General features: G+C 54.5%; 66 protein-coding genes (1 of these 66 cut by a window edge). 48 read left to right on the top strand and 18 right to left on the bottom strand.

From position 1 onward, the window contains the following. Window positions 1-211: 211 nt before the first annotated feature. The 3 genes from P1X16_RS19840 to P1X16_RS19830 all read left to right on the top strand — a co-directional run bounded on the left by P1X16_RS19840 (window position 212) and on the right by P1X16_RS19830 (window position 4,684). Complete coding sequence (locus P1X16_RS19840) at window positions 212-1,855, top strand: CTP synthase (protein WP_277232695.1); 1,644 nt, start codon at window positions 212-214, stop codon at window positions 1,853-1,855. Between the two features lie 299 nt (window positions 1,856-2,154). Beyond that, complete coding sequence (gene yidC, locus P1X16_RS19835; protein ID WP_277232693.1) at window positions 2,155-4,032, top strand: membrane protein insertase YidC; 1,878 nt, start codon at window positions 2,155-2,157, stop codon at window positions 4,030-4,032. 124 nt (window positions 4,033-4,156) lie between these two features. Beyond that, window positions 4,157-4,684, top strand: a complete 528-nt coding sequence (locus P1X16_RS19830; protein ID WP_277232690.1) for a DUF6438 domain-containing protein — start codon at window positions 4,157-4,159, stop codon at window positions 4,682-4,684. Here P1X16_RS19830 and P1X16_RS19825 read toward each other — a convergent pair whose 3' ends face one another. Both P1X16_RS19825 and P1X16_RS19820 read right to left on the bottom strand, forming a co-directional pair. After that, window positions 4,685-6,115, bottom strand: coding sequence for a glycosyl hydrolase family 28 protein (locus P1X16_RS19825; RefSeq protein ID WP_277232688.1), 1,431 nt, complete (start codon window positions 6,113-6,115; stop codon window positions 4,685-4,687). Window positions 6,116-6,252: 137 nt separating this feature from the next. Next, window positions 6,253-7,926, bottom strand: coding sequence for an ABC transporter substrate-binding protein (locus P1X16_RS19820; protein ID WP_277232685.1), 1,674 nt, complete (start codon window positions 7,924-7,926; stop codon window positions 6,253-6,255). An 87-nt stretch (window positions 7,927-8,013) separates the two neighbouring features. Between P1X16_RS19820 and P1X16_RS19815 the strand changes: the two genes are divergently transcribed. The 7 genes from P1X16_RS19815 to lepB all read left to right on the top strand — a co-directional run bounded on the left by P1X16_RS19815 (window position 8,014) and on the right by lepB (window position 14,117). Then, window positions 8,014-8,694: a metal-dependent hydrolase gene (locus P1X16_RS19815; RefSeq protein WP_277232682.1), complete on the top strand. Its 681-nt coding sequence runs from the start codon at window positions 8,014-8,016 to the stop codon at window positions 8,692-8,694. A 112-nt stretch (window positions 8,695-8,806) separates the two neighbouring features. Continuing rightward, window positions 8,807-9,616 carry an AAA family ATPase gene (locus P1X16_RS19810; protein WP_277232679.1) on the top strand — a complete coding sequence of 270 codons (810 nt, stop codon included), beginning with the start codon at window positions 8,807-8,809 and terminating at the stop codon, window positions 9,614-9,616. Window positions 9,617-9,696: 80 nt separating this feature from the next. After that, entirely contained in the window at window positions 9,697-10,074 is a 378-nt protein-coding gene (locus P1X16_RS19805) for a hypothetical protein (RefSeq protein WP_277232677.1), read from the top strand. Between the two features lie 142 nt (window positions 10,075-10,216). Next, the gene (locus tag P1X16_RS19800; RefSeq protein ID WP_277232675.1) at window positions 10,217-11,182 is read left to right on the top strand and encodes a ParB/RepB/Spo0J family partition protein; all 966 of its coding nucleotides are present in this window, start codon (window positions 10,217-10,219) and stop codon (window positions 11,180-11,182) included. Between the two features lie 114 nt (window positions 11,183-11,296). Beyond that, window positions 11,297-11,950, top strand: coding sequence for a DUF5683 domain-containing protein (locus P1X16_RS19795; protein WP_277232673.1), 654 nt, complete (start codon window positions 11,297-11,299; stop codon window positions 11,948-11,950). A 96-nt stretch (window positions 11,951-12,046) separates the two neighbouring features. Further along, a complete protein-coding gene (gene dapB / locus P1X16_RS19790) occupies window positions 12,047-12,766 on the top strand; it encodes a 4-hydroxy-tetrahydrodipicolinate reductase (RefSeq protein WP_277232671.1) in 720 nt (239 codons plus the stop codon). A 172-nt stretch (window positions 12,767-12,938) separates the two neighbouring features. Next, window positions 12,939-14,117, top strand: a complete 1,179-nt coding sequence (gene lepB / locus P1X16_RS19785; protein WP_277232668.1) for a signal peptidase I — start codon at window positions 12,939-12,941, stop codon at window positions 14,115-14,117. Between the two features lie 125 nt (window positions 14,118-14,242). Here lepB and P1X16_RS19780 read toward each other — a convergent pair whose 3' ends face one another. Further along, window positions 14,243-14,908: a uracil-DNA glycosylase gene (locus P1X16_RS19780; protein ID WP_277232665.1), complete on the bottom strand. Its 666-nt coding sequence runs from the start codon at window positions 14,906-14,908 to the stop codon at window positions 14,243-14,245. A gap of 109 nt (window positions 14,909-15,017) precedes the next feature. Between P1X16_RS19780 and apaG the strand changes: the two genes are divergently transcribed. Together apaG and P1X16_RS19770 are read left to right on the top strand one after the other, a co-directional pair. Beyond that, complete coding sequence (gene apaG, locus P1X16_RS19775; protein WP_277232663.1) at window positions 15,018-15,404, top strand: Co2+/Mg2+ efflux protein ApaG; 387 nt, start codon at window positions 15,018-15,020, stop codon at window positions 15,402-15,404. 119 nt (window positions 15,405-15,523) lie between these two features. Then, window positions 15,524-16,354, top strand: a complete 831-nt coding sequence (locus P1X16_RS19770) for a class I SAM-dependent methyltransferase (protein WP_277232660.1) — start codon at window positions 15,524-15,526, stop codon at window positions 16,352-16,354. 26 nt (window positions 16,355-16,380) lie between these two features. On the opposite strand, the gene kdsA is transcribed toward P1X16_RS19770, so the two are convergent. Continuing rightward, the gene (kdsA, locus tag P1X16_RS19765; protein ID WP_277232657.1) at window positions 16,381-17,205 is read right to left on the bottom strand and encodes a 3-deoxy-8-phosphooctulonate synthase; all 825 of its coding nucleotides are present in this window, start codon (window positions 17,203-17,205) and stop codon (window positions 16,381-16,383) included. 199 nt (window positions 17,206-17,404) lie between these two features. Beyond that, window positions 17,405-18,022 carry a methyltransferase domain-containing protein gene (locus tag P1X16_RS19760; protein ID WP_277232655.1) on the bottom strand — a complete coding sequence of 206 codons (618 nt, stop codon included), beginning with the start codon at window positions 18,020-18,022 and terminating at the stop codon, window positions 17,405-17,407. Window positions 18,023-18,150: 128 nt separating this feature from the next. On the opposite strand from P1X16_RS19760, the gene P1X16_RS19755 reads away from it, so the two are divergent. Further along, window positions 18,151-19,098, top strand: coding sequence for a hypothetical protein (locus P1X16_RS19755; protein ID WP_277232652.1), 948 nt, complete (start codon window positions 18,151-18,153; stop codon window positions 19,096-19,098). A gap of 167 nt (window positions 19,099-19,265) precedes the next feature. Here P1X16_RS19755 and cphA read toward each other — a convergent pair whose 3' ends face one another. The 5 genes from cphA to P1X16_RS19730 form a co-directional block, all read right to left on the bottom strand. Continuing rightward, on the bottom strand, window positions 19,266-21,893 hold the full coding sequence (gene cphA / locus P1X16_RS19750; protein WP_277232650.1) for a cyanophycin synthetase: 2,628 nt from the start codon (window positions 21,891-21,893) through the stop codon (window positions 19,266-19,268). A 420-nt stretch (window positions 21,894-22,313) separates the two neighbouring features. Beyond that, the gene (locus P1X16_RS19745) at window positions 22,314-23,699 is read right to left on the bottom strand and encodes a tyrosine-type recombinase/integrase (RefSeq protein ID WP_277232646.1); all 1,386 of its coding nucleotides are present in this window, start codon (window positions 23,697-23,699) and stop codon (window positions 22,314-22,316) included. 59 nt (window positions 23,700-23,758) lie between these two features. Beyond that, the gene (locus tag P1X16_RS19740) at window positions 23,759-24,721 is read right to left on the bottom strand and encodes a hypothetical protein (RefSeq protein ID WP_277232643.1); all 963 of its coding nucleotides are present in this window, start codon (window positions 24,719-24,721) and stop codon (window positions 23,759-23,761) included. A 59-nt stretch (window positions 24,722-24,780) separates the two neighbouring features. Further along, on the bottom strand, window positions 24,781-25,644 hold the full coding sequence (locus P1X16_RS19735; protein WP_277232640.1) for a hypothetical protein: 864 nt from the start codon (window positions 25,642-25,644) through the stop codon (window positions 24,781-24,783). Between the two features lie 5 nt (window positions 25,645-25,649). Continuing rightward, window positions 25,650-26,336, bottom strand: coding sequence for a LexA family transcriptional regulator (locus tag P1X16_RS19730; RefSeq protein WP_277232636.1), 687 nt, complete (start codon window positions 26,334-26,336; stop codon window positions 25,650-25,652). A 375-nt stretch (window positions 26,337-26,711) separates the two neighbouring features. Between P1X16_RS19730 and P1X16_RS19725 the strand changes: the two genes are divergently transcribed. The 9 genes from P1X16_RS19725 (at window position 26,712) to P1X16_RS19685 (ending at window position 31,552) form a co-directional block, all read left to right on the top strand. Then, a complete protein-coding gene (locus P1X16_RS19725) occupies window positions 26,712-27,026 on the top strand; it encodes a hypothetical protein (protein WP_277232634.1) in 315 nt (104 codons plus the stop codon). A gap of 35 nt (window positions 27,027-27,061) precedes the next feature. Next, the gene (locus P1X16_RS19720; RefSeq protein WP_277232631.1) at window positions 27,062-27,487 is read left to right on the top strand and encodes a hypothetical protein; all 426 of its coding nucleotides are present in this window, start codon (window positions 27,062-27,064) and stop codon (window positions 27,485-27,487) included. A gap of 30 nt (window positions 27,488-27,517) precedes the next feature. Further along, complete coding sequence (locus P1X16_RS19715) at window positions 27,518-27,745, top strand: hypothetical protein (RefSeq protein WP_277232628.1); 228 nt, start codon at window positions 27,518-27,520, stop codon at window positions 27,743-27,745. A gap of 277 nt (window positions 27,746-28,022) precedes the next feature. Then, a complete protein-coding gene (locus P1X16_RS19710) occupies window positions 28,023-28,634 on the top strand; it encodes a hypothetical protein (RefSeq protein ID WP_277232625.1) in 612 nt (203 codons plus the stop codon). 187 nt (window positions 28,635-28,821) lie between these two features. Beyond that, complete coding sequence (locus P1X16_RS19705) at window positions 28,822-29,874, top strand: helix-turn-helix domain-containing protein (protein ID WP_277232622.1); 1,053 nt, start codon at window positions 28,822-28,824, stop codon at window positions 29,872-29,874. Next, window positions 29,843-30,661, top strand: coding sequence for a hypothetical protein (locus P1X16_RS19700; RefSeq protein WP_277232620.1), 819 nt, complete (start codon window positions 29,843-29,845; stop codon window positions 30,659-30,661). Before P1X16_RS19705 ends, P1X16_RS19700 begins: the two co-directional genes overlap by 32 nt. Further along, window positions 30,658-30,822 (top strand): hypothetical protein, encoded by a 165-nt coding sequence (locus P1X16_RS19695; RefSeq protein WP_277232617.1) that lies wholly within the window; start codon window positions 30,658-30,660, stop codon window positions 30,820-30,822. Before P1X16_RS19700 ends, P1X16_RS19695 begins: the two co-directional genes overlap by 4 nt. Beyond that, a complete protein-coding gene (locus tag P1X16_RS19690; protein ID WP_277232612.1) occupies window positions 30,819-31,256 on the top strand; it encodes a hypothetical protein in 438 nt (145 codons plus the stop codon). The genes P1X16_RS19695 and P1X16_RS19690 overlap by 4 nt, the downstream gene beginning before the upstream one ends. Further along, window positions 31,253-31,552 carry a hypothetical protein gene (locus tag P1X16_RS19685; protein ID WP_277232609.1) on the top strand — a complete coding sequence of 100 codons (300 nt, stop codon included), beginning with the start codon at window positions 31,253-31,255 and terminating at the stop codon, window positions 31,550-31,552. The genes P1X16_RS19690 and P1X16_RS19685 overlap by 4 nt, the downstream gene beginning before the upstream one ends. Window positions 31,553-32,372: 820 nt before the next feature. On the opposite strand, the gene P1X16_RS19680 is transcribed toward P1X16_RS19685, so the two are convergent. Further along, window positions 32,373-32,612, bottom strand: a complete 240-nt coding sequence (locus tag P1X16_RS19680) for a hypothetical protein (RefSeq protein ID WP_277232606.1) — start codon at window positions 32,610-32,612, stop codon at window positions 32,373-32,375. 63 nt (window positions 32,613-32,675) lie between these two features. Between P1X16_RS19680 and P1X16_RS19675 the strand changes: the two genes are divergently transcribed. The 4 genes from P1X16_RS19675 (at window position 32,676) to P1X16_RS19660 (ending at window position 34,849) form a co-directional block, all read left to right on the top strand. Beyond that, on the top strand, window positions 32,676-33,011 hold the full coding sequence (locus tag P1X16_RS19675; RefSeq protein ID WP_277232604.1) for a hypothetical protein: 336 nt from the start codon (window positions 32,676-32,678) through the stop codon (window positions 33,009-33,011). A gap of 308 nt (window positions 33,012-33,319) precedes the next feature. After that, entirely contained in the window at window positions 33,320-34,024 is a 705-nt protein-coding gene (locus tag P1X16_RS19670; RefSeq protein ID WP_277232600.1) for a hypothetical protein, read from the top strand. Window positions 34,025-34,151: 127 nt separating this feature from the next. Beyond that, window positions 34,152-34,361: a hypothetical protein gene (locus tag P1X16_RS19665; protein WP_277232598.1), complete on the top strand. Its 210-nt coding sequence runs from the start codon at window positions 34,152-34,154 to the stop codon at window positions 34,359-34,361. A gap of 77 nt (window positions 34,362-34,438) precedes the next feature. Further along, window positions 34,439-34,849: a hypothetical protein gene (locus P1X16_RS19660; RefSeq protein ID WP_277232595.1), complete on the top strand. Its 411-nt coding sequence runs from the start codon at window positions 34,439-34,441 to the stop codon at window positions 34,847-34,849. Window positions 34,850-34,851: 2 nt separating this feature from the next. Here the strand turns inward: P1X16_RS19660 and P1X16_RS19655 are convergent, their stop codons facing one another. From P1X16_RS19655 to P1X16_RS19625, 7 genes are read right to left on the bottom strand one after another with little or no spacing between them, the layout of a single operon-like run. Beyond that, entirely contained in the window at window positions 34,852-35,388 is a 537-nt protein-coding gene (locus P1X16_RS19655) for a hypothetical protein (protein WP_277232592.1), read from the bottom strand. A 1-nt stretch (window position 35,389) separates the two neighbouring features. Next, entirely contained in the window at window positions 35,390-35,881 is a 492-nt protein-coding gene (locus P1X16_RS19650; protein ID WP_277232590.1) for a phage virion morphogenesis protein, read from the bottom strand. Continuing rightward, entirely contained in the window at window positions 35,871-36,638 is a 768-nt protein-coding gene (locus tag P1X16_RS19645) for a phage minor head protein (protein WP_277232587.1), read from the bottom strand. Before P1X16_RS19645 ends, P1X16_RS19650 begins: the two co-directional genes overlap by 11 nt. Before the next feature lie 41 nt (window positions 36,639-36,679). Beyond that, entirely contained in the window at window positions 36,680-37,918 is a 1,239-nt protein-coding gene (locus tag P1X16_RS19640) for a DUF935 family protein (RefSeq protein WP_277232584.1), read from the bottom strand. 3 nt (window positions 37,919-37,921) lie between these two features. Then, on the bottom strand, window positions 37,922-38,335 hold the full coding sequence (locus P1X16_RS19635; protein ID WP_277232582.1) for a phage protein Gp36 family protein: 414 nt from the start codon (window positions 38,333-38,335) through the stop codon (window positions 37,922-37,924). A gap of 2 nt (window positions 38,336-38,337) precedes the next feature. Beyond that, window positions 38,338-39,765 carry a phage terminase large subunit gene (locus P1X16_RS19630; protein ID WP_277232578.1) on the bottom strand — a complete coding sequence of 476 codons (1,428 nt, stop codon included), beginning with the start codon at window positions 39,763-39,765 and terminating at the stop codon, window positions 38,338-38,340. Beyond that, on the bottom strand, window positions 39,752-40,237 hold the full coding sequence (locus P1X16_RS19625; protein WP_277232576.1) for a hypothetical protein: 486 nt from the start codon (window positions 40,235-40,237) through the stop codon (window positions 39,752-39,754). The genes P1X16_RS19630 and P1X16_RS19625 overlap by 14 nt, the downstream gene beginning before the upstream one ends. Window positions 40,238-40,385: 148 nt before the next feature. On the opposite strand from P1X16_RS19625, the gene P1X16_RS19620 reads away from it, so the two are divergent. The 22 genes from P1X16_RS19620 to P1X16_RS19515 form a co-directional block, all read left to right on the top strand. Continuing rightward, a complete protein-coding gene (locus P1X16_RS19620) occupies window positions 40,386-41,486 on the top strand; it encodes an ATP-dependent Clp protease proteolytic subunit (RefSeq protein WP_277232574.1) in 1,101 nt (366 codons plus the stop codon). Window positions 41,487-41,552: 66 nt separating this feature from the next. Next, complete coding sequence (locus P1X16_RS19615; RefSeq protein ID WP_277232571.1) at window positions 41,553-42,647, top strand: phage capsid protein; 1,095 nt, start codon at window positions 41,553-41,555, stop codon at window positions 42,645-42,647. Window positions 42,648-42,816: 169 nt separating this feature from the next. Then, on the top strand, window positions 42,817-43,221 hold the full coding sequence (locus P1X16_RS19610; RefSeq protein ID WP_277232569.1) for a DUF5675 family protein: 405 nt from the start codon (window positions 42,817-42,819) through the stop codon (window positions 43,219-43,221). Next, the gene (locus tag P1X16_RS19605; RefSeq protein ID WP_277232566.1) at window positions 43,218-43,532 is read left to right on the top strand and encodes a hypothetical protein; all 315 of its coding nucleotides are present in this window, start codon (window positions 43,218-43,220) and stop codon (window positions 43,530-43,532) included. The genes P1X16_RS19610 and P1X16_RS19605 overlap by 4 nt, the downstream gene beginning before the upstream one ends. Then, entirely contained in the window at window positions 43,529-44,128 is a 600-nt protein-coding gene (locus P1X16_RS19600) for a hypothetical protein (protein WP_277232564.1), read from the top strand. The genes P1X16_RS19605 and P1X16_RS19600 overlap by 4 nt, the downstream gene beginning before the upstream one ends. Then, a complete protein-coding gene (locus P1X16_RS19595; RefSeq protein ID WP_277232561.1) occupies window positions 44,125-44,358 on the top strand; it encodes a hypothetical protein in 234 nt (77 codons plus the stop codon). The genes P1X16_RS19600 and P1X16_RS19595 overlap by 4 nt, the downstream gene beginning before the upstream one ends. After that, window positions 44,327-44,566 (top strand): hypothetical protein, encoded by a 240-nt coding sequence (locus tag P1X16_RS19590; RefSeq protein ID WP_277232559.1) that lies wholly within the window; start codon window positions 44,327-44,329, stop codon window positions 44,564-44,566. The genes P1X16_RS19595 and P1X16_RS19590 overlap by 32 nt, the downstream gene beginning before the upstream one ends. Then, entirely contained in the window at window positions 44,535-44,720 is a 186-nt protein-coding gene (locus P1X16_RS19585; RefSeq protein ID WP_277232555.1) for a hypothetical protein, read from the top strand. The genes P1X16_RS19590 and P1X16_RS19585 overlap by 32 nt, the downstream gene beginning before the upstream one ends. Continuing rightward, window positions 44,720-45,922 (top strand): DUF2586 family protein, encoded by a 1,203-nt coding sequence (locus P1X16_RS19580; protein WP_277232552.1) that lies wholly within the window; start codon window positions 44,720-44,722, stop codon window positions 45,920-45,922. Before P1X16_RS19585 ends, P1X16_RS19580 begins: the two co-directional genes overlap by 1 nt. A gap of 3 nt (window positions 45,923-45,925) precedes the next feature. Then, window positions 45,926-46,348 carry a hypothetical protein gene (locus P1X16_RS19575; RefSeq protein ID WP_277232549.1) on the top strand — a complete coding sequence of 141 codons (423 nt, stop codon included), beginning with the start codon at window positions 45,926-45,928 and terminating at the stop codon, window positions 46,346-46,348. Beyond that, window positions 46,339-46,650 carry a hypothetical protein gene (locus tag P1X16_RS19570; RefSeq protein ID WP_277232546.1) on the top strand — a complete coding sequence of 104 codons (312 nt, stop codon included), beginning with the start codon at window positions 46,339-46,341 and terminating at the stop codon, window positions 46,648-46,650. The genes P1X16_RS19575 and P1X16_RS19570 overlap by 10 nt, the downstream gene beginning before the upstream one ends. Before the next feature lie 212 nt (window positions 46,651-46,862). Continuing rightward, window positions 46,863-48,650, top strand: a complete 1,788-nt coding sequence (locus P1X16_RS19565; RefSeq protein WP_277232544.1) for a tape measure protein — start codon at window positions 46,863-46,865, stop codon at window positions 48,648-48,650. Continuing rightward, on the top strand, window positions 48,650-49,288 hold the full coding sequence (locus P1X16_RS19560; RefSeq protein ID WP_277232541.1) for a DUF6046 domain-containing protein: 639 nt from the start codon (window positions 48,650-48,652) through the stop codon (window positions 49,286-49,288). The genes P1X16_RS19565 and P1X16_RS19560 overlap by 1 nt, the downstream gene beginning before the upstream one ends. Continuing rightward, window positions 49,288-50,253 carry a hypothetical protein gene (locus P1X16_RS19555; protein WP_277232538.1) on the top strand — a complete coding sequence of 322 codons (966 nt, stop codon included), beginning with the start codon at window positions 49,288-49,290 and terminating at the stop codon, window positions 50,251-50,253. Before P1X16_RS19560 ends, P1X16_RS19555 begins: the two co-directional genes overlap by 1 nt. Beyond that, window positions 50,250-50,672 (top strand): hypothetical protein, encoded by a 423-nt coding sequence (locus P1X16_RS19550; protein WP_277232535.1) that lies wholly within the window; start codon window positions 50,250-50,252, stop codon window positions 50,670-50,672. Before P1X16_RS19555 ends, P1X16_RS19550 begins: the two co-directional genes overlap by 4 nt. Window positions 50,673-50,675: 3 nt before the next feature. Beyond that, window positions 50,676-50,870: a hypothetical protein gene (locus P1X16_RS19545; RefSeq protein WP_277232532.1), complete on the top strand. Its 195-nt coding sequence runs from the start codon at window positions 50,676-50,678 to the stop codon at window positions 50,868-50,870. Continuing rightward, window positions 50,867-51,172, top strand: coding sequence for a hypothetical protein (locus tag P1X16_RS19540; protein ID WP_277232528.1), 306 nt, complete (start codon window positions 50,867-50,869; stop codon window positions 51,170-51,172). The genes P1X16_RS19545 and P1X16_RS19540 overlap by 4 nt, the downstream gene beginning before the upstream one ends. Then, complete coding sequence (locus tag P1X16_RS19535; RefSeq protein WP_277232525.1) at window positions 51,169-51,480, top strand: hypothetical protein; 312 nt, start codon at window positions 51,169-51,171, stop codon at window positions 51,478-51,480. The genes P1X16_RS19540 and P1X16_RS19535 overlap by 4 nt, the downstream gene beginning before the upstream one ends. 6 nt (window positions 51,481-51,486) lie before the next feature. Then, window positions 51,487-52,716, top strand: coding sequence for a hypothetical protein (locus tag P1X16_RS19530; RefSeq protein WP_277232523.1), 1,230 nt, complete (start codon window positions 51,487-51,489; stop codon window positions 52,714-52,716). A gap of 20 nt (window positions 52,717-52,736) precedes the next feature. After that, window positions 52,737-53,366, top strand: coding sequence for a LamG-like jellyroll fold domain-containing protein (locus P1X16_RS19525; protein ID WP_277232521.1), 630 nt, complete (start codon window positions 52,737-52,739; stop codon window positions 53,364-53,366). A 21-nt stretch (window positions 53,367-53,387) separates the two neighbouring features. Continuing rightward, on the top strand, window positions 53,388-53,897 hold the full coding sequence (locus P1X16_RS19520) for a hypothetical protein (protein ID WP_277232519.1): 510 nt from the start codon (window positions 53,388-53,390) through the stop codon (window positions 53,895-53,897). Between the two features lie 98 nt (window positions 53,898-53,995). Beyond that, on the top strand, window positions 53,996-54,769 hold the 5' portion of the coding sequence (locus P1X16_RS19515) for a hypothetical protein (RefSeq protein ID WP_277232516.1). 48 nt of this gene lie beyond the right edge of the window; 774 of the gene's 822 nt are visible here — the first part of the coding sequence; the start codon lies at window positions 53,996-53,998; its stop codon lies off the right edge, out of view.

The raw sequence follows: 54,769 nt of genomic DNA, 5'->3' as shown, positions 1-54,769 counted from the left end.
CACCATCCCGAATCCATCCTTAGTTAGGAAGGGATTCGGGATGGTTTTTTTACTAGATTTTTAACAGTGTCTTTCACGAAAGCCTGACCGTTTATCATGGCGAACAAGCCAACTAAACTCGACTTTAGAAACAAAGCACTAGCTCAGCCTCGCGCGTAGCACAAAGTTTCGTGGATTGCCCCGGATATATCCACTAACTTTGTTTCCCGTTATGCCAGACCGAACCCCTACCCCCACGGCTGCAACGGCCAAGTATATTTTCGTCACCGGTGGAGTGACCTCCTCGCTAGGCAAAGGCATCATTTCCGCCTCCCTGGCTAAGCTTCTGCAAGCTCGCGGCTTCCGCGTCACCATCCAGAAGTTTGACCCCTACATCAACATCGACCCGGGCACGCTCAACCCCTATGAGCACGGCGAATGTTATGTAACCGACGACGGCGCCGAAACCGACCTCGACCTCGGCCACTACGAGCGGTTCCTGAACGTACCGACTTCACAGGCCAACAACGTCACGACCGGCCGCATCTACAACCACGTTATCAGCAAGGAGCGCGAAGGCGCCTACCTCGGCAAGACCGTGCAAGTGGTGCCGCACATCACCGACGAAATCAAGCGGCGCATGCTGCTGCTCGGCGAAGACGACCGGTTCGACGTGGTTATCACCGAAATTGGGGGCTGCATTGGCGACATCGAGAGCTTGCCTTTCGTGGAGGCTGTGCGCCAACTGCGGTGGGAGTTGCCGCCCAACGACTCGCTTGTTATTCACCTCACGCTGCTGCCCTACCTGAAGGCGGCTGGCGAATTGAAAACCAAGCCGACGCAACACTCTGTGCGCGACCTGCGCGAAGCGGGTCTGCAACCCGATATTCTGGTGTGCCGCTCCGAGCACCCGATTCCGGCCGAGATGCGGCGCAAGATTGCGCTGTTTTGCAACGTTAAAATCAACTCCGTTATCGAGAGCCTCGACGCCGACAGCATCTACTCGGTGCCGCTGCTCATGCTGAAAGAGCAGCTCGATGAGCGCGTAATCAAGCGCCTGAAGCTGACTGGCGGCACCCAACAGCCCGACCTGGAAGTATGGAAAGACTTCTTAGGCCGCCTCAAAAATCCAACCGAGGAAGTTACCATCGCGCTGGTAGGCAAATACGTGGAACTACCCGACGCTTATAAGTCCATCAACGAAGCTTTCGTACACGCCGGCGCCCAAAACGAGTGCAAGGTGACGGTGCGCAGCATCCAATCCGACCACATCAACGAAGACAACGTAGCGCAACTTCTACACGGCGTTGATGGCGTGCTAGTGGCACCGGGCTTCGGGGAGCGTGGTTTTGAGGGCAAGATTCTGGCCGTGAAGCACGTGCGCGAAAACAACATTCCGTTTTTCGGTATTTGCTTAGGCATGCAGGTGGCCGTAGTGGAATTTGCCCGCAATGTGCTCGGCATGAAAGAAGCTTCTTCCACCGAAATGCACCCGCAAACTTCGGCCCCCGTTATTGCCATGATGGAGGAGCAGAAAAGCATCACCCAAAAGGGCGGCACCATGCGCCTCGGGGCTTACGACTGCGAATTGCGTCGCGGCTCGAAAGCAGCCAAAGCCTATGGCCGCAACCACATCAGTGAGCGGCACCGCCACCGCTACGAGTTCAACAACGAGTTCCTGAAGCAATTCGAGGACGCGGGCATGGTGCCTTCGGGCGTTAACCCCGCCACCGGCCTAGTAGAAGTGGTCGAGCTTCCGAGCCACCCGTGGTTTGTGGCCGGGCAGTTCCACCCCGAGCTGAAAAGCACGGTGCAGAACCCGCACCCGCTGTTCGTGCGCTTCGTGAAAGCCGCCATCCAGCACCGCAAGGTGTAACTAGGATGGTGAAGTAACTCTGTCTGTCATCCTGAGCTTGCGAAGGATCTTCTGCCAGTAGAACGAGTCGTGGTACGTCTGTCGTTCAGCTGTGGGAGGGTCCTTCGCAAGCTCAGGATGACAGCTGTTTTTATAGCTGTTGCTTCCATTACTTGGCACCTTGCCGCACCTTTTTCTCTGCCAAAAACGCCGATTCAAAAATATTCGCCTGACAAGTCCGACCTTTGCGGCAGCGTCGCCAGATTTTTGAAGGGGACGTTGGTTCCTTACACTCCTCTAGTGCCCTCATTTTTACCTGAATGGACAAAAATTCAGCAACCGGCCTGTTTCTGATTGCGGCCTTGCTTCTCGTCTACCTGTATTTCTTTAAGCCCGAACCGCCCAAGGAAACACCAGCCGACAAGCCCACTACCGCTGCCAGCGCAAAGCCGGGTTCAACCACTTCCTCTGCCTCCGCTGCCCCCCTCGATTCGGCAGCCGCTGCCCGCACATTGGGCGCTTTTGCCGGCGCGGCCACTGGCACGGCGCAGCAGGTGCAACTGCAAAACGATAACCTTACTGTTACGTTCTCTTCAAAAGGTGGGCGCCCCGAGGCAGTACGCCTCACCAAGTACAAGACGTTTTTCGGTAAGCCGCTAGATCTGTTTGACGCGCAGAGCGCTCAGATTGACACTCGTTTTCGCACTATTGGTGGTCAAACCGTTCGGTTATCAGACTTATACTTCCAGCCTAGCGCGCCACAACCCGTAACTGAAGGCGACAAGAAAGGCCAGCGTCTGAGCTTCGTAACTAGCGTGGCCGGCGGCCAGATCGAGCAGGTGTACACCTTGTTCGACAATGCCTATGAAGTAGCCTACGATTTGCGCTTTACAGGTTTGCAACAGGCTATGTCGCAGGAGCCGCTTACGTTCACCTTTGTGGACCATGTGCGCCAGACCGAGCAGGACCTGAAGCAGAACCGCAACCACACCACCATCAACCACTACCTCGCCAACGACGACCACGGCTCTTTGGCCGAGGCTTCGGAGAAGCCAGAGGAAGTGAGCATCACCGAACCACTGAAGTGGGCTGCCCACAAACACGACTTCTTCGTAGCCGGTATCATTGCCAACAATCAATTTCCGAACGGCAAATTCGTATCGACGGTTGACGTAGCCGACAGCACGTTCATCAAAACGCTGAGCTCCACGCTGAGCATTCCGGCTGCCGATGTGCAGCAAGGCAAAGCCAGCTTCCGCTATTTCTTCGGCCCGAACTCGTTTAGCATGCTGAAGGAAGTGGCTCCCGGCTTCGACCGCAACGTGTACTTGGGTTGGGGCGTGTTCCGGTGGGTAAATCAGTTTGTGATTCTGCCGGTGTTCCACGTGCTCGAGAAGTTTATTTCCAGCTACGGCATCATTATCGCGCTACTCGTGGTGCTGATCAAGCTTGTGACTTGGCCGCTGACTTACAAAACCTACGTTTCGCAGGCTCGCATGAAAGTGCTGAAGCCGGAAATCGACGCCATCAAGGAAAAAGCCGGCGACGACCAGATGAAGGCGCAGCAGGAAACTATGAAGCTCTACTCCACCTTCGGAGTTAGCCCGCTAAGTGGCTGCGTACCTACGCTGCTCACCATCCCGATTCTGTTCGCCATGTTCCAGTTCTTCCCCAACGCCATTGAGCTGCGGCAAGAACCGTTCCTGTGGGCGAAAGATCTAAGCACCTACGACTCGCCGATTCTGCTGCCTTTCGCGGTGCCTTTCTTGGGTAGCCACATCAGCTTGTTCACGGTGCTCATGACGCTCTCGACGCTGGTAATGACTTGGCAGAGCAACCAAATGAACCCGGCCGCTATGCAAGGTCCGATGAAGTTCTACAGCTACCTAATGCCTGTAATCTTCATGTTCGTGCTGAACAGCTTCGCCGCTGGTTTGACTTGGTACTATCTCGTTTCCAACGTAGTAACGCTCGGCCAGCAGGCCCTCACCCGCCGCTTGGTAGACGACACCAAGATTCGGGCGCAGCTCGAAGCTAACAAGATCAAAAACAAAGACAAGAAGCCCGGCGGTTTCTCGGCCCGCCTTCAGGATGCCATGCGCACCGCCCAGGAACGCGACGCCCAAGCCCGCAAAGGCGACGAAGGCACTTCCGCCTCCGTAGAGCCCAAGCCCAAGAAGCCAACGCGCCGTTCGTAGTAGCCTAAAGGCTTATATCAACAAAACGCCCTCCCGTCAGCCGACGGGAGGGCGTTTTGTTTAACGACGGAAACCGGTCTATTTTTTGAACCTTGTCATGCGACTCTCATTTTTTGTACCCGGTATGCGTCTGCTTCTGTCTTCTTTCTTGTTGGCTAGCTTGCTTGCGTCCTGCGCTTCACAGGCCCAACAACTGCCCAAGGCTCCACAAACGGCCACCAAGCAAAAAGTGAAAACCGATAAGGCTGCTACCAGCAAACCAGCAACGGAGGCCACGCCTGTAATTGTGTTTCGCAAGACGCCGTGCTTCGGCTACTGCCCACATTACGAAGCGCGCATTTACGCCGATGGCCGCATGAGCTACGAAGGCTTCGAGTATGCGCCAGTGGAGGGCAAGCGCGAGGTAAGAATGCCAGCAGCAACCATCAAATCTATCCTGGACAAAGCCCGGGCGTTACACTTCACGGAGTTACCCGAGCAGTACACCTTAGGCACCAGCGACTTGCCTGCCACTAGCCTCACCATTAATCCGGCGAAGGGTACGGCCAAAACTGTAATTGCCGAGGAAGGCGTACCCGCTGACTTAAAGAGCTTCCTAGACTACGTTGAAAAGCAGGTAACTAACGCCTTGGGAGCCTCGACTGATCGGTAGTTACTTCACGGTTTGCATGCTGGCCGAGTTTTCTACCTTTAGTGGAGCAGCGTCTTTGGTTCTGATGTTTACGTTCTCGAAGTGCCAGTCGCGGGAATAGGCGATGCTGCCTGCGGTTGCGCCTTCAATCTGCATGTTCTTGAAGTGGAAATTGGTTAGGAGCGACTCGGGCAGGCCAACTGCATTAATAGCCCGCTTGGCATCTTTGGCCACGATGTCGGAGAGGTAGATGGAGTTGCAGTGGGGTACTCCCTTCTCAGTTGGCTCTACCTTGGTGAGCATCTTTTTCCAGTGCGCGGGCAGGTTGGCCTCGGTGTAGCCTTCGGGTAGTTTCGAGTAGCTGTAGCTCGGGTTCCAGTTCAAGGTCACCTGCAATACATTGCTAACCCCGTTCATGGTGATGTTCTGAAAGTGCACATCCTCCACCGTTCCCCCGCGGGTGGTAGCCGATTTAATATTCATCCCGTTACCGGTGCCGTTGGCGGTCAGGTTGGTGGCAAACACGTGCCGGATGCTGCCCGACGTTTCACTGCCGAGTGTAAGTAGTCCACCACCAGCCCGCGCCACACAGTTCCGAATTACTACGTACTCCGTCGGCCGGTTCACGCGCAGCCCGTCCCAATCCCGGCCCGCCTTCAGACAGAAATCGTCGTCGTTGCAATCAATATCACAGTTCTGAATCAGCACATAAGACGAGGAGTCCACATCGACGCCATCGGTGCTAGGCCCGTGCCCGTCGATGTTGTTGCGCACAATAACCCCATCAACTGTGACCTGCCGGGAATACAGAATCTGCACCGTCCAGAAGCCAGCCTGCTGTAGGGTTAAGTTCTTCAGCGTGATGTTGGACGACTCGGAAATGAGCACCGTGCGCGGCCGTTTGGCGTCGTAGTCCACAATCCAGCGCAAGCCTTTGGGCTCGTATTCGCGGCGCAGGTTCCAGTAGAAATCCCAGAAGGGTTTGCCTTGCGCATTCACTATGCCTTCGCCGGTAATAGCGGCATTGTCTTGGCCAATGCAATTGATAAGCGCGGCCGGCCACTTCATTTCAATCCCCGCAACCCGCGTATCTATTTCCGGATAGTCCTTGATATCCTGACTGCCTTTCAGCTCCACCCCTTTCGCAATAAGTAGATTGACGCCTTTCTTGAGGAAGATAGAACCCGTCAGGTAAGCACCCGGCTCGAACGTAACTAGGCCCCCACCTTTGGCCGCACAAGCATCAATAGCTGCCTGAATGGCGCGGGTGTTCAGTGTGGTGCCGTCGCTCTTGGCACCATATGCTTTTACCTTGAACTCCTGCTTTTTAGTGGGAAAGGTTTTCGCACCCGTCTTTTTCACCCAAGCGGGTTCTGGCTCCGCGGCTAGAGTTGCATTGCTAAAGAACAGCCAAAAAATGCTGCTTAGCACCAGGATGTAGTTGCTATTCATACGCAGATCAAAGGAGTTTCCAAGCCAGCGCCGTACTGGTTTGGCTCCTCAACTTAGATACTAGGTGACACCTAAGCGTCCTGTAGCATCCTGCGTGTACCTCACCCCTTCCCCTCTTCTCCAGCAGTGGAGTCGAATTACTCTTTCCGCACCCGCTCCAATACCAGTTGGTTCATTGGGTTGGGGGTGAGGCCGTGCACATTATTTTGCGTGAGGCGCACCACTTCATCATAGTAAACCGCAATAACTGGGCATTCTTCCACCACAATGCGGTCCATCTGGCGGTAGAGGTCATAGCGCTTTTCTAGGTTTTGCTCTAGCCGCGCCTTTTCATAGAGCCGGTCGTAGGCGGCATTTTTGAAGTGCGTTTTGTTAGGGCCAGCGGGTGCGAAGTTGGGGCTGTAGAAGAGGGCCAAATAGTTTTCCGCGTCGGGGTAGTCGCCGAGCCAGCTGCGGGTGAAAAAGGCGGCACGGCCGTTGTCGATTAACTCGCCGTGGGCAGCGCCTTGGTTTACATCTATTTCCACCTGCACGCCTACTTCGGCCCACTTTTTCTGATAATACTCGCAGTACTCCTTGCTTTCGGCCACGGTGCTCAGGCGCAGGCGCAACGGCTTGTTTGGTCCGTAACCAGCTTCGCGCAAAAGCTGGCGGGCTTTGTCGGGCTGATAGGTGTAGCCAGGCACCAGTTTGGCGCTGAAAGAAGGCAGAGAAGCGGGCACAAAACCTGAATTGCCGGGCAGCCCAATGTTATTGATGAAGTATGCCAAAAACTCCGGCTTGTTCAGCGCATAGTTTAGGGCTTGCCGCACGCGCTTGTCGCGCAAGGCGCGGCCGGTTTCGGCGTTGTCGCCGCGCAGGTTAGTGGGGTCCTGCTGCATACCGATGTACTCGGTGTTCAGGTACGGCACCTTCTGAAGGCGAAACTTGCCCTTGAAATCTTCGCGTACCGAGCCATCGGGGTACAAAATAAGGTCGCGCGAGCCAGAGCGAATACCGCTGATAAAGTCTAGCTTACCTTGCTGGAAAGTCAGAAACTCGGTTTTGCGGTCCTGAATGAAGCTAATCTGCACGGCATCCACGTAAGGCAGGCGCTTACCTTGAGCATCGCGCTTCCAGTAATTAGGGTTGCGGTGGTAGATGATGGCGTTGCCTTCATCCCATTCTTTGAACAGGAATGGCCCCGTTCCAACCGGGTGCTCGCGGAAGTCCTTACCGTAGCGCTGCACGGCCTCGCGCGGCACCACGTAGGCGTAAGGCATCGTTAGCATACCCAGGAACGGAATAAACGGCTCCTTCAAGTGGATGCGCAACGTGGAATCATTTACGGCCACGAAGGCAGTATCAGCAGGCTCGCCTTGTGCGTTTTCCAGCACTTTGCCCCTGAAAATCCAGCCGCCGGGGCTAGCAGTAGCTCCCTCGAGCAGCCGCTTGAAGCTGTATACAAAATCCTGCGCTGTTACGCGCCGGCCTTTGCCGCCCGGAAATACATCGGAGTCGTGAAAGCGCACATCGGGGCGAAGTGTGAAGGTGTAGCGCCGGCCGTCGGCACTTATTTCGTAGCGCCGCGCCACGGAAGGGCCAGGCTTGAGGCTGTCGTCTAACTCCACCAATCCATTGTAGAGCTGCGTGGTAGCCCAGGTATTGGCTTGGTTGCGGGCGAAAGCCGGATCGAGGGAAGAAAGGGATTCGGGCTGATTGTAGCGAAATACACGTCGGGCTTCGGTGGCCGGTGCGGGGCCCTGACAGCCAGCCAGCAACACCAGCGACAGGAAAGCAGAACAGTAAACCAAGCGCGAAATCGGGAGCATGGGAAAGGCGGAATCACGTATATTTGCAACAAAGGTACCCCGTCTGGCTGTTGCCTTTCACGTCTGGTCAGCCACTTTCTTTTCCTTATGCAACTCACGTACTACGGTCACTCCTGCTTCCTTCTCGAAACCGGCGGCAGCAAAGTGCTTTTCGACCCCTTCATCAGTCCGAACCCACTGGCCAAAGACGTGGCCACCGACCAGATTGACGCTCAATTCATTCTGCTCAGTCACGGTCACGCCGACCACGTAGCCGATGCCGAAGCAATTGGCAAGCGCACTGGTGCCGAGGTAGTAGGTATGGCGGAAGTAGTAGGGTGGTTTGGCCAGAAAGGTCTGAAAGCCAACTACGCCATGAACATCGGCGGTAAGGTATCGTTGCCTTTCGGTACCGTGAAAATGGTGGCCGCACTGCACTCCAGCTCCATGCCCGACGGTTCTTACGGCGGCATAGCGGCTGGTTTTGTGGTGGAAGCCGAAGGCAAAACCTTTTACTTTGCCGGCGACACTGCCCTCACCTACGACATGAAGCTCCTCGGCGAGCAATACAAGCTGGACTTCGCCTTGCTACCCATTGGCGACAACTTCACGATGGGTATCGACGACGCGCTGATAGCTGCTGACTGGACTGGAGCCAATAAAATTATCGGGATGCACTACGATACGTTCCCGCCTATTACCATCGATCAAGAAGCAGCCAAGCAAAAGGCTACCCAAGCCGGCAAAGAACTGTTGCTACTCAAGATTGGTGAAACCATTAATTTGTAAGTTTAATGGCTGAATGGTTTACTTGTTAGCTGGTTGCGTGCTCAGGCACAACCCCATTTAACAAGGCGCCACTTCAACCATTCAGCTATTTAGCCATTAATCAAGCCCCCTCATGGGAAAAATCATTGCGGTAGCCAATCAGAAGGGCGGGGTGGGCAAAACCACCTCGGCTATCAACTTGGCGGCCAGTCTGGCGGCTTTGGAGTACCGGACGCTCCTCGTGGACGCCGACCCGCAGGCCAACGCCACCTCCGGCGTGGGCTTCGACCCCAAGGATATTGAAAACAGCATCTACGAGTGCATGGTGGACGGCATCAATGCCCAGGACATCGTGCTCCAAACCAACGTGCTGCCCCACCTCGACCTCATGCCCTCCCACATCGACTTGGTGGGGGCGGAAGTGGAGATGATCAACCTGCCCAACCGGGAGGAAAAGATGAAGGACGCCCTGCGTCCTTTGGCTGATCAGTACGACTTCATTATCATCGACTGCTCCCCTAGCTTGGGCTTGATTACGGTCAATGCCCTCACGGCTGCACACTCCGTTATCATTCCGGTACAGTGCGAGTATTTCGCTCTCGAGGGCTTGGGTAAGCTGCTGAACACCGTCAAAATCATCCAGAGCCGCCTGAACACAGACCTTGAAATCGAAGGCATTCTGCTGACGATGTACGACGTGCGTTTGCGTCTCAGCAACCAAGTGGTAGAGGAAGTGAAGCTGCACTTCCAGCAGCTCGTGTTCGATACCATCATTCCGCGCAACGTAAAGCTAAGCGAGTCGCCTAGTTTCGGCATCCCCGTTATTCTGCACGACGCCGAAAGCAAAGGCAGCATTAGCTACCTCAATCTGGCCCGCGAAATCGTGGAAAAGAACGTGGAAGCTGCTGGAACCTCGGAGCCCGCCGAGGACGCAGCGGCATAGGTCTTAGGTTATCGTTTATCTAGCAGAAGCCCGCGAAATCCGTGGGCTTCTGCTTTTTTAGTGGTTGCTACCTGCCTTAGATGGATTCATATTCCAAGAACGGACTACCACCTGATTTCCGGGTCAGCTACGCTTTGTATAGTGCTGAAGAAGGCGGCCGCAAAACGCCAGCCAACCAGCACATTCGTTGGGACTTCCGCTACGATCACAAAGGTATATCTACCGGCACCTTCATGATTTGGCCGGAGATTCTGCAGCCCAATGGCCAGCTAATGACCGAGCCTTTTGTGCCGACGTATGGGTTAGCAGATATGTTTATTGTCTTCCCTACATCACGGGCTTTGCATCAGCAACATATCAGAGTAGGGCTGCGGGGTTATTTTGTGGAAGGACCCAAACGGGTGGCGGTATGTGAAGTTGTTGCCATCCTTAACCTGCACTCCAATCCAGTGCAATAAACTGCAGCAGGCAAACGGCTTTCATCACAACGTTCCACGCTTATTTTACTTTCGTGGAACAAAATACCCCTTCCCTTCCCGGCGTTTGTGTATTTTTGAATCCCGCTTTTACCGCGCCGTTGCGAGAAGGCGAATTGTAGGTATGTCAAACAAGCAAGAAGAGAAATCTGTTCCAGCTGCACCGTCGGCGGCAGCCAAGCGCAAAATCGGTGGTTTAGGCCGCGGATTGAATGCTTTAATTGAGGGCAGCTACGAGAAAAAGAGCGACCGGGTAGGTCTAGTGCCGCACCCAATGAACTCAGTGGGGCTGATTCCGGTAGGTCAGATTGAAGCGAATCCCTACCAGCCGCGCACGCACTTCGACCAAGATGCTTTGCATGAGCTGGCTGAAAGTATCAAGATTCAAGGCATCATTCAGCCGGTAACGGTGCGCCAAACGGGCACCAATGCCTACCAGCTTATCAGCGGGGAGCGTCGTTTGCAGGCTTCTAAGCTTGCAGGTCTCGACACCATTCCAGCTTACATCCGGAAAGCTGATGACCAGCAAATGCTGGAAATGGCGCTTATCGAGAACATCCAACGCGAAAACCTCAACGCTATTGAAATTGCATTGAGTTATCAGCGGTTGGTGAGCGAGTGCAACCTGAAGCAGGAAGAGTTGGGCGACCGGGTCGGCAAAAACCGCTCGACCGTGACCAACTACCTCCGCCTGCTCAAGCTGCCACCCGATATTCAAATTGGGCTGCGCGATACGGCCATCAGCATGGGCCACGCCCGCGCCCTCATCAATATCGAGAACCCTGAGCAGCAGTTGGCCTTATTTCACCGCATCCTAGCCGAAGAACTATCGGTACGGCGGGTGGAGCAACTAGTACGGGCCGGCCTGAATCCGGTAGAGAAGTCTGGAGCACCTGCAACCAAACCTGCACAAGACATGGCTGGCCAAGTGCCGGTAGCAGAACTACGCCGCACTGAGCGCCACCTAACCGAACGGTTCGGGAGCCGGGTAATGGTGAAGCCAGGTCCGCAAGGTCGAGGCGAAATCAAAATTGCCTTCGATTCGGTGGAAGACATGCAGCGTATCCTGCACATTCTGCAACCCGCGTAGTGCTAGGCAGTTGGAACGTGAGCTACAGTAAGTTTAGCCTATATTTCAGCAGACTAGCTTCTATTTGTCAACGTTATGGATTCAGTTGCCGTTGACTTGCCTTGGCTCCCCGTTATGAAACTTCATTCCTGCTTTCGCAACTTGGCTGCTGCGCTTTTCCTAGCTCTGTCACTGGCGCAGGAAGCGCATGCCCAAGTTACTCCGCCTACCCGCACCACCGTCGTAACGGCAGGACCAGATTCAGCCCAGGTCAGCACACAAATAGTACCCGATTCGGTGCGCCGTACGGCTCGGTTGTTCGGCTTGAAGATGACCAAGCCCGCAAAAGCCGGCTTTCTGTCGGCGTTGCTGCCTGGCGCCGGGCAGATATATAACCGGCGTTGGTGGAAGTTGCCACTGGTGTACGGCGCCGTGGGTGGCACCCTCTACGGGGAGCTATTTTATCTGAAACGGTATCAAACCTTCGTAGAAGCTAAAAGGCTGCGGAATGGCAGTAATACACCCCATCCGGATGAGGGTAAACTCACTAATGAATACCCTAACTCCTCAATTCAGAGAGGAATCAACACTTATAGGCGCCAACGTGACGTGTTCATAGCATATGTAGCCTTGGCGTACGGAGTACAAATAATTGATGCCGTGGTAGACGCTCACCTGCGTGACTTCGATATCAGTGACGATTTGAGCCTGCAATTGGAGCCGACTATGTTGCGGATGCCTACTGCCGCCGTCACACCTGGTATTGGCCTCACTCTCACTTTCAAATAAGCTTCTGCTTGCTCGTTGCTGCTTTCTAGTTGATAATCGACTAGCCTGTTGGCACGACAACTGGAAAGCAGCAACCAGACCCTAGTAATTCAAGAAATGAAGCTTCTGTTGATTGGCTACGGCAAAATGGGCCGCGCTATCGAAGCCCGCGCCGTAGCGCGGGGCCACCAAGTCGTTGGTATTATTGATCCTGCTTATCCCGAAGCCAATATTGCCGACTTCGATACTACCACCGCCGATGTAGCCATCGAATTCACGCACCCTGATGCGGCTTTCGCCAACGTGCAGGCTTGCCTACGTCAGGGTCTGCCTGTGGTGTGCGGCTCTACGGGTTGGCTTCATCATTTTCAGGAGGCCGTAAAGCTGTGTCAGGCCAATGATGGCTCCCTGTTTTACGCCTCCAACTATAGTGTGGGCGTAAACCTGTTTTTTCATTTCAATGAATACATCGCCACCAAAATGCATCAGTTTGGCGGCTACGATGTGCAGGTGCGCGAGATTCATCACACCCAGAAAGTAGACCAACCCAGCGGCACTGCCCTGACGGCGGCAGAAGCAATTCTGCGTCATTTCCCAAGCAAAACAATTTGGCGCAACGAGGCAGCACAAGCGCCCAACGAGCTAGCGGTGCTTAGCGAAAGAATAGGCTCGGTGGTAGGCACCCACATTGTAACCTACACCTCCGAAGCTGATACCCTTGAACTCAAGCACGAGGCACATACCCGCGACGGATTTGTAGAGGGCGCCTTATTAGCTGCCGAGTGGCTTCCTGGGCACCAAGGGGTATTTGGCATGAAGGATTTGCTAGGTATTTGAACGGCTTGCTACTTGAATTGTTAACTAGCTGGTTGCTACAGCTTAGTTGAGAAGGAAAAAGCCTGGCAAGGTTTGAATGATATAGCTGTTGCCCCTTAATTTCTTCGGATATTCCGACTTTAAATTACTGCCTGGCTTTAGGCCGGGCCTTACCTGATTTCGCACTCTTGCTATGGCCGTACAACAGTCCTGGGAACAACGCATGAAAGCGGCTTCCGCGCCTAAGCCTATCGAAAGAAAGAAAAGCTTCTTTCGGGAATGGGGAGATGCCATTCTATTCGCGGTAGTAGCCGCTACCCTCATCCGCTGGGCTACCTTCGAGGCCTATACCATCCCGACGCCTTCGATGGAAGATTCGCTGTTGGTAGGCGACTATCTGTTTGTAAGCAAGCTGCATTACGGACCACGCACTCCCCAGACGCCGCTACAAATTCCGCTTACTCACCAAACACTTTGGGGCACCGGCCTTAAAAGCTATTCCGACGCTATTCAGCTACCGAGCTACCGCCTGCCTGGCTTCTCGGAGGTGAAAAGTGGCGACGTGGTGGTGTTCAATGTGCCCTTCGAAAACCAGCACCCCGCCGACTTGCGCACCAACTATATCAAGCGTTGCGTAGCAGTTGCCGGTGATGTCTTGGAAATTAAAGACACGCAGGTGCTTGTCAATGGCAAGCCGATGGTAAATCCGCCGCAAAGTCAGAACCGCTACTTCCTGCAGGTGCCCCAGCCCAATGACGACCTCAAGAAGGCGTTTCAACAGCAAGGCGTCACCAATTTTAACCGTCCGGATGGTCAACCCGAGCCACTCTACGGCATGCAGGAGCCTACCTTCATGATTGATGCCACGCCGGCCACTGCCGATTTTTTCCGCAAGCAGCCTTACGTAAAAGCAGTAGTGCAGGATAAGGCAACCCCTGGTCAAGCGGAGCCCGATGTTTTCCCGAACAACCCGGACTACCCACAAAGCACGCCGCAGCCCATCAACAACTGGAACAAAGACAACTACGGTCCTCTGCAGCTACCCAAGAAAGGACAAACCGTACAGCTTACGCCGCAGAACACGCCTATCTACGAGAAAATCATCATGCGCTACGAGCACAATGAAGGCGTAACCATAATAAATGGCGTATTGATGCAGAATGGTCAGCCCTTAAAGAGCTACACCTTCAAGCAGAACTATTACTTTATGATGGGCGACAACCGCCATGACTCGCTTGACTCCCGCTATTGGGGCTTCGTTCCTGAAGACCACATCGTCGGCAAAGCCGTTATGATCTGGATGTCCGTTGATCCGTATGCTGACTTCTTCCACAAAATTCGCTGGAGCCGGCTTTTCAACACGATCCACTAACTCTCGGGTTGTAATACTTACACAATATGAAAAAGGGCTTGCCAACTGGCAAGCCCTTTTTCATATTGTGTAACGAAGCAGGTTTACCGCTCCCAGCAACTACGTAATCTACTTCAGTCCTTTACCTACCAAACAATGGGCTTCAGGCTGTGCTCCTGCAGGTAGGCATTGGTTTTACTGAAGGGGCGAGAGCCAAAGAATCCTCGGTCGGCAGCATAAGGTGATGGGTGCGCCGCTTTGAGAACAAGATGCTTACGCTCGTCTATCAATTCGGCTTTCTTCTGCGCATAAGCGCCCCACAGAATAAAGACGACGTTTTGCTTCTGCTCGGAAATGGTTTGAATAACGGCATCGGTGAATTGTTCCCAGCCCTTCTTTTGGTGGCTGCCAGGCTCGGCCGCCCGCACCGTAAGCGTAGCATTGAGCAGCAAAACGCCTTGTTGCGCCCATCGGTCGAGGTTGCCGTTGGGAGCAGGCGGCGTACCGGGCAGATCATCCTGTAGTTCCTTGAAAATATTTTGCAAAGACGGAGGGGTACGCTTGTCTTCTGCCACTGAGAAACTCAACCCGTGCGCTTGTCCTTTACCATGATAAGGGTCCTGGCCAAGAATCACCACTTTCAGCGCTTCAAACGGACAGGCATCAAAAGCATGGAAAATTAGTGGCCCTGGTGGGTACACCGTAGCCGTAGCGTACTCGCCCCGCACAAAAGCAATTAAATGTTGAAAATATGGTTTCTCAAATTCTGGCTGTAATACCTTGCGCCAACTCTCTTCTATCTTTACATTCATACGTTGGAAAGAAATTATTGCGGATTGAGCGGACCCTGTTTGGCTCCGGCTGCGTACATAAACCAAATTCCGGCCCCGGCTGTTAGTCTCACCACACCGCACAGTAATCATGAATACGACCACCACGCAGGGCGTTACCGTGAGCGTCACGACAAACTATTTGCCTGACTATTCGAGCCCTGGCCAAGAACACTACGTATTTGCGTACAAGATTGATATTCGTAATAACGGCGAATATACCGTGAAGCTGTTACGCCGTCACTGGTACATACATGATGCCAACGGTGTAGTACGCGAAGTTGAAGGCGAAGGCGTAGTAGGCCAGCAACCGGTTTTGGAGCCGGGTGAGGCACACCAGTATGTTTCGGGTTGCAACTTGAAATCCGGGCTCGGTAAGATGCGCGGCACCTATGAAATGGAGCGCCTCGCTGATGGCAGTGTATTCACGGTTGAAATTCCGGAATTCACCCTTGTAGTGCCATACCGCCTGAATTAACCTGCTCCGAATAACCAAACGGTTGAATTGTTTGATGGCTGGTCGTTCAGCAACATGTTGGAACGACCAGCCATCTGAACGATTCAACCATTTCGCTATTTAACTCAACTGTCAAAAATTTGCTTTTCCAAGCTCTTCGCTACGTTCAGTTTTTTTTTCGCTCGGGGAATGCACATGGGCTGCATTCCCCGTTCGTTTTTGGGCTCTACAATCACGTTATCCACCACGACGGTCAGTTCGCAGCTTTCCAAGACATTGAGGCTAGACGACAGAAGTTGCTACAAAGCCAGCAACAAATAGAAGTTCGCGACTTCGGGGCGGGCTCACACACCGGCGCCGGCCGCCGCCGCCGCATAGGCGACATAGCCCGCGCCGCTGCCAAGCCGTCCAATCTGGCGCAACTGCTCTTTCGGCTGGTTAATCATTTCAAGCCGCGCACTATTCTGGAGCTTGGCACTTCGCTTGGCCTCACCACCGCCTATTTAGCGGCCGCCGACTCCCGCAGCCGGGTGCTCACGTTTGAAGGTTGCCCTAATACAGCCCAAATTGCCCGCGAAACGTTTCAGACACTTCACCTGCGCAACATAGAACTAGTTGAAGGCAACCTCGACGAAACCCTCGCTCCTACCCTAGCTACTCTTAACGCGCCTCTTGACTTCGCCTTCTTCGACGGCAACCACCGCTACGAGCCAACTCTGCGTTACTTCAACCTGTGCGTAGCTCACCGCACAGAGCGAAGCGTGTTCGTGCTCGATGATATTCACTGGTCCAGCGAAATGGAACGGGCTTGGAACACGATTCGCCAGCATCCCGAAGTCCGCTTGACCATTGACCTGTTCTTTGTGGGGTTGGTGTTCTTCCGACGCAACCAACCCCGACAACACTTCCGGCTCCGCTTCAATAGCGCATTAGATAAGTTGCTGGACCGTACCAAGTGGCTTTCAGCTTAAAGCCTACAAGCAGACTGCGGCAGTTGTTACCGTACGGCCTCCCGCACTTTCGTCAGCTTCACTAGCAGGTCTTCCAACTTGTCAAGGGCTAGCATATTCGCGCCGTCCGATTTGGCAGTGGCTGGCGTAGGGTGCGTTTCAATAAACAAGCCATCGGCTCCGACGGCAATGGCCGCTTTGGCAATGGTTTCGATAAGAGCCGGCTGCCCGCCCGTGACGCCGCTGCTCTGGTTGGGTCGCTGCAAAGAGTGCGTTACGTCCATCACCACGGGCACCCCAAACTCGCGCATAGCGGGCAAGTTGCGGAAATCTACTACAAGGTCGGAATAGCCAAACGAGTTGCCCCGGTCAGTGAGGATAACGTTCTGATTGCCCGACTGACGCACTTTGTCGACAGCAAACTGCATAGCCTCCCCGTTCAGAAACTGGCCTTTCTTGATATTTATCACTTTGCCTGTTTCGGCAGCGGCAATCAGCAAGTCGGTTTGCCGGCACAAGAACGCGGGAATTTGCAGCACATCCACATACTCCGCCGCCAGCGCCGCCTCTCCCGATTCGTGGATATCGGTAACGGTAGGCACGCCCATTTCACGGCCGACTTTCGCCAGAATCTGCAGAGCTTTTTCGTCGCCAATACCGGTGAAGGAATCGAGGCGGGAGCGGTTGGCTTTGCGGTATGAGCCTTTGAAGATGTAAGGAATCTGCAGCTTGTCGGTGATGTGGCGCACTTTCTCGGCAATGCGCAGGGCCATGTCTTCGCCCTCAATCACGCAGGGACCAGCCATCAAAAAGAACTGACCAGAATTAGTATTGCGGAAATGCGGCAGGGTGTTGGCGAGGAGTTCAAGCATGGAAGGAGAAATGTAGCATACGCAGAAGCTCAAGCCAACCGGCCTCAGCTATTTCAAGAAGCCAAAGGTAGCAGAGACGCGCATCTTACCCCGCTTAACATATTCTTCGGCGGCGAACCATAGCAAGCAACTGGTGCGGCAACGCGCAACAGGCAATATTTTGCATTGCGGTTGTTGGCAGCAACAGCATACACCGCGGCTAGTTGTGTGCTGCTTTCTTTTTCAAACAAATAAACAGCTCCCTGCCTTGCCTCGGCCGAAGCGAATTATAGGCCGTGTCGAAATGCACAAAGTCGAAGTAGGGCTCGAAATACGACCGGTATTCTTCTCTAGTACCTCCGAACGGGGGCTCCGGCGAATCGCCAAAGTCAGTTTCGAATAGCAATCCGACTACTATTCCGCCTGGGCGCAGCAGATGGGCACACTGCTCGGCGTAAGATGGACGCAGGGCTGGATCTAGGGCGCAAAAGAAGGTTTGCTCGACCAGCATATCAAACGGAGGCGTTGGTTGGAGCGTGAAAAAATCTTGGTGAAGCAAATGAGCTACTGGGAAGTCGGGAACACGCTGCTGAAGCGCCCGCAAGGCTTCCTCGGCAATATCTGCCACAAAAACATTTCTAAATCCTTTCTGGTGAAGGTACTCGGCTTCGTAGGCGCGTCCAGCACCCGGAACAAGAATTCGCCAATAATCAGCAGGCCCTAATTGGTCGAAATATTCGCGCAGCGGCGGCGTTATAGCGCCAGCATCCCAGCCCGTCTGGTTGGTTGCATAGCGCCGGCTCCAATACGCTTCATCGAGTTGAGTGGTAGGTTTCATGCAGACCTCGTACCTTTCACTGTCTGATTTTACTTGACAGAAGTTAGATTGTTGTAAAATTTCGTTTGTTTGCGCATACAAGATACTACACTATCGGCGCGTCCGACCTTTACTTAACCCTGCTTGCAATGGAACAAGAACAAAGCCCAACCCCCCGGAACAACAGTCGCTTTTTACTCATCGTCGCATTGGCGCTGGTGCTACTTGGCATCAACGGCGTCCTGTATTGGATGAACCGGCAGAAAACCCAGGAGAATGAGCAACTCACTACGCAGGTAACTGAGAAAGATTCCAAGCTGCAAGAGCAAATCAAACAGTACGAAACGCTCAAAGCCGATTTCGAGCGGCAGAGCCAAGAAGTACAGTCGATGGGCCTGTCCAACGACTCCTTAGAAGCCCGGATTGCTTCTATCAATGCCGACTTGCTGAAGCTTCGTTCTTTCAAAGCCGGTAGTTTCTCTATCAAGGAGCAGCAGCGCTTCAAGCAGCGCGCCATCAACTTTGAGGCACAGCTTCGCAAGAAGGACGAAGAAATTGCTCAGCTCAAAGCTGACAACGAAGCGTTGTACACCGAAACCACTACTCTCAAAGAGCGTCAGAACAAGCTCACGGACACTATCACCACCATTGCCCGCTCCAACCAGGAGCTGAGCGAGAAAGTAGCGGTAGCATCGCGCCTTCAGGCCGAGAACATCCGCATTGGTGTACTGAACTCGCGCGACAAGGAGAAGGATGATGAAGACAATGAATTCAAAGCCAAGCGGGTTGAGAAGGTAAAAATCACCTTCAACTTGGCTCGCAACGACGTGTCGCCCAAGGAAACCAAGCAGATCATGCTACGCCTGATCGAGCCCGACGGCGCTGCTCTCTACAACCTGAGCACTGGTGGTGGCACGTTCATGGTCGATGGCTCCGAGGCTTTTTACACGGCCAAGCAAGACCTCGTGTTTGACAATACCCGTCAACCTGTTCAGTTCCTCTACGCGAAAGGCGCCCCATACAAGACTGGCCAGCACACGGTTGAATTGTACGAGGGCGGCGTTATGATTGGTAAAACGTCTTTCACTCTGAAATAAGCGTGACCTAGCTAGATCAGCTTGCTTGAATTCAGCTAGTTTAAAATTTCATCAATGAAAAGGGCCACCTCTATCTGAGGTGGCCCTTTTCATTGGTTTTATTAGGAGTAGGCGTGAAAGCAGAAGCTTGTTTCTGCACCTAAAGACAAATAATACATGCAGGTTAGCTACACCTTCGCTTCGTATTCTTCCAGCTTCTTCAACACAGCCGTTATGTTTTCGGTGAGGAGCACAATCACAGCGCCTTGTGGAGCATTGGCCATTACATAATCCACCGCCTCCAATTCATTTTCGATGTAGGTGATGGGCAGTTCTGGTTTGTCGAGGCGCAGGCCACGAGTCATGATGTCTTTCAGGAACTCGGCCGTCTTGCCCCGCAGGTCCCGATCTTGACGGAGAATTACTTCATCGAAGATGCGACCAGCTACACGAGCGAAACCTAGCGTGTCTTCATCACGCCTGTCTCCCAACCCCGATACCATCCCAATCTTACGGGTAGCTTCCGTAGCATCCAGAAACTTCGCAAAGTTTTCTAGGCCGTGCGTGTTGTGCGCATAGTCTACAATGACTTCGAACTTCGGAAACTTAAATAAGTTCATGCGGCCGGGCGTCTTGCTGGCCGACGGCACAAACGTGCGCAACGCTAGTTTGATGTCCTCCCGCTCCATGCCCGCCAAATAACCAGTCAGGGCCGTTGCCAAACTGTTTTCGATGTTGAATGTAGCCCGCCCACCAAAGGTCACGGGAAATTCCGCGGCCCGGTCGATGCGCAATTTGTAACTGTTCTTATAGATGGTTACGTAGCCTTCCTCGTACACGGCCGCTACACCGCCCGCTTCTACATGGTCGAGAATGCGCGGGTTTCTTTCATCCATGCTGAATAGCGCCACCCGGCAGTCCACCTTTTCACGCATTGCGTACACCAAATCATCGTCGGCATTGAGCACCGCCCAGCCATTTTTGCGCACGGTCCGCGGCAATACGCCTTTCACAGCGGCCATTTCCTCGACCGTATGAATATCGCGCATCCCTAAGTGGTCGGCGGCTACGTTGGTTACCACGGCAATGTCGCAGGTGTGAAAGCCAAGACCCGAGCGCAACATACCACCCCGCGCCGTCTCCAGCACCGCGTAGTTGATAGTTGGGTCTTTCAATACAAATTCGGCACTGACACCGCCCGTACAGTCGCCTTTCTGCAATTGCCGCCCTTGAATGTAGATACCATCCGTGGTCGTGAAGCCTACCTTGTAGCCCTTTGCCGTTATCATATGAGCAATAAGGCGGGTGGTTGTGGTTTTGCCGTTGGTACCCGTAATGGCAATAATTGGGATGCGAGAATCACAGCCGGGCGGAAACAGCATGTCTACTACGGGCTCCGCAACGTTGCGCGGCAAACCTTCGGTGGGTGAAATATGCATCCGGAAACCAGGTGCAGCATTTACTTCAATTACGGCACCGCGCGTCTCATTGAGCGGTACCGCAATATCAGTCGTCATCAGGTCGATGCCGCAGATATCGAGCCCTACAATGCCGGCTACGCGTTCCGCAAGCAGCACGTTGTAGGGGTGCATTAAGTCCGTCACGTCGGTGGCTGTGCCACCCGTACTGATGTTGGCGGTACTCTTCAGATACACCGTTTCCCCTTCTGGCAGCACCGATTCCAGGGTCAGCTTCAACCCCTTTAGAATGTCAAGCGTGTGCTTGTCGGCTTTGATGCTGGTGAGCACCTTCTCATGCCCTACCCCACGGCGCGGGTCCTTGTTTACTTCGTCGATCAGTTCTTGGATAGTATGCTGCCCGTCGCCGACTACAGCAGCAGGGGTGCGCTTGGCGGCAGCTATCAGTTTGCCGTTCACGACTAGTAGCCGGAAGTCTGCTCCCTCAATAAATTGCTCGACAATAACTGCTCTAGAATACGCTTGCGCCATTTTCAGGCCCTCCACCGCATCTTCCCAATTCATGATGCGAATAGTGACACCTTTGCCGTGGTTGCCATCGAGCGGCTTGGTTACCAACGGAAAGCCCAACTCTTCAATAGCATCTCGCAATCCATCTTCAGAATACACGGTAGTCCCCTGTGGCACCAGCACGCCGGCATCATGCAGCATGGCCTTCGTGCGGTTCTTATTGCCCGCTATTTCCACTCCTGCGTGCGAGGTATAGGTGGTAGTAGTGGCCCAAATGCGCTTCTGGTTGACCCCGTACCCAAGCTGGATGATACCGCTATTTTTGAGCTGGATATACGGTATGCCCCTTGAGGCAGCCTCCGACACTATACTCCAGGTGCTTGGCCCGATGAACTCTTCCTCTCGAATTTCGTGCAGTTCATCGATAATGGGCTTTAGGTCCACCTGTCTCTTTTGGCAGAGCGATTCCACAATTTCCACGGCAGCTTCGGCGGCACGGCGGCCGGCCCGCTCTTCCTGGTAACTAAACACCACGAATTCAACTCCCTCCTCGCGCGCTGGGTACGACTTGCCCCAGTACACAGGCATTCCGGCTTGGCGCTGGAGTTCCAGGGCTACGTGCTGAATAACATGCCCGAGGGGCTCGCCATCAGCTAATTGTTCTTGCGTTAAGGGTGGATGCTTGGCCGCTTGCTTCTGCGACTCGAAAGCAGCGTGCGGCTTGCCAAGTTCGGGCATTAATTGCGTGAGACGTTCGGCTAGTTCTGGCACCGCATTCGACCATTGGTCGGCGTAGTCCTCAAGATCCACTTTCATTACAATTAGCTTGTAATGTTTAACGGACCAGTAGCTGGGCCCGCGCATGGTGCGTAGGTCAATAATCTTCATAAGAAGCAAGAAGTGGAAGGCGTAGGAGGCAAATAATGCCCGTTGTACGCGGAAGCTAAATGTAGGGATTTGAGCTAGGATACCTATTATTTCTCCCTACACCTCGGCTTTAGCGCTTTATTTTCTTGGTATCTCGACTCTAAGCGCACACTATACTGCTTAGTGGGGAGCACTTTCAATTTCCGCTTTTCTATGAAAGCTACCTCATCCAACGCAACTGTCGTATTGTAACCCGACTAAATAAGAAGGCCCACTAGCAGTGCTAGTGGGCCTTCTTATTTAGTCGGGCCTGCTTATAAATTGCACCCAAAAAATTTGCCCCGGTTGGGGCTAATCAACCGGGGCACTCGGTACGCAGAAAACAGGAAAAAGAGGTGACGGGCGGACCCGCACTTCCGGACAAAGGTAGACGAAAAGTGCCTAAGCGGCATCATCTACCGGTTTTTTGTCTACCGGTTTCGACAAGCTTTGCCGCCCCGTGTCCGGCACTTGTTGTACTGATGTTGTACTCAGCGCCTGGTACACTTGCCGGGCATGCTCGTCCACGGCATAGGTGTCCATTTGCTGCAAATATAGCTGCGTGGTGCGCGTGTTGGTATGGCCAAGCAAGCTGCCTACGCCGCGTAAATCGCCTTTCAGCGTGCGGTCAGCCAGCGTGGCCAGCGTGCGCCGGGCTACGTGGGAGCTAAGCTTCTTGGAAATACCATACTGCTTGGCGGCCCGCTTCAGGTTGGCATTGATCTTCGACGTCATCTGCTTGGTGAGCTCCAGCTGGTCGCGTGGGTGTAGCTGCTCGAAGTTCGCTGGCAAGTAGGGTAATATATAGGAGTCGGGTTTTGGCTTGCTTCCATCGGCCGGGCGAAACGAGTCGAGCAGCGCCGCTAGCTCTGGCGTCTCTTCCACTTCCTTCAGCCGGCCGCCCTTGTCCATCACGAACCGAACCCTGCCGCCAGCGCGGTCCTTCCACTTCAGGCGTAGAATGACACCGATGCGGGAGCCGTGCAGGTAATACTGCAAGTAATACACGGCCCGGGCCAAGTGCCGCTCCTTGGCAAGGGCAACCGTTTCGAAGTTGTCCACCTCCTGCTTATCCATCCACACCCGTTTGGGCTTGGCTTCTGGGTACTCGTACAACGCCATGGGGTCTTTATCGGGCGTGAGCAACCGCTTTTTGATTGCCTCCCTTATAAAGGAGTGTAGCGTCTTTAGGTTCTTGACGGTGGTGGTGCCGGCGTTGCCCAGTTCGGTGAGCAGGTAGCGCTCGTACTTTTTAAGCAGCTCCTCCGTGATGAGCGGAATAGGCAACGGTACGGGAACGGGGCTATGGCACTCGCGTTGGTACCATGTCTCCAGCTTATCCACTATTGGCGTGCGGGAGTCAATAGTACCCTGGCTCCAACCGGGCGAATCCACTCCTTTCTTATAGGCTTCGTCGATTAGCTTTTGCTCCTCTTGCAGACGCCGGCGGCAAAAGGCAAAGAAGTCAGGGGCCGTAGGGTCGAGGTCACCATTGCGAAGCGTAGCCTTTAATTGGTCGGCTGACCAGGTAGGATGTTGCTGCGCGAGCTTGCGGGCCCGGTTGTACCACTCCAGCAACTCCTTATTATACTGTGTGTACTCGCGGTGGCTCGACTTCACCCAGTTCTCTTTTTCGAGCGTAGCCTTCACATTCCAATGTTTCTCGGCAACGGTAACGCCCGTGTTGGTGAAGCGGCTTATCCGGTTTACCGTGATGCGCAGGCGCACATCATGAAGACCATCGGCGTCGGCGCTGGCAGCTAGAGTTATTTTGAAGGTGGCAGGCATTAAAAACTCATCAACTTTTATCTAAGAGAAAATAGAGCAATATTTCTTTTATGCGTATTTCAAATCTCTTGAGCATAATAATTGTTAATAACTATTTTCACAAATCCCTTTTGTTTTTGCGCCGACATATTATCATATAATCTTATACCTTCTGCTAATATAGGTCCTGGATCATTCTCCTTTATGTAAGGAATGATAGCTGTATGCACTAATAATAATTGAGCTTCGATATCATTCTCTTTGTGTTTATACAAATAATCTTTGAAACCATTTGGATCATTTACATCATTTATAGCTTTGAAAATACTCTTCTGCAATAAATTTAATTCAACTTTCTCAAAAATTGAAGCCTTATTAATTTTACTTGAGGGCGTAGACCCCAACACCCTAAGTAAATTAGAGGGATGAGTATAATCAGAGTCATAAAACGTTTGAAACGATTTAATTCGCACCACTTCGTTTCTAAGCTCTTCTAGTGCCTGAACTACGCTTACTTGTTCGGTAGGTATAGTAGCAGGGTTGATTGTCACTTCGGTGAAGTGAGATAAGTAAGGACGATATTTACCTGCTATATCATCCTTGTAAACAGAATCAATAAGCTCCGATAATTCAATTTTAAATTTTACCAAAGCAGAGTATCTAAGATTTCTTCCATAATTATAATAACGTAACTGGCCTATATCGAATGGATATTTTTTCTCTGAATCAAAAATAATTATAACTGGCTTTTTTGCTGCGAATCTTAATCCCAATTCAATCATGACGTTGGGATTCATATCACTCACATCACATACTACTATTTCGTTATGAAATATGTTATTTATGATTGTTGAGTGAATTATATCAGCTTTGCCATTTGCGCTTACCAAATTAGCTTCAAAGCCCACACTACCCGCTGCATCCTGAATCACTTGTAATACATCTTGCCAGTGCTCTTCTGAGTAGCCTTCAGATGCACTAATAGGCATTATAATTCCGCATTTAGGCTTTGGGGCTTCTGCTGCCTTCTCTTTTTCTGACACTGGAATAGTATTTAAAGTATTGCTGGCTAAGCGACGGCCGTATTGTTTTTTACAACTGGTTAATAGCAGAACTTACACCCATCCATGCTCTGCATAGCTTCAGCCTTGCTGATTTTCACAACTGACGCATTGCACCGGTTCAAGCCCCGGCAGTCAGGAGTTGCGTGATACTTCACAGTGTTACCACTGTTGCACATATACACACTAGCGCCGGTGACTCTGCGAATTGGTGCCGGTGCTGGTTTCTTAGTCGCAGTTGGTCGTGTTACTGAGTGAGTAACCGCAACCGGCTTTGCTACAGAGGCCACTGCAACCGTCGTTTCAGCAATCCGATCCAGACTATCCTGCCGGGCCTGGTGGCGGACAAACACTATTCGCGTTAGGCTATCGGTAACAGCTTGCTGTCGGCGTGCGAGCTGCACTATGCTGTCTTGCCGGGCTTGATAACGGCGCTGGGCTACTTCTCTGGCTTGCTGCTCGGCAAGGCGGGCCGCTGTATAGCGACGCTGGTGTTCTTTATTATAGAAAGCAGATTCAGCTTCGTAAGGCGCGGTGTCCCACTTCGGTTGTAAACTTTTAATATCCCTGATATAGGCTTGAGCAGCGTAGGTATTAGGGCAGATAGATTCCATCTCAACCTGTAAAAAGTTCTGATGAACTTGTGTCAAGTAGCTTTCTAGCTGCCGAATGGTGCTGGCAGCATCCCCGCGCAGCTTGTTTTCAGGCGTGCGTTTCATAGGGATAGAATCCTGCCCTACCTTGAAATAAGTGGTGAATTCACCCAGCTTGTTTCCGCGGTTTTTAATGGCTTTAGAGCCAAGACTTATGCCTTCACCAAGTAGCATAGCAGCTTCAGCAACCTGTGCTGAAGCAAAGAATGGGAGCAGCCAGAGGGCTGTTACAATGAGTAAGTGTTTTTTCATAAATATTAGACTGTTAGCTTTTTCCTATAAGACCACATTTCCAGCACCTCAGATGGCATAATGAGGTCTGGCTTAAACTCTGGGTTGTCAGACTCGATAATAAGATACCCTCGCTTTGCTACAGCATTCGTGACACGCTTGAGGCAAATGCCTTCCGTGGTTACAATCACGTACACAGTGCCATCTACTATTTCCTCAGGGCGCTCTACGTGCTCACATATCACGATATCGCCAGGTTGAAAATCCGGTGTCATGCTAGTGCCCGCCACCTCGAACATGCGAAAGTTGCCGTGTTCAAAACCAGGTAGTGAATAAGTAGGTAGCGTTCCTAGATACTCCTCATCATTAAAGCTTTTACGATAGCCCGCCTCTGCTTTGTGCGGTACCATAAGCATCTGGGCCTTTTGTTGATTATTAGTAATGATGATACGGGTAGGCATGCTATTAAACGATTCTTTGCCAGTGCGGACACCAGTCTCAATGTACTCTGGTGTAGTATGATAGAGTTCCGCCAACTTGCGTAGCACACTCATTTTAATCTTAATAGCAGGGTTCTTTTCGTATTTGCCCAGTTGCGAATAAGTCACGCCCACCGACTCCCCTGCACTTCTCAACCACTGCTCAACCTCTCTTAGTGATAGATCCGACTGCCGACGCAGCTCTGAGAGACGTGTTGCTTGGTCTGATTTCATTTTTCTAAGCGAGATATTTCCACAAAACAATACGTGGCAACACACTTTGACAAACTTTGTGTCATACAATGTTGTTTAGTGTCAAAACGTGTAATATATTTGTGCTATACATAAACCAATAGGACTCCATGGCACACGCAACAGCACCTCCTGAAACCAAGACTTATCCTGTTCGCACGAACACGGCCGAGTTTGTCAAGAATGCGTTAATTCAAGAACAAGGGCGCAGACAGAGCGCTAAAGGCGAAAAAGTTACTCTCATGAGTATAGCCGCTGAATGGCTTGAGGAAAAGGCAACAGCTCAGCTGTCGCAGAGAGAGTAGCTTTTTTTTGTGTCATGCTTGTGTCAAATCGTGTCAAAACTATAATCTTTCTATGACTAGCCTGGAACAATTAGCGGCCCTCCCCGCCCAGCTTCAAGAGCTTAGCCAACGAATGCTCCAAATGGAGTGGCGGCTTTTGGCCTATGTCGAGTCAGTGAATGATGAGGTGGACACACACGAAGCCCTGAAAATCACTGGCATCAAGTCCCGGGACACGCTGATTAAGGAGCGGGACCGTCCAGGCAGCCTAATCAAATACAGCAAGCACGGCCGGTCGGTGAGTTACTCGCGCAAGAGTTGCATTGACTACAAGCTCTCCCGCCGGCTCAATCAATACTCTCCGGCCCCTATGCGGCTGATCTCCTAGTTTCTCTTCTTCCTGCTCTTCCTCTTCTGACCAAGATGGACCTCGCAACCGCCTCCCTCAACCCGGCTTTCGTCGTGGTGCCGGCTTACCTACCGACTCGTCAAGCCCTCGCCTTTTGGCTTACCAATCCGCTGCTACTTGATGCGCACCCCGCGCTCGTGGCAGAACGCACCGAGCAATACCCCGGCTGGAGTGCCGCTGAGCAACTCGGCTTGCTTACTCGCCTCAAATCTTGCCGTGACAAGCTGCGCCACCAAGTGGCTGTCAGCCGCGACCCCTTACCCATGGCTGAGCTACTGCGCTTGATCAACGCGCATGAAGCCTCGCTGCTAGAGATGGAGCGCATCAACGTCCGCGCCTTTGCCTTTCGCCTGCACAGCTCCGAACACCAGTGGTACTACGATTTCCTCTCCGCGGCCTTCGCACTGCGGGAAGAGGCACTTATGGCACAAGCCGCCTAACTCTTATTTCATCTTTAACCATTCTGACCGATGGCCCTTATCCTCACCACCACCCGAAACCACGCCCGGCGTGAAACCACGGTTACGGCAACCGACAATGGCCGCTTTATCTGCTCTGAAACCATGTGCGGCACTGGCGCCCGCGTCGCTGCCCATTTGGAGAAACAAGTGCGTGCTGCTGCTCAATCCGAAATGCAGCGCCGCCTACGCACCGCTCCAGGTATGCCCCTCCCTCAATCAGTACTGAACCTCTGCTAACTGGCCCCACCCTATGGAAAATCTTCTTTCTAAAGTTTCTCCGGTGGTGTGGCGAGTGGTAGCTCACTTGGTCCTGAGTGGGCTGCTTGCCTTGGTCATTCGCGCCTATCTCAGTCGCTAAACCGCAAAAAGAAAGGGGCTACGGTCTGACCACCGCAACCCCTTTATCCTATAAATTCTTCAATCCTTCACAAATATAATGGAAGCTTCGAAAACTGAATCTCAACGGGACAAATTAAATCGTCTTTATTCTGTCTACGGCCTGCTGAAAGAGGATGTGCATAAGCACAACCACTATACTATCATTCGCCGCACGGGCATCGAGAAGATAGCCGCCAAGGAAGGAATTCGCCTTACCTACGAGGTATGCAGTGCTGGAGCAGATTATGCCGCTGTAAAGGCTATTGCTAAGAAAGCAGTCGGCTCCAAGTTTATTACTGTGGAGACGTTTGGTAGTGCCTGCCAAACTACGAGCCAGAATAAGTATTACCTGGAAATGGCAGAGAAGCGGGCCAAGAGCCGCGCTATCCTGCAAATCACAGACTTGTATCAGGAGGGGGTGTATGGGGAAGACGAGGCGGATGATTTCGACCGCCGGCGTAATCCGGAGCCCCAGGCCGAAGCGCCTCGCCCCTTGCAGCCGGCCGCGCAAGAGCCCACGCCGCTGGCTTCAACCGCCCCGGCTCCCTTCATTACACCCGACCAAAACGAGGCGGAGGAGCCCTTGACTAAGGTAATTGTCGTGGCGATGCTCAAGGATGCGGATACGCTTGACGATTTGCGCAGCCTGTGGCTAAATGAGGCCAAGCCCTACCACAACGATTTGGATGTGTTCGACGCCAAGGAGACGCGCAAGAACTATCTGCAGCTCAATCAGAAGCTAGCCTAGTCTACGAAGCTCCGTTGCCAGGCCTGCCGGTAGCGGGGCTTACTGCCTCAAACTCCTATCCAAACAAGCTTATTCTAATGGGATGCTTCACTATCAAACGGGACGAGTTCCCTCCCCGCCCGTGAGTACCGCGCCGATGATGGCTGCCCACGTGGGTGGCTCCAGTACTCTGCTCCCTACCCGTCGCATGCTTCCAATACGTCAAAACATAAACCAGCTCACAGGCATCAACCGGACCTATAAGGCGGTGCTGATTGAAGTGTGTGAGCTGGTAGAGAACGGTACTAAAGGCAACTGCTCCGCCGATAACGACCACTTCGCCTCCCGCCTCTCGGCTAGCCTACGCACCATTTCGCGCACGTTAACTGGGCTGGAAAAGCTGGGGCTCATCGAGTCTTTTGGGGCCACCAATAAGCGCGTAATTCTGCCCACTCCAGGCCTGCGCGCCTGCTATGCTGGCACCGATACCACCGCTGCCTTAAATGCCCTCTCAGACGCCTTAATCAGCGCTACTTCTGACGGCCCAACTATAGACAAAACTATAGACAAACAGGGCGCAACTATAGACAGTTTGGCGCAAATGGCTATAGTTAAATCAGGCCCAACTATAGACAACCGTGACACAACTATAGACAACTGTGGTAGCAACTATAGCCAAACAGGGTCGCGCGTATATAGAGACGAACAGACGAGCATAGACGAACAGGAGGAGGAGGCGCACACGCTACGCTCCACCCTCGCCGCCGCCGAAAAAAAAATTAGGGAGCTAGAGGAAAAGTTGGCGGAAGTTACCCACCAACGAAACCAGCTCCGGGCCTCCGTTCTGGCCCAACGTCCTACCGGCGCTAACGCGTCGGCTTCGCACACTGGGGGGGCGGCGGGCGCTCCAAAAATGACGTTCGCCCAAAGCCAGTATGCCACGCCGGAAGGCTTCACCAAGCTGGCTACGGCCCTCACCTACCCCACCGCCTATGCTCCCCACTACCTGGCTCACATAGCCGTTGCAGCCGGGGAAGGATTGCGAGACGAGAAAGGCTGGCAAAACTTCGTCCGACGCTACCTAGAAATTGACGCCAACTCCGACAACGGTCTGATTACTACCCCTCCCAAAGATTCTTCGACAAATGCAAGCCAACGTTCAACTTCTTTCCCCCAACAGCGCGGTGGCCAGAAACCTACCGGCAACGCAGGTCAACTCGCTAGAGCCTTTGCTGAACGCCGGCGAAAACCCGGCGAGTAACACGGAGCTGGCCCTGGCAATCTCCGACCGCCAAACCGGTTTGAGCATTGCCCGGGCGCTGGAGTCGCCTCAAGTCTCCGTGCTCAGCCGGGAAGCTTACGGCGAAGTAGCCGAGGCCCTAGGCAACGTGCTGACGTTCTACGCGCAGTATTTCAACGTGGTACGCAACATCACAGACGTGCAAATCATGCTCCTCGTGCCGGACTTGTTGGAGCGCTACTGGAACTGGCACTTCGATGAGTTCCTGGTGGTGCTCAAGGAGGGCGTTGCCGGCCGGTGGGGCAAGGCTTACGACCGGCTTGACCCAGCCACCGTGCACGAGTGGTGCCGGCAATATGACGAGGTGCGGGGCGCGGAGCTGGAGCGCCAGGCCCAGCGCGAAGTCAAGCAGCACGTGCTAGCTGAGCGTACCACGGCCCCCAGGCGCTACGACAACGAGCACGCGTTTCGGCGTCATCTAGAGACATTCACCGATGCGGAGCTACGCAAGGGTATTGCATGGTATGAGCAGCACCCGGAAGATGAGTTTGCCGATGTTAAGCTCCGCCTGGCCTGTGAGGTGCTACTCGATCGCAAGCGACTGGAGCTGCTCAAGGCCGTCGTCAGCAAAGGCAACGATGATGGCACCTATGCCCGGGAGGCGTCCGAGGAAGAATACCAGCGCTTCCGCAACTCTTTCATTGCCGAGCGGGCCGCGGCCAAGCGTCCTCCTTCCCACCCCTCGTCAGCTGACAAGCGGGAAATAAACTGGCAACGTTTTTCCCTCCAGCAAAAGCCTGCCGCATGAGTAGCGCTCAGAAAAAGCGCGAATACCTGCGCACCCAGCCCACTGAGCGGCTATCCAAGCTGCTTACCATTTATGCCGCCGATCCGGAAGCAGTCAAGCTTATCGAGAAAGAAATTAATCGCCGCCAGGCACAAGGACAACCTTCCAAGCCCACCCTATGACCCGGATTAACTTCAACATCATCAAAGTACTGCGTAAAGCTTGTCAAGCTGCTACCCCCGCGCCGTGGCGGGTTACTCCTCCTAACTCTGTTGTTGGGTGCGCCCTGATGGCGCAGAAGGATCTTAATTCCGACCTAACTAACATTGGCCAAGGCCTCTCGCATGAGAATGCAGTGTTTGCCATGACTGCCCGGGCCTGGATGCCACGCCTGCTTGATGTAGCTGAAAAAGTGGTGGCGGCTCAGCAAACTGGCTCCGCTATCGTGATTGACATGACGCCGGACGTGGCCGAACTGCAACGCCAGCTAGACCGACTTAAGGATGCGCTCTACACAGTGGAGGGCTGGAGTGCCCACGATATTGACACATGGATGAACCACGACCCGAACACCGGCCTGCCCTGGTCTGCTCAGGAAGGAGGTGAGGCCGCATGAGCTTCGAGTTTATTGAAGGCGTCGGGATAGTGCATTTCAACCTGACCAAGCCGGCCCGGGTAGTGCCAGGCCACGAGCGGCACAAGTGGAGTCGCAAGCCTCTGCGAGGCCAGACGGCCGTCTGCCTCAAGTGCGGTACCGCTAAGTGCTATCGGCTCAGCTACGAGGTAGTGTACCGCCGCGCTGGGGAAGCTCAAATTCTAACGGAGCGCCCGACTTGTACTGGTGGCCAGAAAGGAGGTGAAGGAAAGCTACTGAGTGAACCAGAACACGAGCGCCAAGCATCCACCCAATAGCAGGCATAAAAGAAGAGCTCGCCAATGCTCCTGATATAAACGCAAGGGTGGATTAGGCCTTCTGGGCATGCCGCAAGATAAGAGGCCTTTCCCCGCTGGACCAGCTCAACAATGCAATAATTCTAGCTTTTTAGTTTGTGAAAAGCCTAAGCAGTCAAAGCAAAGTTCAAATTTGGAATGCAAGCAGTACGCATAGACTCATGACAACACAACCCATGATCGCCAAACGCAATTGGGTCTCATGCCCCATAACAAAGTGGTAATGATTCTTCATAAAAATCAGCAGTAGATGACTAAACGTAGTTCAATCAATATGCCAATAATGAAAAACTATCCGAACGTATCCTTTTCGTGGCTCAACGCATCTCTTTCCTTCACTAGGAACAAGCTACCACTACTCGCATCAAAGCAACTACCGTTTACTTGTCGCAATCGGTCCTCTCAAATTCTAGCATTCGTTGCTCTTATACGCTCCCAGGTCAGGGTAAGCCACGTTTCCGCTCTTATGCTTGCTTCCTCGGGATGGAGGCCTGATCGAAGCTGCTCACGCAGGTGACGATGGCCCTTAAGCCACATATGCCGCTCGGTAAGGGTCATACTCTGCCACCACTTGTCCCAACACAAATGGGTGCGATTTAGCTCACTTACTTGCTCCTGATAATGCGTCTCCCGATTCTCCATGGCCACTTTCGACTTGTTCTGACCGAAAGTAGGGGGGGGGGGGGAAGCGCGCAACTCGGCAATAAACAAATATTTACATCAATCTCGACACTGTTATCCTCTCTTGCGTCAACGATAGAGAAATCACTCACTTGATCTTCTAATCTATAATGTTAGTCATCTCTCCCCCAAATCGAATATGGTCACGCAATTCTCGATGCCGCTTTAGCCACATCTTTTTCTCCTGCTTCTTCAGGCTGTTCCACCAGTGATCAAATAGGATTCTATCAGCGGCTTCTTCCTCGGTTTCTCCGTGCTGTACTTCTTCTTGCCCATCCATCGGAATATATTCTACTGAATATATATATACGAGGTTGACAGAATAAAGCTCGACAATCAATTATAAATGCAAACTCAACTGGATGCACGTGAGACGTGATGTGCCAGCACCCCTAATATTTATATGATACGCACCGCCTCCCGAGTCGATGCCAACCAAAAGCAAATCGTGACCGCACTGAGGCAAATAGGTGCCTCAGTGCTGCATGTGCATCAACTCAAGAACTGCTTTGATATCCTCGTCGGGTATCGAGGCCGAACCTTCCTCATCGAAATCAAGACTTCCGAGAAGGAGAAGCTGACTGATGGAGAAGCCGAATTCAAAGCCAGTTGGCGGGGCTCTGAATACCACATCGTCTACTCGGTAGACCAAGCCATTCGCCTCGTAACCGCCCCTGCCCTACCCACTATGAAAACCAACTGCCTATGTCAAACATCTACGGCTAGTCTAATCTCATGAATACGTCAACCACTGCTCTGCCATCCTGCCTGTTCACCTTCCCCACCAGTACGCAGAAACTCCGAGAAACTACCCCGAATTTGAAACCACACCAGACTCGTCGAGCCTACACCCGAAAGGATTATAACTTCCTGCTACAGCACTATAGCGAGGCAACGGGGCCGAAGCTAGCAAAGCAATTGGGGCGCACCCTTGGGAGCCTGAAGGGGTTTATTCGGGCGAATCCGGAGTTGAGAAAAAGAGGAAGAATATAATTATAAAATACCCTAATTTCGGAGCCGCATTATTTGTGTTTCCACCATAGAACCATGGATCTTATAACTAAATTAATAGAATATTTAACTGACCCTAAAAGACACGTATCTTCTAAAGTTATTATATTAATATTTTTAGTATTATCAGCAATATTTATTAACGATATAACAGGATTCACATATTACTCTAACATTGAAAATAGAATAAGCAAGATTAAAGATATAACAGAACTACGGAGGGATTCGTCTTTATCTGCCTCTACTAAAGCAAAACTAATTGCTTTGGAAACAGAGGTAATGAATAGAAAGAATATAATAGAATATATGTCCTCTCTTGCTGCTGAAGCTTCAAATAGCATGCATGGCATTAGTTTTAAATATCCAAAGCAAGCACCTGACAAACATGCAGATGTAAGTGAAAAGCCCCAGATTGTTGTAAGTTCAATAGTATATCCAACAGCAAAAAGCGGCTTTATTCATTTAATGACTTCTAGTGGTATATATATTATAGTTGGTATTATTCTAGTCCCTATATTACTTGCTGCTTCAGCTAACTCTTCTCTTACAGATATATTAGGAGGTTTGCTGATTTTAGCAGTAATCACCTTTGGACTTTCATGGATTAATTACTTTCTATTCGGTTTGATTCCTCAAATCGGTAACTCATGGAAGTGGAATTACTACTTAAACTGTGTGTTACAAGTGCTTGTCATGATTTTTTATTATGTTCTAGGATCTAATGTGAAGACTAAAGCTTAGCTTATAAAAAGCTTTTCACCATAAATTTTTACCTGTTTAAAATTCAAGTATCTAATTCTATTTCTATCCTCAAACAATTTGGAGATTCGAACATCATATTGTTCTATTCACTCTGCCCCTTATATACGTGAGTCCACGCGTAACTACTCTCAAATCCAATAAAGAGAATCGTAATACCAAGATTCGCGAAGAGTTTCACAGACGCTATACCGAGGCGAAGAGGCCGCGCATGTATAGTCGCGAGTACGTCATCTCGCAATTGGCCCAGGAGTACTACCTGAGCATGGCCACCATTGAAGACATTGTATACAGCAAAGTAGAAAAGCAGGCTGCTTAACAACAAAGCCCCAATACATCATTGTATCGGGGCTTTATCTATATTCACATAACGCAATCAGTTAAGCACGGGCTATCATGGATATATTGTTGACTAATGTTATAACAGGTCTCTCAGCTCTAATTGGAGGGCTTTTAGGATTTGTATTAGCACGCTGGCTAGAAACACTTAAATATCAAGATCAAATTAGACTCAAAGCTGAAATAATAGCTGAACTACTTGCAGAGTCACAAGGGCACTCTGATGAAATAAAAAAGCTTAACAAGCTTCGTTATCAAGCATATTTATGGCTTCCATGTGATATAGCAGTTGAGCTTTCAAAGCTCACATCGCATGACAAAGATGCAAAAACACTCGCTGCTGTGCTGATTGATGTAAGGAAGCATCTTCGCGGAAAAGACAAACTTAAAGCCGGCGATATTCAGTCGTACTACGAAAAAAACGTTGCTTACATGCCTAGTCAAATTGGTTCTGCTCGACATGAGTAAGCCTAACTCTCTGGAAGCACGTAACCACCCTCTTCAAGTTCCGGTACCGGCCGGCGCCCTAGTCGCTCTTTCATCGTAAGGTTACTCACCAGCTCACCACGTCGCGCGCCGTCCTCGTCCGTCACCTCGGTGAGGTAGCCCATGGCTAGGCACCAGGCCTCCGGGTGCTGCGGCCGGTCCCGGCGGTAACTGCTGCGCACCATCGGCCCGAAGCCTTGCCCCTGGTGATGCTGCAGTGCCTCGTGTACCTTCTGAATCACCTGCAGCCGTGTCATGGCTGGCGTGCGCTGGCCACTGCCCTGGTAGGTCTCTTCCGACACCTCCACTGCTACTGTGAAGCGCAATAAGGCCTGTCCCGTCTGTACGCCTTGGCCTAAGTCGCGCCACGGAATATTCTCTACATCGATGTAAACGGCTGGGTAAGCAATCGGCTCCTGACTCTGATAGTCAAGCTGCGCCATATCAAGGTCGATCGTACCCAGTTCAGGCACCGTGGCGCGCAGGTGGTCGGCTAGTTGGGGAAAGAGGGTATGTAGCATGCTATTTCTTGGTTAGGATGGCATCAACGCCACTCTTCAGGTAGGTAATCACCTCCTCATTGAGGCGGCGGCTGGCGCCCATAAACTGGCGTTGGGGCAAGGTGCGGTTATCGTACTTGTGCCCCTCGTTATGCGCCTGGGCATACTCCGAATCGGTACTGATGGTCACGCTGTCGCTATCGAGGCTGTCGACGCGAATCGAGCGGCGAAGCGTGCCAGACTGCACCAACAAAGCACGCCCGCGGTCGGCTTTACCGGCTTTGCTCATCACCAGGCGAGTCGCCTTCTTACCAGATTTGCGCTTATAGCGGCGGACCTTGCGGTTAGGCCAGGCCTGCTCTACGCCTGCCTCATTCTGGAAGCTCTGGCGCTTGAAGTTGCCCACGAATTCGCGCACGGCTAGCTGACCCACCGTCTTCGGTGCCCGGGTCATAAACGTCTGGATTCGGGCGGCTTCCCGCTCCAGCTGCTCGAATACTTTCTTACTGGCCATCGGGAAGGTCCTTGGTAAAGCGAATCACTTTGTCCTGCTCTCCAGCATCGAGGGTGGAGAAGTAAGGATGCTCAGTAGGGAAGATGGTGCCGGTCTGGCCAACATTGCTATTGAAGAGTGGATCCGGCTCCGGTAATGCCGGCAGGATGCTAGCCGGAGTGGGTCGGTCGGTCGGACTCGCGGCAATCACGGTGCACCGGCACAACCATCCATTCGGCGGGTAGTGGGTCTGCCACCACGGGTGTGAAGCTGGCAGCTTGACGTTATCCCAGGCCAGGTGCTCCGGCCGTACCCGGCTATCCCCTACCGTCTCGTACTGGAGCACAGTATCGGCATCGTAGTCCTGCCACCGGGAGGCCATTTGCGAACTGGCCACGGCGTGCTCATACTCGGCCGACAACCACCGCACATTGTACTGGTCATGCAGCTGCAGGGCCTCCTTCCGAAACTCCCGCCACGGCTTACGCTGGCCTGCTTCGTCAAGCAATAGCCCGCTTAGCTCCCGAGCTTGGTGCATCGTCTTAGCAGCCGAAAAGAACTGCACGTTCTGCTTGAGGAAAGCGAGTGCCTTCTCATCGGCAACCCCATAGCCTACCTTGACGGCTTGCAGCAGACGGTTGCTAGTGGCTGTAAATAAGCCTAGCTGTACAGCTCCTACCTGCTGCGCCTGGTGTACTTGCTCCGCTAGTAGCAGGAACTCACTAAGCAGTTGCTTAGCAGTTTTCTCGTCTGGCGTCGCGTTGCGCACATCGGCCATCTCGTGGCCATGGTGCGTACAGGCGCGGGCGTATAGCGCTGCTACACCCGCGCCGGCATCTTTCCCGGCACCGGTGGTGTGCCTGGTACCACTGGAGCAACCACCGGCTCTGGCTTCTCTTCCACCTCAACGCCGAACGTATCGAGGATGTACTTTGCCGGCACACGGTAGCCCGAGTGCTGCATAATGCCTGCTACAATGTCCCACTGCTCTTTCTTGGTGAGGGTTTCCGTCTCGTCCCACTTGAACTCAAAGCCTGCCACGGGATAGCCATGCAGCAGCAGCTTATCCCAGATTTCCCACATCACTAGGTTGCGCACGTACATCTTGTCGGCCTTGGTGTACTTCTCGCTTACGCGCTCGTGCACCTCTGCTTGGCTACGGCTACTGCCGTTTTCCGTGGTCATCGTCTGCCCTAAGACCAGCTTCGAAAGCTCGGCATTGGGGTAGTCGATCATACCAGCAAACACGCCATCCTGAAAGTTTTGCGGGGTGTGGTAGGTGAAATCCGAGGCGCCTGGAGGCAGAATAGCATACGCTGCTCTACCCATGTTGCGGAGCATATTTTCTACTTCTACCCGGTCCTCATCACCCAGATCCATCTTCACCGTGCGCACCGGCAAGGCAAATCGGTCGCAGTATTCAGCCCAGGCCTGCATGGCGTTTTTCTTCCACACCACGTGCGGAATAGCCTTGTGCAGCAAGCCCAAATCCTTGGGGTTGCCTAGCTGCAGCAGCCACTGCGCTTCGAGGCCTTCCCGGTAAGGAATACCGGTAGAGCTGCCGGGCCTATCCCGAATAATGCCCCACTCGGGAACCACCATTTCGGGCTGGATTAGCTCGGTGCTGGAGAACTCTCCATCGACTGGTACGCCTAGCTCTACCACGCGCGCGCCCCAGTAGATAGCCTCCATAGCTTCCTTGAGGATGTTGAAAAACCAAGGCGTCATGAGCATGCGCGTCAGCTTCTCATCTTCCACTTGCCCTTTAATACTCACTACCTTAAAGGGCTGGCAGAGAATGTTTAATGTGCGCGTTTCGGTGACGCTGGTGAGGTGCGAATCGATAACAGCCTCCCGATACAACCGGTACAATTCCGTGCGGTCTGGGTAAGCCTTGTTTTCCGCATTGGCCAGGGCCATACGCCAGTGGCTCAGGTCCGCTTTGATGCGGGAGGTCTGATGCTCCTGGATCCGGCTCGTTACGGAGCGACGCCCCATCTTGGTGATGTTGGTATTAACGGCGCCTACCTGGGCCTGGAGTCGTTGATGCAGGTTCATAGCTTACCAGCTGAGAGATTGTTGCGGAGCGGAGCCCCATTTAAAGCCCCCGTTGCGTTCGTTGACTGGCAACAGAGGTAAATCGGCCGATATCTTGCCGGCGGCCACCGCCTTCAGCCACTCCACTGCCTGGTCGTAGCGGTCGATGCGCTTCTCGGGCATTTGCACGCGCCCATGACGAGAATGCACGGTGTAGAGCGTGATATCGATCAGGTAAGTGATGAGGAGCTGACTCCGCTGCTCACCGGTGGCGCCGAAGATCTTCGCCACGTCGTAGCGCGTGCGCAGGTAGCTTTCAATGAACTGCTGGGCAAATAGTTCGGCTTTGGGTAGGGCCGCTGCATTGCCCTGTAGCACCACATCGAGCTGGTCTTGCCGGATCTGGGTGCCATAATCGTCGGTAATAAGAAAAGCCATAGCTAAAAGGCGCGTTGGTGAACGTCGGAGCGGTTGCCCACGGCGGGTTTGTTGCTGCCGGCCCGCTGGAAGGCGCGCCATTCATTCTGGAAGCAGCGGCAGAGGAAATAGTCGTTGGCATCAGTAGCGTGGCCATAAGGCTCATAGCTCACCTTGGTTTTGGGGTCGGTGACCTTCTTTTTGTCCTTGGTGCCGTCACTGGCTTTCTTCACCTTCTGATAGTCGGTGGTGGTCACGTTGCACTTGCGGTCGAAGCGCAGCTCGATACCATCCTGTTGCTTTTCCAGAATCGCATCAACCCACAGCCCGCGCATCGATACCGAGGGCGCCGCCGCTTCCACTCGAAGCGTAACCTTAGGCAGCCGCTTCAGCTCCCGAACGACAATGGTAAAGTCGTTGTGCCCTTGCTCGTTTCGGGTGTCGCCTTGCTTGCCGGCGGGGTCGCCATAAATGAATACCTCAGCTTGGTGCTTGCCATACCGGCGCATGAAGGCTTGGCAAGCCGTGATGGTGTTGTTGTGCTGATTGATCTCATCAATCTGTGTTGCTTGTTTGCCGCGCACCTGCCAGATGTTGAGCGTGACACCAGGTGTGAGGTTGAAGTCCAGCGTAATGTGCAGTGGCAGGTCCACGTCGTAGGTACTAGCGTAGTCGCTCACGTGCAGCTGCGTATCAAAACTCGGGTAGAACTCACCACCCGTTTTTTCTACCGCATTCCAGTCTCCGCCAAGCAGGCGTTGCCGGTCGTAGTCCTTGAGCTGCTCCAGACTCTTTTTGTAGGTGGCCACAAACGCCTTATCGGGGTTGTCGGTCACCAGGGCCTGAATTACTTTCTGGTAGGGCTTGAGCTCGACGGGGTTGTTGTCGGCATCATAAACGTACTTGAGCCGTACCCACGTGTAGCCCGGGTTGCAGGTCACGAGCAGCTTAGGAATCAACCCGAACTCAGGCAGCATCCAGCGAATACGCGACTTGATGATATCCGCGCCTTTCTCCGGTACGCCGTCATTCGCTTCCTCAATCCAGCAATCCGTGATTTCCAACGAGCCCAGCCGCTGGTAGTCTTCATCACTGGGGCTATACGCCAGTTCCTTGAAAATCTCCCGGCTGCCGTTGGCGAATACCAGGGCCTCGGGGGCTCCAGAGCGCGACTTATACCAGTAGTCCTTGCCCATCACTAGGCCCCACGCTGCCAGCACCTTGAAGTAGGTCACAAGCGTGGATTCCTTGATGTCGATGAGGCGGGTACGTGCCGTCACCCCCCGGCTGCCTGGATAGCGCAGCCGGCGGTAGATCTTCCACGAGGCGCCTAGAAACGACTTCCCGCCGCCGGCGGCACCGCCGTACATCACTTCCTCCGTCGTGTCGTCTTCCAGGGCCTGCCACGCCAGGTGCTGTTTCCAGGAAGGCTGGAAATTAATGTTCACCATCAGGTTCAGGGGGCGCGGGGGCCTGGTACGTGAAATTGAAGACGCCAGGCAGGGTGTGCTCCGTTTCGGATTTCTCCTTGAAGCCTTCCACCAGCTGCACGAATAGCTTAGCCGCGGCCGTATCGGGCGGATAGTGCTCAGTGTATTCGCACTCTTCCACACTGGAGCCAAGACCTGAGCCTTGTGAGACGGTGAGGAATTTCACCGCTGGGTGCGAGTAGCCCACGGCCCGCTCGTAGAGCTTGAGAATCACGTTTGGCGTCAAAGCCTGGAATACGTTGCTCTTGCCGTCACCTAGCTTTACCCGCTTCAGGTGCGCCTTTACCGTCTTGTCAGTTAAGCCAGTAGCTGCTACCAGCTCTTGCACAGTAGGCTTGCGCATCTCCCGGCGAATGATGCGCGCTATCTCCTTCTGGATTTTGGCCCGGTTGCGTTGGGAGTCTTGACGTTCTTCGTTCGGATTCGAGGGCATAAGTGCCTCAAAGCTGCCGTAAAAGCGCTTTTTCCTCAATTTACTGTGGAGGCTTACGGCAATTTTTGCCGTGACTTACGGCAAAAATTGCCGTGCCCTTCCAGGCCAATTTGCCCCCTGCGTGGCAGGGGGCAAGTTTTGGGGCCTAATGCAGCGCGAATTCCGACTATTTGAGCAAATCGAGATGTGGCACGCCGCCCAACTCGACACCTTCCTCTCCGAACTGGAGGCGAGCGGAGCGCGCACGGCCACGATCCGCATCAACTCCCCTGGGGGCTCGTGGATGGCCGGGCAGAAGATGCGCGGCTACATCCTAGCCAGCAAACTGAAGGTAACGACCGTGAACGAGGGCCTGGTGGGCTCCGCGGCTACGTTGCCTTTCGCCGCCGGCGCCGTGCGCCAGTGCCAGGCCCACGCCAAGTTCATGATGCATCAGGTTTCGGGCAACGTCTCGGGCCAGGTAAAGGACTTGAAAAAGGCCCTGGCTTCGCAGGAAGCCCTGAACCGCTCCACCGCGGAAATGTACGTGGTGGCCTCTACCAAGACGGTGGAGGAATGGGAACAGATGATGGAGGCCGAAACGTGGATTGGTGCCGAGGAAGCGCATCAAATGGAATTCTGCACGGAAGTGCTCCCGGCCAAACCGGGTCAGGTTGCCGCCGACGCCAGCATGGCTGCCGCCGACGTGCACCAATACTACATGTCACTACTCCCCCAACAAGACGAGATGAAGCTCGACGAAGTGAAGAATGCGCTGGCTACGGCTGGCATCAAGTTGGCCGATAACGCCACCGAAGCCGACGTTCTAGCGGCTATTGCCAAGTTGAAAAACGAGGCCAAGCAGCCGGACGCTCCCGCTGCCAAGGCGGAGGATGAAATCGAAATCGGCAAGCTAAAGAAGCAGCTGAAAGAGTTGGAAGATGCCCGCAAAGGGGATCAGGCCCAGCGCATTGAGGAGGTAGTGAACAGCGCGGTAAGTGCCGGCAAAATCACGGCTGCTCAAAAGCCCGCTTACACGGCCTTGCTCGGGGTGGACTTCACCAACACGGCCAAGATCCTGGGTGAGATGCCCGGCCGTCAATCAGTAGCCCATCGCGTCAACGGCCAAGCGGCTAGCAGCGTCGCTGTTACCGAGGCCCGCAATGATTGGGACTTCGACAAGTGGAGCAAAGAAGACGAGAAGGGCTTGCTCGCTATCAAGCGCAACGACCCCGACAAATACCAGAACCTGCTAGACGGCATCAAATAAGCCGATTAGTACCTGGCTCACCCTTTCTCAGTGCCCTCTCAAATCTGCTTTTCAACTTCATTTATAATGAAAACTCTGTCTCTCCTTTCTAAGCTGACTATCGGCTTTTTTGTAGCACTTTTTGTCGGTGTCATTCTCGCTCCAGCGTTGGGGGTGTCGCCGCTGGCTATCGGGGGCGGCCTGTTCGCCGCTCAGGTAGTTCGCTCTTGCGTGCGCCCCGTGGCCATGCCAGGCCTCGCCTTTGATGATGTACTAACCTCCATCTTCACCCGGGATTTGCAGAAGATTCTGTTCCCGGATAATAGCTTTTATAAGCGCACCAAGAGGCTAAACACGGCAACAGACGCACCAGGTACTGCGGCTGCCTCTTATCAGATTCCTCAAGAACTCCAGATGCCGGAGGGCATTGTGGATCCAGCCACGTTCCCGCTGGAAGTAGAAGAGTTGGAAGGCGGTAACGAGATTGTGACGCTGAGTTTGTTGGCCACTAAGCCGACCCGCCTTGGGGATAAGGAGTTGCTAGAAGTGAGCTACGACAAGCGCGCCAGCGTGCTGTCGCTGCACAGCGCCGTGCTCGATCAAATGGCGGCTGGCGTTGCCCTGAACCGCATGTCGCAGGTGGCTTCTAGTGCCATTGTGCTGACTTCCGGTGCGGCCGCCGCCGCTGCTCTGCCTGGTCTAACCGGCAACCGCAAAGCTGTTACCAAAGACGACATCATCAAGGGCTGTGAAATTCTGGACCGTACCGACATGCCGGGCCAGCGCTACGGCCTGGTAGGTGCTACGCAGTACAGCGAACTGCTCAAGATCGAGCACTTCGTCGACTACAATAAGACTGGCAACGCCTCGGCCCTGCTCACGGGTGCGGTTGGGGAGCTAATGGGCGTAAAGTGGTACAAGCGTAGCACGGGTGCCATGTTCACCGGTGCTGGTGCTGCCAAGGCAGCTGGTTCCGCTGCTGCGGCCGACGACAACGAAGGCATGCTCCTCTGGATTGAGGACGCTATCGGTCGCGTGGAAGGCTCGGTAGAAGTGTACATCAACGAAAAGCAGGCACAGTACCTGGGCTCGCTGATGAACAACGCCGTGCGCTTCGGCATGAAGATCCTACGCACCGATAAGAAAGGTGTAGTAGCTATCCGGCAGTCTGCCGCCGCCTAAAGTGCGCGCCCTTCGGCTCGTAACCCTGCTGCTGCTGCTTGGCCTTCAGGCCTGCAGCAGCAGCAGGGTGAACAACCTCACTTACTGGCCTGGAAAGAAGACGGTAGCCAGTCGCACTGCCAAGTGGGGCTTATCTCATCGCAGCAACACCAACAACCGCTAAGCCCTCATGCAGCTGAGCCTAAAACGCACCACGTTCACAGCCGAGAGCACCATCGGCAAGCTGTCCATTGACGGCCGGTATGAGTGCTTGGTACTGGAAGATGTGGTGCGCAAGGCTGGCGCGGCGAAAGTGTATGGCAAAACAGCCATCCCGGCCGGCACCTACCCGGTGACCATCACCTACTCGAACCGCTTCCGCCGGCTCATGCCGCTGCTCGGTAACGTGCCGGGCTTTGCCGGCATCCGGATCCACAGCGGCAACACAGCCGCCGATACGGAAGGCTGCTTGCTGGTCGGCATTACCGAGAGTAAAGATTTCGTGGGCAATAGCCGCGCTGCTTATGCATTGCTCTACGCCCGCATCAAAGAGGCTTTAGACGCCGGCGAGCCGGTCACAATTACTGTATCGTGAGTGCGCAATCTACTACTAGTGAATGGGTGAAGTGGGGCATCGGTATCGCCATCGTTCTCGGTGGCGGTGCCTTTGGCTCTGCACTTCGCTACGAAAACCGCATCACGACGGTAGAAAACGCGCAGACGACGCAGAAAACGGCTTTCGATCAGCACGTGGCGGATTCCAAAGAAGCCAAAGCGGAATTGAACCGCCGCATTGCTGGGGTCGAGGATGGCAATAAGCAAGTACTCGACAAGCTGGGCGAAGTGAAAGAAGACGTGGCGGCCATTCGGGGCGCCCTCAACATCCCTAAATCCAGCCATCGATGAAATTCCTCTTGCTTGCCTCAGCTGGCTTGCTCATGGCTAGCAGCTGCGCCGTCCTTCAGAGTCCAGAGAAGAAGGTAGCTGACTTTGTGGCCAACCATCCGGACCTGGTTCGGCCTGAGACGGTGAAGGTGTATGTGCCTTTCCGCGTGCCGCAGGTAATTATCCGCAAAGAGTTTGTGCCCGTGCACGACACGGTGTGGATCCAGCGCGAAGCCTGGCAGCTCGACTCGCTGATCAGCAACCTGCAGGCGTCACTGGACTCCACGCAGAAAGCCGCTGTGAAAGCAGCCGTTACGCCTTTTGTCTTAGACCGGCCCGTTCTGCGGGACACGTTGTGTTTCGACACGTTGGGCGTACAAGGCCGCTTCTGGCGAGTAGGGCGCAACTACAAGCTCGAAATTATTCGGGCGGCTATCCAAGGCAGAGCCGCCGGTACCGTGATAGCGCCCAAGCTGAGGATCTACCCTCAGGTGCTGCACTTCAGCTGGTACGACCCGCGCGGCTGGGTATGGTGGTGGCTGCTCTTCCTCGGCTTTGCCGCCGGGGCCAGCCTCACCTGGTGCCTGTTCTCGCTCACCTTACGCGCCGCTCGATGAAAACGCTGCTTACTCGCTTTCGGGCGGAAATGCCCACGTTTTGGCGCCGGGCGCAGAAGCTGGCCCTGTTTGCCCTGGGCGTGATTGCCGCGATCAAGCTGGAGCCGGAACTGATTCCCGAATTGCTATTGCCCTATCTGAAGTACGCCTTCATCTTTTTTACCACCGTCGCCGGCACGGCGCAATTCACTTGTAAAGATGGCCAAAGCCAAGAAGACCCCCGCAACTGAAGGCGCCACTTCGGCTCCTAACTATGACGCCTATTTTGAGGCGAATCCGGAAACGGATACGCTTTACGTCTCCAGTGACGGGCAAGTGTTCACCCACGAAGGCTGGTGCAAATCGCACGTGAAGTTCTTGGAAGACAAGAACATTACGACGATTGAGCGCGAAACCGAAGAAGTCGATGCCGAGGAAGAAGAAACTCCAGCCGTCTAGTGCGGACCTGGCCCGGGCCCGCGCCACCATGCGGGCCCTGGACCTGACCACACTCTATGGCAACGGGGACGGCGCTTACTTCCGCACCCTTGCCGCTGCCACTGCCTACAACAGTGGTACCACCTCCTCACTCCTTACTTACCTCCTCGACTAATGGCCAAATTGCCTGACGTTCGCATTGTAAAGGGCCGCGGTGGCCTGGGCCGGCAGCGCCCCACCGAAGATGGTATCTCGGGTCTCATCACTCAGGGCGTGGCCGTGGTTGGGGGCCTGCAGCTCGGTACCGTCTATGAGCTGCGTTCGCTCCGCCAACTGGAGGCCTTGGGAGTGGATGAAGCCTACGACACCACCAACAGTGCGGATCTGTACTACCACGTGTCGGAATACTTCCGCCTGAGTCAAGGCAGCGTGCTCTACCTGATGGTTGTAGCCCGCACCGTGACCATGGCGGAAATGGCTGATAAAACGAAAACCTACGCCAAGAGCTTGCTAGCGGAAGCCGCTGGAAAGATCAAGCAATTGGCTATCTGCCTGGACTCTGCTGCTGGCTACGTGCCGGTGAGCGTGGACGGCTTGGATGGCGACGTAGTGGCCACCATTCCCAAAGCGCAGGCGCTCGCTGCGGAAGAGTTCAGCGAACACCGCCCCGTGCTGATTCTGCTTGCTGGTCACAGCCTAGCGGCCTCGGTCGCTGGCTTGCTCGACTTGCGGGGCCAGAGTGCCGAATACGTAGCGCTAGTCGTTGGCAGTGACCACCTCAACCGCCCGGGCGTGCCGGCCATCGGTACCGCGTTGGGCACGGTAAGCTATGCGCAGGTACACGAGAATATTGGCTGGCTTGACAAATTCAACCTGGCTTCCGACGGCCGTTTCCTCAGCGCGGGCCTGAGCAACGGCAAGAGCCTAGGGCAGCTGCTACCTGGTGACCTGGAAGCGTTGCACACCAAAGGCTATTTGTTTGCGAAGACCCACGTCGGCTTTGATGGCTTTTACTGGAATGACTCGCACACGTGCACGAGCCTGGCCAGCGACTACGCGTACATCGAGAACGTGCGCACTAGCAACAAAGCCGCTCGCGTAGTTCGCCAAGCGCTGCTACCGTCGCTACTCGGCCCGTTGCCCCTCAACGAGGACGGTACGCTTCGGGCGCAGACGGTCGGGGAACTGGAGGCCAAGGGTAAAACGGCGCTCGATGCTAACCTGGGCCGCGCGGGGGAAATTTCGGCTTCCGACGTGTACATCAACCCGGCGCAGGACGTGCTGGCCACGAGCCTCGTGGAAGTAGATTTTACCATCGTGCCGGTGGGTACGGCCCGCGAAATCGTTGCGACGGTCGGCTTCGCCAAATCTCTCTAAGCCATGAATTACACCCCTCTTATCAACGGCGTGGCCTATTCGTGGGCCGATATCAACGTCCAGCTGCTCGGCAAAACCTTAATCGGCATCTCGGAAATCACCTACGAAGACGAGCAGGAGATGGTCGACAACTACGGGGCGGGCAACAATCCTTCGAGCCGCGGCTACGGGCAGAATAAGCCTACGGCTTCGATGAAGGTGGAAGCCAAGGAGTTGGAGCGCTTGGTTGACGCCGTGCCCTCGGGCCGTATCCAGGACATTCCGCCCTTTCCCATTGTGGTGAGCTTCGTCAATTCGGTTAACCGCGTGGTGACCCACAAGCTCATGAATGCCCAGTTTAAGAAAAACAGCCGGAATAGCAAAGCCGGTGATACCAACATCGAGGTGGAAGTTCCCCTCATTATCTCGCACATCCTGTGGAAGTAGCTGCTAAAACCCTCGACGAGTTGAAGAAAGAGCACGGAGACGTGCAGACGCTTACGTTGAAAGACAAAGCTGGCAACGTTGTAGCCGTCGCCCATCTGAAGGAGCCAGGCCGTAGCGTCGTAGCGCGCTCGATGTCCCTGATTGCCCAAAACAAGCCGATGGAAGCGGGCGAATTTATTCTGGAGAACTGCTTTGTGGGGGGCAACGACCAGGTGCTGACCAATGAAAAGTTGAAGATGTCGGCTGCCATGCAAGTCATTGCGTTGGTCGAGCTGCTCGACGGCGAGCTTAAAAAAAACTAATTCCGCTGCCGGTCGACGCGCGCGATCGGAAGGACGGCTTGCGCAAGGCAGACGCACTAATCAGCTACTACCTCCACATTCCAAATCCGGAAGATCTTTCCGATGAAGCGTGGCAGGACAAAGCAGGACAAGCGCAGTGGCTGCATAAAATAATCAACGAGCAACAGTAAGGGGAGCGGCCGCCATGGCGGCTCCCCTTCTCTTTCCCACCGATGGCTAACTTACTTTCCTATACTCTTAAGCTGCAGGACCTTTTTTCCGCCCCGTTGCGGAAAGTAGCAGCAGTTGGGGAGTCCGCTATGGGCCGGGTTTCTCGGGCCGTGCAGGGCGTGCAAAGCAAGGCGGGTGGAATGGGCAGCAGCGTCGCCGGTGCCACCAGCAAGATTGTTAGTGGCAGCAATCGGGCGGTAACCAGCCTCACCAGCCTGGAAATTAAGCTGAACACGCTTACCAAAGAGCGGGATCTAAAGATGAACCTGCGTGACTTGGCGCGGGCTAATCGGGCTATCGAGGAGACGGAACGCAAGATGGAGCGGCTGCAGAGCATCGGCCGCCGTGGCACTGGTGGGGGCGGTATGGGTTTAGGCCTGCTCGGCGGCCTGGCACTCGGGGCCGGCGTAATGGGGGGCATGGACTTAGTGCGCGACACGGCGCAGCTCACGGGCATGGACAATGCCATCAAGTTTGCCAGCGGCTCGGCCCAGGAAGGCTCCAAGAACCTGCAGTTTCTGCAAACCACCTCTGACCGGCTCGGGGTAAGCCTGCTGGCTTCGAAAGAAGGCTTCCGCACGCTCACCGGCTCGATGATGGGCACCAAGCTGCAAGGTGAAGGCACACGCAAGATTTTCGAGGACGTAGCCACCGCCACCACCGTGATGGGGCTTGACGGTGAAAATGCCAAGGGCGTGTATCTAGCCTTAGGGCAGATCATGAGCAAAGGCAAGGTGCAGGCCGAAGAATTGCGCGGGCAGATTGGCGAACGGATTCCCGGTGCCTTCAAGATTGCAGCCGATGCCATGGGCATGACGCAAGCGCAGCTCAACAAGACGATGGATGATGGCAAGCTGATGTCCGAGGACTTCTTGCCCAAATTCTCGGCGCAGCTGCGTAAGGTGTTCGGCCCGGGCTTGGCCCAAGCTATGAACGCTTTGCCAGCGCAGATTGCCCGCTTTGATAACGAATGGCTGAAAACAAAAACGGTGCTGGTGGAAGCGGCCTTGCCGGCGGTCATCTCCCTGATGAGCAACGTGCGGGGCCTGATGGAAACGGTACGAGACGCTACCCGCTTCGTGCAGGAGCACAGCACGGCTTTCAAGGTGCTCGGCATTGTCATTACGCCCATCGTGGCCGGCATCATTGCCTATACCACCTACGTGAAAATTGCCACCGTCGTCACGCAGCTCTGGGCTGCCGCGCAGATGCTCCTTAACGGCGCGATGATGCTCAACCCGATAGGCCTAGTCGTGGCGGCCGTGCTGGCCTTGGTAGCCGCCGTAGTGTATTGCTGGAATAAGTTCGAAGGCTTTCGGGGCTTTCTCTACGGGTTTGCTTACGGCGCGATGGAGCTATTTCGGGGCCTGGGCAACGTGATTGCAGGGGCTTTTACCATCAATCCAGCCCAGATAGCGCAGGGCGTGCAGCAGTTGATGAACATTAACAAGCGCTACCAAAAAGGCTTTGCCAAGGGCGTGGATGACTTCCGGGGCACGAGCGGCAAAAGTATGAGCGACTTCTTTGCCGCCAAAAAGCCGGACGAGCAAGCCGCCGAAAAAGCAGGTAGCGCCGCTGACGTAGGGCTGGCCAGTACCAAGGGTAAAGGCAGCGGCGCGACCGGCGCGGGCCGGGGCGTGACCAACATCACCATCAATGTGCAGCAGCTAGGCCAGACCACCATTTACACCGCCACCGCCGGCGAAGGCATCGACAAGATGAAAGAGGGCGTGCGCCAGGCGCTGCTCTCGGTGCTCAACGATGCCAACGCCATGACCACCGCCAGCTAATGCAGTACGCAATCAATCTTAAAGCCTTAGCCGCGGAAGCCTTTGGCTACGCACCGTTGGTGCGCTACACCGTACCGGAAGAGCCCGAGCGGGAGGAGCTGGTGCAGAATGACTACGGCACACCCCTCCCCCCCAACGTGGAGGGCACCGGCCTGCTCGGGCTGCCCGTCTTCGCGCGGGTGGAGTTTCTAGCGGCCGCCGCCTGGCGGCAGCTGGTGCTCAACGATCCGATCGTGGAGGTGAGCCGGGATAAACTCATTGTCACCACCGACATCCAGGGCCGTAACGGCTCGGTGAAAGAGTACATCAGCAACGGCGACTACGCCGTGACCATCAAAGGAGTACTCGCCTCGGATCCAACCGATGGCCGCTATTCCCGGCGCTATCCTGAGCGCGAAGTGCAGGCCCTGCAAACCCTTATCGATGTACCGGCGGCCATACCCGTGACGGGGCGGCTGTTCCGCCTGCTCGGTATCAAGAACCTAGTCATCAAAGGTCATAGCTGGCCCGCGCTACCCGGTTTCACCAACCTGCAGGCTTACGAGCTGCGCTGCCTCTCGGACGAGCCGATTGAGCTACAAAAGTCCACTCCCCTGCCTGACCTAGGCATTTCCTTCACGCCCCGGCGCTACGTCTAATGCTACGTCTCACCTCTCATATAACCCTCGGTGATTTCAATCTGGATTTCGTCAATGATGTCCAGATTGAGAGCACGTGGCAGCAGCTTACCGACACGTGCGTTATCCGGGTGCCCCGGCGCATTCTCGTGCTGGGCGGCAAGTCGCTGCCCGATGCGGTGAAAGTAGGTGACCGGGTAATTGTGAACTACGGCTACGATGGGGAGCTACGCACCGAGTTTACCGGCTACGTAGTGGCAGTAAAGACAGGCCCGCCGGCGGAAATCACGTGTGAAGATGACATGTGGCTGCTCAAGCGCAAACCGATGACCATGAGTTGGCGGTCGGTGTCGCTGCAGACGCTACTGGAGTACGTGCGGGATAAGAGCGGCCAAAGCTTCCCGATTCAGACGTTAGGCGCCGTGGACCTCGGTAAGTTCACTATCAACCAGGCCACCGGCGCGCAGGTGCTGGAGGCGTTGCGCAAAGACTATGGTATTCGCACCTTCTTTCGGGAAGGCACTTTAGTTGCCGGCGATCCTTACAAGGCCCGGGCAACCGCCCCGCGCCACGTGCTCACTTTTCGCCGCAACGTGGTCAGCAATGATTTGAGCTACGCCCGGCAAGAAGATTTCCGAATTAAGGTCCGTGCCATTTCGCACGTAAGTGGCCCGCGCAAAGGCAAAAAGCGGGTGGTAAAAGAATTCGGGGATCCGGACGGCGAACTGCGCACCCTCAACTTTTCGGGCGTGCCAGCCGACCAGCTGGAGGCCCGGGCCAAAGAAGAGCTAGCTCGTCTTCGCTTCGATGGCTACCGGGGCAGTTTGACCACGTTCGGTATCCCGCACATCGAGCACGGCGACGTGGTGTTGATCCAGGATCCGGACTACCCGGAGCGCGAAGGCGCATTTTCCGTGGATAAAGTCAGCAAATCATTTGGCATCGGTGGCAGCCGGCGCCTCATCACCTTAGGACCTAAAGCATGAGCGGCGTAAAGGAAGCATTCGAGCGGCTGATGAATAATCAGATTCCGGTCTCGGTCATCGGGGGCGTCGTGACGGACGTGCGCCCGGAAGAAGACACGTGCGACGTGCAGCCCGATAGTGACGACGCGCAAGTGTTCGACGTGGCCCTGCTCAACGGCATCTACCCAGCCGTTGGGGCACAGGTACTCATCGGGCTAGTAGAAAACCGGCTCGTCGACACCTTCCTCATCTCGGCCGATAAGGTGACCCACTTCCGCCTGGCCACGACGAGCGAAAGCCTGCTCACGCTGCTACAGGACCTCATCACGGCTCTCAAGCAGCAAACCTTCAGCAATGGCGGCGGCGTGACGGGCTTTGCCAACAACCTCGCTGCGTTCACGGCCCTGGAGCAGCGTCTACTTAACCTTCTAGTTGCCTAACCCATGCCTCTCAATACACCGAAGCTGGAGCTTGATATCCTGAATCTGCTCAACGATATGGCGGCCCGGACGGAAGAGCCCATTAAGGCCCGGGCTGACTATGCCCGGGAGTTGGCTCAGATCATTACCGCCTTCGTGAAAACGGGACAAGTCTCAACAACTGGCACGGCTGCTGCCCAAACCGGCACCATTCTATGATAGCGACGGACTTGTTGCTCGATGCCAACGCTGACTTGGCCATTGAGCGAGGCGACTTCGTGCTGGGCGAGAGCGACGCGCAGCATATCGACTTGCTACTGCAAACCAATCAGGGCGAGTGGCGCCAAGATCCGCTCGTTGGCGTAGGCCTGAGCCGCTATATCGTCAGCACCTACGGCCCCGGCCAAACAGCCGAGTTGACGCGAAATGTAAGTATCCAATTAGAGCGCGACGGCTACACCATTATCGAACTTGACCTTGCCAACCTGAGCAGCGCGCTCATTAATGCGGAACGCCTGTGATTCATGTTTCTTTCGGCCAATCGCTGCTCGACATCTGCCTGCAGGAACTCGGCACGCTGGATGCCCTATTCGATTTAGCGGATGCCAACGGCATCAGCATCACAGAGCTGCTCACGCCCGGGCAAGTGCTGCAAGTACCGGCCTCGGCCCTGAGCCGGCCGGAAGTAGCCGCCTACTTCGCCGGCCGGCAGCAGCGAATCAATGTGGCGGATACCATCCTGCCGGCCGGTGTGGTTGTGCCGCCCGTTGAGCCGGCCACTATGCTCGATTTCAAGCCTGCCGATTTCAAGAAAACCGATTTTAAATAAGTTGCTATGTACGCGGATTTAATACGTGACGCGGCCGAAACCCACATCAGGAGCGGCCAATCTGATACGAGTGCTCAGGATTTACAAGCTGTTTTTGGTAAGGTGGCGGAGGCGGTAGAAACCTTTGAGGGGGTCACCCGCGGGGCCATTATTCACCATGGCCCCGGGGCACCGGACAACGGCCTCGGCTTGGATATTGATGCTTATATCGATACCAGAAACACTGACTTGTATATTAAGGAGGCGGGGGCCTGGACTTTCCGGCTCACGCTCCGCGGTGCACCCAGCACGGTACCCGGGCCTCCGGGCAAGGAGGGGCCGGCCTCGACGGTAGCCGGCCCGGCCGGGAAATCCGCCTATGAGTTGGCAGTGGCCTCCGGTTACGTCGGCACGGTAGCGCAGTTCCTGGCCAGCCTGAAGGGCGCCCCGGGGGCTGATGGCGAAGATGGCACCAACGGCACCCGGATCCGGATCGAATCTTTTGAGCCGACGACGGAGGTGAGCAACTTCGGGGATCTGTGGATTCACACCATCAGCGCCGCCAAGTATGCTATTTATGATTGTCTGGTAAACGCGCAGGGAGATATCACTTGGCGGCTCCGTTTCACCTCCCCGGATGGCACGGCCGCGCCTTCCAATTCAACCAACGGGGTAGCGCTCACCAGCTCCGGCGACGGTACCAAGTTTCTGGCCAATGATGGCAGCTATAAAACCATCACCGTCCCTACCACCGGCACCGGAGGCGGCACTGTCAAATCCGTCAATAACGTAGCCCCTGATGCCAACGGCAACGTGACGCTCACCATCGGCCTCGGCACGGTGAAAACCGTGAACGGGGTTGCGCCCGATGCCAATGGCAACGTCAACGTGGCGGCCGGCAGCGGAGGCGGCCCAACCGTTGAGCAGGATCTGAGCAGCAACAGCCCAAGTTCAGTGCCGAGCGTGGCCGCCGTGCGCAGCGCGACGCGCGCCGCGCCGCGCACGGGCACGATTGTACATCTGGATAGGGATAGCGTGTACGGCACGATAACGAGCGGCACGTTCGCCGTCGATCTTTCCGACAAAGTGCCGGGCTCAGTGGCGCAGATTTTCCTCACGCCTTCCGCGACCCCGCCGACGCTCGATCCGGCTGTTTTCCAAAGCAAGCAAACCTATACGGCAGGCAAAAACCTCTGCTATATGTTTTGCGCGGGCGGCAACGGTAAAGTGCAGTACACCATTCAGGAACTCGACTAATGAGCTTACTCCGCTACTTTATGAGCGTGCAGAACGCGCTCGGTGGGCCGATTCCCTACACATTGGCCATGCAGCAGCAGTCCGGAATTCGCGTTGAAAACGTGCTCCAGATCCTGGGCCGCACATCGTACACGCTGGAGTTCTGGTACACGCCCACCGGCGCCAACGGCTACGCCTACATGAATCCGGACGCCGATTTCAACACCGTTCGATTCAGTGCTCACTTGCCTTATGGCGGGACGCTTTACTTCGATACGGGCAACAGCTCCGCCCCGACCGGGCGCCTGCAGTTTGGCATGCCGGCCGGTTTCGTCGGCTCACCGCACCATATCGCCTTTGTCGTCGATTTCGAGCGTAGCAAGCGCACCGTTTATATCGACGGGGGCGAGCGCTATTCCGTCGCTGGTTGCGAGCCCTATATCGTGCAAGATCCCTATCCGCTCGACTTCCCGGCCAATCAGGGCACGGTCGGCGAAGTGCGCTATTGGAACTACGCGCGCTCGCTCGAGCAGATCAACGAACTAAAAGACTTCTCGATTTCCGACAAGACGCCGGGCCTGCAAATGTGCTTACGCATGGACGAACGCGGCCCGAGTGGCACCAAGATCATCGATCGCAGCGGCTACGCCCGGCACGGCCGCATTCTTTAACCCTTCCTACCCTCTTTGCTTATGCCTCTTATTTCCTTGCCTTTCTCGGATATCGTGCTGCCCGTTTCGGATCGGGTGGCCGGCTCAACCATTGTTAAACAGAAAGCCCATAGCCCCCGCCTATCAGTGGATGAGCAGAGCCGGGCGGTGCACTTGCTACTCACCGTTTCGCTGTTTGCCGCAACTGAGCAGGGCAACTACGGGCCGGCGCTGAGCGGCCCTGGTTTCTCGGATTATCAGGTCACGCTGGTAGCCGACAACAACACGGCCGTAAATCCGCAAAAAGAGGGCGCTATCTGCTACATCCGGATTTCGCCGGAGTTGGCCCTGAACTTCCTCACCAAAGAACCGGTGCCGATGCCGGTCGTGGAAAACGGGGACAGCTGGCGCTCTTTCCTGGATAGCCTGCCGGAGCCGTTGGCCCTGCAAGGCGATTTTTTCTGCTTTCTGCGCGACACCCAGCCGGTTTTGATGCGCAAGCTCATTGAGGATCACATTCAGCAGGCCGATCTGATGGGCCGCTTTGCCTAGTGGTGCCTTGGTTTGATTGGTGGGTGCCAGCTTTTGCCGTGCTCCTACTGGCCGGCCTGCTGTATTTGGTTCGGCTTTACTTTAAAAAATAGCTATCTGTGGCACGTTCTACGCAGCAAATCTTTGATTCTATCCAGGCCACTATTCAAGCGGATCCGGAGTTAGCACCGCAGCTCACCTCGTCTTCTGCGACGGCCCTGCACCGGCTATGGGCATACGTTACGGCCGTCGTGCATTCCGTGCACGAAACCATATTTGATAGACATAAGGCGGATGTGGAATTGGCGCTAAGCCGGGCCAAACCTGGCACGGCGGCATGGTATGCTGATCAGGCGCTGCTATTTCAGGCTGGGGATACATTGGTGGCCGATGATGAAGGGATCCACTACGCGGCCGGCAGCACCGGGGAGCGCATTATCACCCGGGCCGCAGCCATCGAAAACGAATTAACCGGCAAGCTCTTTATTAAGGTGGCCAAAGATGGGGCGCGGCCCGGTTTGCTGGCAGCGCTTTCGGCTCCTGAGCTGGTGCAGGTACGTGGCTATTTTGACCGGAAAGGTTTTGCCGGGGTGCGGAAAGAAATCGTGAGCCGGGCCGCTGACAAGCTCCGCGTTACCGCTCAAGTGTATTATGATCCGCTGATTGATGTGCCGGCCTTGCAGCAGCAGGTACAAGCCTCGATCCGGGCCTACTTGGCAAGCCTCGAATTTAACGGCCTGATCTACGTAGCCAAGATCCAAGACTACATTCAAGCCGTGCCAGGCGTGAAGGATGTGCAACTGAGTAGCGTCACTGCTCGGGCCGGAGCCGGTGCCGTGGTGCCCATTGAGCGGATCTATGAGACGCAGGCCGGTTATATCGTGCTCGATGAT

Origin of the sequence: Hymenobacter sp. YC55, from assembly GCF_029433095.1 — a bacterium.
In the GTDB taxonomy this organism is placed as follows: Bacteria; Bacteroidota; Bacteroidia; order Cytophagales; family Hymenobacteraceae; genus Hymenobacter.
The sequence above is the reverse complement of the archived record's forward strand: the minus strand, read 5'-3'. Positions and strand labels throughout refer to the sequence as shown.

Bases quoted from the DNA above. Each gene is read 5' to 3' on its own strand.
- P1X16_RS19840 (WP_277232695.1), top strand. From the start codon at position 212: ATGCCAGACCGAACCCCTACCCCCACGGCTGCAACGGCCAAGTATATT.
- yidC (WP_277232693.1), top strand. From the start codon at position 2,155: ATGGACAAAAATTCAGCAACCGGCCTGTTTCTGATTGCGGCCTTGCTT.
- P1X16_RS19830 (WP_277232690.1), top strand. From the start codon at position 4,157: ATGCGTCTGCTTCTGTCTTCTTTCTTGTTGGCTAGCTTGCTTGCGTCC.
- P1X16_RS19825 (WP_277232688.1), bottom strand. From the start codon at position 6,115: ATGAATAGCAACTACATCCTGGTGCTAAGCAGCATTTTTTGGCTGTTC.
- P1X16_RS19820 (WP_277232685.1), bottom strand. From the start codon at position 7,926: ATGCTCCCGATTTCGCGCTTGGTTTACTGTTCTGCTTTCCTGTCGCTG.
- P1X16_RS19815 (WP_277232682.1), top strand. From the start codon at position 8,014: ATGCAACTCACGTACTACGGTCACTCCTGCTTCCTTCTCGAAACCGGC.
- P1X16_RS19810 (WP_277232679.1), top strand. From the start codon at position 8,807: ATGGGAAAAATCATTGCGGTAGCCAATCAGAAGGGCGGGGTGGGCAAA.
- P1X16_RS19805 (WP_277232677.1), top strand. From the start codon at position 9,697: ATGGATTCATATTCCAAGAACGGACTACCACCTGATTTCCGGGTCAGC.
- P1X16_RS19800 (WP_277232675.1), top strand. From the start codon at position 10,217: ATGTCAAACAAGCAAGAAGAGAAATCTGTTCCAGCTGCACCGTCGGCG.
- P1X16_RS19795 (WP_277232673.1), top strand. From the start codon at position 11,297: ATGAAACTTCATTCCTGCTTTCGCAACTTGGCTGCTGCGCTTTTCCTA.
- dapB (WP_277232671.1), top strand. From the start codon at position 12,047: ATGAAGCTTCTGTTGATTGGCTACGGCAAAATGGGCCGCGCTATCGAA.
- lepB (WP_277232668.1), top strand. From the start codon at position 12,939: ATGGCCGTACAACAGTCCTGGGAACAACGCATGAAAGCGGCTTCCGCG.
- P1X16_RS19780 (WP_277232665.1), bottom strand. From the start codon at position 14,908: ATGAATGTAAAGATAGAAGAGAGTTGGCGCAAGGTATTACAGCCAGAA.
- apaG (WP_277232663.1), top strand. From the start codon at position 15,018: ATGAATACGACCACCACGCAGGGCGTTACCGTGAGCGTCACGACAAAC.
- kdsA (WP_277232657.1), bottom strand. From the start codon at position 17,205: ATGCTTGAACTCCTCGCCAACACCCTGCCGCATTTCCGCAATACTAAT.
- P1X16_RS19760 (WP_277232655.1), bottom strand. From the start codon at position 18,022: ATGAAACCTACCACTCAACTCGATGAAGCGTATTGGAGCCGGCGCTAT.
- P1X16_RS19755 (WP_277232652.1), top strand. From the start codon at position 18,151: ATGGAACAAGAACAAAGCCCAACCCCCCGGAACAACAGTCGCTTTTTA.
- cphA (WP_277232650.1), bottom strand. From the start codon at position 21,893: ATGAAGATTATTGACCTACGCACCATGCGCGGGCCCAGCTACTGGTCC.
- P1X16_RS19745 (WP_277232646.1), bottom strand. From the start codon at position 23,699: ATGCCTGCCACCTTCAAAATAACTCTAGCTGCCAGCGCCGACGCCGAT.
- P1X16_RS19735 (WP_277232640.1), bottom strand. From the start codon at position 25,644: ATGAAAAAACACTTACTCATTGTAACAGCCCTCTGGCTGCTCCCATTC.
- P1X16_RS19730 (WP_277232636.1), bottom strand. From the start codon at position 26,336: ATGAAATCAGACCAAGCAACACGTCTCTCAGAGCTGCGTCGGCAGTCG.
- P1X16_RS19725 (WP_277232634.1), top strand. From the start codon at position 26,712: ATGACTAGCCTGGAACAATTAGCGGCCCTCCCCGCCCAGCTTCAAGAG.
- P1X16_RS19720 (WP_277232631.1), top strand. From the start codon at position 27,062: ATGGACCTCGCAACCGCCTCCCTCAACCCGGCTTTCGTCGTGGTGCCG.
- P1X16_RS19715 (WP_277232628.1), top strand. From the start codon at position 27,518: ATGGCCCTTATCCTCACCACCACCCGAAACCACGCCCGGCGTGAAACC.
- P1X16_RS19705 (WP_277232622.1), top strand. From the start codon at position 28,822: ATGCTTCCAATACGTCAAAACATAAACCAGCTCACAGGCATCAACCGG.
- P1X16_RS19695 (WP_277232617.1), top strand. From the start codon at position 30,658: ATGAGTAGCGCTCAGAAAAAGCGCGAATACCTGCGCACCCAGCCCACT.
- P1X16_RS19690 (WP_277232612.1), top strand. From the start codon at position 30,819: ATGACCCGGATTAACTTCAACATCATCAAAGTACTGCGTAAAGCTTGT.
- P1X16_RS19685 (WP_277232609.1), top strand. From the start codon at position 31,253: ATGAGCTTCGAGTTTATTGAAGGCGTCGGGATAGTGCATTTCAACCTG.
- P1X16_RS19675 (WP_277232604.1), top strand. From the start codon at position 32,676: ATGATACGCACCGCCTCCCGAGTCGATGCCAACCAAAAGCAAATCGTG.
- P1X16_RS19670 (WP_277232600.1), top strand. From the start codon at position 33,320: ATGGATCTTATAACTAAATTAATAGAATATTTAACTGACCCTAAAAGA.
- P1X16_RS19660 (WP_277232595.1), top strand. From the start codon at position 34,439: ATGGATATATTGTTGACTAATGTTATAACAGGTCTCTCAGCTCTAATT.
- P1X16_RS19655 (WP_277232592.1), bottom strand. From the start codon at position 35,388: ATGCTACATACCCTCTTTCCCCAACTAGCCGACCACCTGCGCGCCACG.
- P1X16_RS19650 (WP_277232590.1), bottom strand. From the start codon at position 35,881: ATGGCCAGTAAGAAAGTATTCGAGCAGCTGGAGCGGGAAGCCGCCCGA.
- P1X16_RS19645 (WP_277232587.1), bottom strand. From the start codon at position 36,638: ATGGCCGATGTGCGCAACGCGACGCCAGACGAGAAAACTGCTAAGCAA.
- P1X16_RS19640 (WP_277232584.1), bottom strand. From the start codon at position 37,918: ATGAACCTGCATCAACGACTCCAGGCCCAGGTAGGCGCCGTTAATACC.
- P1X16_RS19635 (WP_277232582.1), bottom strand. From the start codon at position 38,335: ATGGCTTTTCTTATTACCGACGATTATGGCACCCAGATCCGGCAAGAC.
- P1X16_RS19630 (WP_277232578.1), bottom strand. From the start codon at position 39,765: ATGGTGAACATTAATTTCCAGCCTTCCTGGAAACAGCACCTGGCGTGG.
- P1X16_RS19625 (WP_277232576.1), bottom strand. From the start codon at position 40,237: ATGCCCTCGAATCCGAACGAAGAACGTCAAGACTCCCAACGCAACCGG.
- P1X16_RS19620 (WP_277232574.1), top strand. From the start codon at position 40,386: ATGCAGCGCGAATTCCGACTATTTGAGCAAATCGAGATGTGGCACGCC.
- P1X16_RS19615 (WP_277232571.1), top strand. From the start codon at position 41,553: ATGAAAACTCTGTCTCTCCTTTCTAAGCTGACTATCGGCTTTTTTGTA.
- P1X16_RS19610 (WP_277232569.1), top strand. From the start codon at position 42,817: ATGCAGCTGAGCCTAAAACGCACCACGTTCACAGCCGAGAGCACCATC.
- P1X16_RS19600 (WP_277232564.1), top strand. From the start codon at position 43,529: ATGAAATTCCTCTTGCTTGCCTCAGCTGGCTTGCTCATGGCTAGCAGC.
- P1X16_RS19595 (WP_277232561.1), top strand. From the start codon at position 44,125: ATGAAAACGCTGCTTACTCGCTTTCGGGCGGAAATGCCCACGTTTTGG.
- P1X16_RS19590 (WP_277232559.1), top strand. From the start codon at position 44,327: ATGGCCAAAGCCAAGAAGACCCCCGCAACTGAAGGCGCCACTTCGGCT.
- P1X16_RS19585 (WP_277232555.1), top strand. From the start codon at position 44,535: ATGCCGAGGAAGAAGAAACTCCAGCCGTCTAGTGCGGACCTGGCCCGG.
- P1X16_RS19580 (WP_277232552.1), top strand. From the start codon at position 44,720: ATGGCCAAATTGCCTGACGTTCGCATTGTAAAGGGCCGCGGTGGCCTG.
- P1X16_RS19575 (WP_277232549.1), top strand. From the start codon at position 45,926: ATGAATTACACCCCTCTTATCAACGGCGTGGCCTATTCGTGGGCCGAT.
- P1X16_RS19565 (WP_277232544.1), top strand. From the start codon at position 46,863: ATGGCTAACTTACTTTCCTATACTCTTAAGCTGCAGGACCTTTTTTCC.
- P1X16_RS19560 (WP_277232541.1), top strand. From the start codon at position 48,650: ATGCAGTACGCAATCAATCTTAAAGCCTTAGCCGCGGAAGCCTTTGGC.
- P1X16_RS19555 (WP_277232538.1), top strand. From the start codon at position 49,288: ATGCTACGTCTCACCTCTCATATAACCCTCGGTGATTTCAATCTGGAT.
- P1X16_RS19550 (WP_277232535.1), top strand. From the start codon at position 50,250: ATGAGCGGCGTAAAGGAAGCATTCGAGCGGCTGATGAATAATCAGATT.
- P1X16_RS19545 (WP_277232532.1), top strand. From the start codon at position 50,676: ATGCCTCTCAATACACCGAAGCTGGAGCTTGATATCCTGAATCTGCTC.
- P1X16_RS19540 (WP_277232528.1), top strand. From the start codon at position 50,867: ATGATAGCGACGGACTTGTTGCTCGATGCCAACGCTGACTTGGCCATT.
- P1X16_RS19530 (WP_277232523.1), top strand. From the start codon at position 51,487: ATGTACGCGGATTTAATACGTGACGCGGCCGAAACCCACATCAGGAGC.
- P1X16_RS19525 (WP_277232521.1), top strand. From the start codon at position 52,737: ATGAGCGTGCAGAACGCGCTCGGTGGGCCGATTCCCTACACATTGGCC.
- P1X16_RS19520 (WP_277232519.1), top strand. From the start codon at position 53,388: ATGCCTCTTATTTCCTTGCCTTTCTCGGATATCGTGCTGCCCGTTTCG.